Source organism: Chromobacterium sp. LK11, assembly GCF_001043705.1.
In the GTDB taxonomy this organism is placed as follows: Bacteria; Pseudomonadota; Gammaproteobacteria; order Burkholderiales; family Chromobacteriaceae; genus Chromobacterium; species Chromobacterium alkanivorans.
Window position 1 is genome coordinate 1 of record NZ_LDUR01000030.1, and the last position, 57,671, is coordinate 57,671.

General features: G+C 64.2%; 42 protein-coding genes (1 of these 42 running past the window's edge). 32 read left to right on the top strand and 10 right to left on the bottom strand.

Going from position 1 to position 57,671, the window contains the following annotated elements; genetic code table 11:
* Window positions 1–394: 394 nt before the first annotated feature.
* On the top strand, window positions 395–1,714 hold the full coding sequence (locus VK98_RS18015; RefSeq protein ID WP_048415364.1) for an MFS transporter: 1,320 nt from the start codon (window positions 395–397) through the stop codon (window positions 1,712–1,714).
* A 61-nt stretch (window positions 1,715–1,775) separates the two neighbouring features.
* On the opposite strand, the gene hslU is transcribed toward VK98_RS18015, so the two are convergent.
* Both hslU and hslV read right to left on the bottom strand, forming a co-directional pair.
* A complete protein-coding gene (hslU, locus tag VK98_RS18020; RefSeq protein ID WP_048415365.1) occupies window positions 1,776–3,119 on the bottom strand; it encodes an ATP-dependent protease ATPase subunit HslU in 1,344 nt (447 codons plus the stop codon).
* Window positions 3,120–3,175: 56 nt separating this feature from the next.
* On the bottom strand, window positions 3,176–3,736 hold the full coding sequence (hslV, locus tag VK98_RS18025) for an ATP-dependent protease subunit HslV (RefSeq protein ID WP_048415366.1): 561 nt from the start codon (window positions 3,734–3,736) through the stop codon (window positions 3,176–3,178).
* 225 nt (window positions 3,737–3,961) lie between these two features.
* Here hslV and VK98_RS24450 point away from each other — a divergent pair, with 225 nt between their 5' ends.
* The 7 genes from VK98_RS24450 to VK98_RS18060 all read left to right on the top strand — a co-directional run bounded on the left by VK98_RS24450 (window position 3,962) and on the right by VK98_RS18060 (window position 10,492).
* Complete coding sequence (locus VK98_RS24450) at window positions 3,962–4,669, top strand: energy transducer TonB (protein ID WP_048415367.1); 708 nt, start codon at window positions 3,962–3,964, stop codon at window positions 4,667–4,669.
* Window positions 4,666–5,106: an energy transducer TonB gene (locus tag VK98_RS22950; protein ID WP_053077472.1), complete on the top strand. Its 441-nt coding sequence runs from the start codon at window positions 4,666–4,668 to the stop codon at window positions 5,104–5,106. Before VK98_RS24450 ends, VK98_RS22950 begins: the two co-directional genes overlap by 4 nt.
* Window positions 5,103–5,780, top strand: coding sequence for a MotA/TolQ/ExbB proton channel family protein (locus VK98_RS18040; protein ID WP_048415368.1), 678 nt, complete (start codon window positions 5,103–5,105; stop codon window positions 5,778–5,780). The genes VK98_RS22950 and VK98_RS18040 overlap by 4 nt, the downstream gene beginning before the upstream one ends.
* Window positions 5,767–6,177: a biopolymer transporter ExbD gene (locus VK98_RS18045; protein WP_048415369.1), complete on the top strand. Its 411-nt coding sequence runs from the start codon at window positions 5,767–5,769 to the stop codon at window positions 6,175–6,177. The genes VK98_RS18040 and VK98_RS18045 overlap by 14 nt, the downstream gene beginning before the upstream one ends.
* Before the next feature lie 264 nt (window positions 6,178–6,441).
* Window positions 6,442–8,283, top strand: coding sequence for a DUF3857 domain-containing transglutaminase family protein (locus VK98_RS18050; protein WP_048415399.1), 1,842 nt, complete (start codon window positions 6,442–6,444; stop codon window positions 8,281–8,283).
* Window positions 8,284–8,501: 218 nt separating this feature from the next.
* Window positions 8,502–9,059, top strand: coding sequence for a PAS domain-containing protein (locus VK98_RS18055; protein WP_019102317.1), 558 nt, complete (start codon window positions 8,502–8,504; stop codon window positions 9,057–9,059).
* Entirely contained in the window at window positions 9,056–10,492 is a 1,437-nt protein-coding gene (locus VK98_RS18060; protein ID WP_048415370.1) for a methyl-accepting chemotaxis protein, read from the top strand. The genes VK98_RS18055 and VK98_RS18060 overlap by 4 nt, the downstream gene beginning before the upstream one ends.
* Window positions 10,493–11,350: 858 nt before the next feature.
* Here the strand turns inward: VK98_RS18060 and VK98_RS18065 are convergent.
* A complete protein-coding gene (locus VK98_RS18065) occupies window positions 11,351–11,800 on the bottom strand; it encodes a hypothetical protein (protein ID WP_048415371.1) in 450 nt (149 codons plus the stop codon).
* Between the two features lie 1,007 nt (window positions 11,801–12,807).
* On the bottom strand, window positions 12,808–14,088 hold the full coding sequence (gene entS, locus VK98_RS18070; RefSeq protein WP_048415372.1) for an enterobactin transporter EntS: 1,281 nt from the start codon (window positions 14,086–14,088) through the stop codon (window positions 12,808–12,810).
* 164 nt (window positions 14,089–14,252) lie between these two features.
* On the opposite strand from entS, the gene fepD reads away from it, so the two are divergent.
* Genes fepD through VK98_RS18085 form a run of 3 tightly spaced genes read left to right on the top strand, consistent with a single transcriptional unit; the run spans window position 14,253 to window position 17,157 of the window.
* Window positions 14,253–15,290, top strand: coding sequence for a Fe(3+)-siderophore ABC transporter permease (gene fepD, locus VK98_RS18075; protein ID WP_048415400.1), 1,038 nt, complete (start codon window positions 14,253–14,255; stop codon window positions 15,288–15,290).
* Window positions 15,287–16,330 carry an iron-enterobactin ABC transporter permease gene (gene fepG, locus VK98_RS18080; RefSeq protein WP_048415373.1) on the top strand — a complete coding sequence of 348 codons (1,044 nt, stop codon included), beginning with the start codon at window positions 15,287–15,289 and terminating at the stop codon, window positions 16,328–16,330. Before fepD ends, fepG begins: the two co-directional genes overlap by 4 nt.
* Window positions 16,327–17,157: an ABC transporter ATP-binding protein gene (locus tag VK98_RS18085; RefSeq protein ID WP_082159121.1), complete on the top strand. Its 831-nt coding sequence runs from the start codon at window positions 16,327–16,329 to the stop codon at window positions 17,155–17,157. The genes fepG and VK98_RS18085 overlap by 4 nt, the downstream gene beginning before the upstream one ends.
* Before the next feature lie 383 nt (window positions 17,158–17,540).
* On the opposite strand, the gene fes is transcribed toward VK98_RS18085, so the two are convergent.
* A complete protein-coding gene (gene fes, locus VK98_RS18090) occupies window positions 17,541–18,878 on the bottom strand; it encodes an enterochelin esterase (RefSeq protein ID WP_231589318.1) in 1,338 nt (445 codons plus the stop codon).
* 240 nt (window positions 18,879–19,118) lie between these two features.
* Here fes and VK98_RS18095 point away from each other — a divergent pair, with 240 nt between their 5' ends.
* Window positions 19,119–21,161 (top strand): TonB-dependent receptor, encoded by a 2,043-nt coding sequence (locus VK98_RS18095; RefSeq protein ID WP_048415375.1) that lies wholly within the window; start codon window positions 19,119–19,121, stop codon window positions 21,159–21,161.
* A 96-nt stretch (window positions 21,162–21,257) separates the two neighbouring features.
* Here VK98_RS18095 and VK98_RS18100 read toward each other — a convergent pair whose 3' ends face one another.
* The gene (locus VK98_RS18100) at window positions 21,258–22,859 is read right to left on the bottom strand and encodes an NAD(P)/FAD-dependent oxidoreductase (RefSeq protein ID WP_048415376.1); all 1,602 of its coding nucleotides are present in this window, start codon (window positions 22,857–22,859) and stop codon (window positions 21,258–21,260) included.
* A 149-nt stretch (window positions 22,860–23,008) separates the two neighbouring features.
* Here VK98_RS18100 and VK98_RS18105 point away from each other — a divergent pair, with 149 nt between their 5' ends.
* The 5 genes from VK98_RS18105 to katG all read left to right on the top strand — a co-directional run bounded on the left by VK98_RS18105 (window position 23,009) and on the right by katG (window position 27,875).
* Window positions 23,009–23,434 (top strand): Lrp/AsnC family transcriptional regulator, encoded by a 426-nt coding sequence (locus VK98_RS18105; RefSeq protein WP_048415377.1) that lies wholly within the window; start codon window positions 23,009–23,011, stop codon window positions 23,432–23,434.
* Between the two features lie 610 nt (window positions 23,435–24,044).
* Window positions 24,045–24,605 carry a DUF2975 domain-containing protein gene (locus tag VK98_RS18110; RefSeq protein ID WP_048415378.1) on the top strand — a complete coding sequence of 187 codons (561 nt, stop codon included), beginning with the start codon at window positions 24,045–24,047 and terminating at the stop codon, window positions 24,603–24,605.
* 9 nt (window positions 24,606–24,614) lie between these two features.
* Window positions 24,615–24,848, top strand: a complete 234-nt coding sequence (locus VK98_RS18115; RefSeq protein ID WP_048415379.1) for a helix-turn-helix transcriptional regulator — start codon at window positions 24,615–24,617, stop codon at window positions 24,846–24,848.
* Window positions 24,849–24,860: 12 nt separating this feature from the next.
* Entirely contained in the window at window positions 24,861–25,442 is a 582-nt protein-coding gene (locus VK98_RS18120; protein WP_048415380.1) for a methylated-DNA--[protein]-cysteine S-methyltransferase, read from the top strand.
* Window positions 25,443–25,664: 222 nt separating this feature from the next.
* Window positions 25,665–27,875 (top strand): catalase/peroxidase HPI, encoded by a 2,211-nt coding sequence (gene katG / locus VK98_RS18125; RefSeq protein ID WP_048415381.1) that lies wholly within the window; start codon window positions 25,665–25,667, stop codon window positions 27,873–27,875.
* A gap of 130 nt (window positions 27,876–28,005) precedes the next feature.
* On the opposite strand, the gene VK98_RS18130 is transcribed toward katG, so the two are convergent.
* Window positions 28,006–28,440, bottom strand: a complete 435-nt coding sequence (locus tag VK98_RS18130) for an outer membrane protein assembly factor BamE (RefSeq protein WP_048415382.1) — start codon at window positions 28,438–28,440, stop codon at window positions 28,006–28,008.
* A gap of 44 nt (window positions 28,441–28,484) precedes the next feature.
* Window positions 28,485–30,146, bottom strand: a complete 1,662-nt coding sequence (locus VK98_RS18135) for a YadA-like family protein (RefSeq protein ID WP_156187945.1) — start codon at window positions 30,144–30,146, stop codon at window positions 28,485–28,487.
* 456 nt (window positions 30,147–30,602) lie between these two features.
* Here VK98_RS18135 and VK98_RS18140 point away from each other — a divergent pair, with 456 nt between their 5' ends.
* The 4 genes from VK98_RS18140 to VK98_RS18155 all read left to right on the top strand — a co-directional run bounded on the left by VK98_RS18140 (window position 30,603) and on the right by VK98_RS18155 (window position 34,227).
* Complete coding sequence (locus VK98_RS18140; protein ID WP_048415384.1) at window positions 30,603–31,172, top strand: GNAT family N-acetyltransferase; 570 nt, start codon at window positions 30,603–30,605, stop codon at window positions 31,170–31,172.
* A gap of 205 nt (window positions 31,173–31,377) precedes the next feature.
* Window positions 31,378–31,635, top strand: coding sequence for a YjhX family toxin (locus VK98_RS18145; protein WP_048415385.1), 258 nt, complete (start codon window positions 31,378–31,380; stop codon window positions 31,633–31,635).
* 68 nt (window positions 31,636–31,703) lie between these two features.
* Window positions 31,704–32,210 carry a GNAT family N-acetyltransferase gene (locus VK98_RS18150; protein ID WP_048415386.1) on the top strand — a complete coding sequence of 169 codons (507 nt, stop codon included), beginning with the start codon at window positions 31,704–31,706 and terminating at the stop codon, window positions 32,208–32,210.
* Between the two features lie 343 nt (window positions 32,211–32,553).
* Complete coding sequence (locus tag VK98_RS18155; RefSeq protein WP_197083095.1) at window positions 32,554–34,227, top strand: GMC oxidoreductase; 1,674 nt, start codon at window positions 32,554–32,556, stop codon at window positions 34,225–34,227.
* Window positions 34,228–34,278: 51 nt separating this feature from the next.
* On the opposite strand, the gene VK98_RS18160 is transcribed toward VK98_RS18155, so the two are convergent.
* The gene (locus VK98_RS18160) at window positions 34,279–35,481 is read right to left on the bottom strand and encodes an NAD(P)/FAD-dependent oxidoreductase (RefSeq protein ID WP_048415387.1); all 1,203 of its coding nucleotides are present in this window, start codon (window positions 35,479–35,481) and stop codon (window positions 34,279–34,281) included.
* A gap of 136 nt (window positions 35,482–35,617) precedes the next feature.
* On the opposite strand from VK98_RS18160, the gene VK98_RS18165 reads away from it, so the two are divergent.
* The 10 genes from VK98_RS18165 to VK98_RS18210 all read left to right on the top strand — a co-directional run bounded on the left by VK98_RS18165 (window position 35,618) and on the right by VK98_RS18210 (window position 54,945).
* On the top strand, window positions 35,618–36,442 hold the full coding sequence (locus VK98_RS18165; RefSeq protein WP_048415388.1) for a helix-turn-helix transcriptional regulator: 825 nt from the start codon (window positions 35,618–35,620) through the stop codon (window positions 36,440–36,442).
* Window positions 36,443–36,985: 543 nt separating this feature from the next.
* Window positions 36,986–39,793, top strand: coding sequence for an ATP-binding protein (locus VK98_RS24455; protein ID WP_082159124.1), 2,808 nt, complete (start codon window positions 36,986–36,988; stop codon window positions 39,791–39,793).
* 223 nt (window positions 39,794–40,016) lie between these two features.
* A complete protein-coding gene (locus tag VK98_RS18175; protein WP_048415389.1) occupies window positions 40,017–43,244 on the top strand; it encodes a hybrid sensor histidine kinase/response regulator in 3,228 nt (1,075 codons plus the stop codon).
* 90 nt (window positions 43,245–43,334) lie between these two features.
* The gene (locus VK98_RS18180; RefSeq protein WP_048415390.1) at window positions 43,335–43,988 is read left to right on the top strand and encodes a LuxR C-terminal-related transcriptional regulator; all 654 of its coding nucleotides are present in this window, start codon (window positions 43,335–43,337) and stop codon (window positions 43,986–43,988) included.
* Between the two features lie 692 nt (window positions 43,989–44,680).
* Window positions 44,681–45,265 carry a fimbrial protein gene (locus VK98_RS18185; RefSeq protein ID WP_048415391.1) on the top strand — a complete coding sequence of 195 codons (585 nt, stop codon included), beginning with the start codon at window positions 44,681–44,683 and terminating at the stop codon, window positions 45,263–45,265.
* A 130-nt stretch (window positions 45,266–45,395) separates the two neighbouring features.
* Window positions 45,396–46,046 carry a fimbria/pilus periplasmic chaperone gene (locus VK98_RS18190; protein ID WP_197083096.1) on the top strand — a complete coding sequence of 217 codons (651 nt, stop codon included), beginning with the start codon at window positions 45,396–45,398 and terminating at the stop codon, window positions 46,044–46,046.
* A gap of 92 nt (window positions 46,047–46,138) precedes the next feature.
* Window positions 46,139–48,868, top strand: coding sequence for a fimbria/pilus outer membrane usher protein (locus tag VK98_RS18195; protein ID WP_082159126.1), 2,730 nt, complete (start codon window positions 46,139–46,141; stop codon window positions 48,866–48,868).
* A gap of 12 nt (window positions 48,869–48,880) precedes the next feature.
* Window positions 48,881–50,578 carry a ShlB/FhaC/HecB family hemolysin secretion/activation protein gene (locus VK98_RS18200; protein WP_048415392.1) on the top strand — a complete coding sequence of 566 codons (1,698 nt, stop codon included), beginning with the start codon at window positions 48,881–48,883 and terminating at the stop codon, window positions 50,576–50,578.
* 71 nt (window positions 50,579–50,649) lie between these two features.
* Entirely contained in the window at window positions 50,650–53,712 is a 3,063-nt protein-coding gene (locus VK98_RS18205) for a GLUG motif-containing protein (protein ID WP_048415393.1), read from the top strand.
* Between the two features lie 111 nt (window positions 53,713–53,823).
* Window positions 53,824–54,945: a fimbrial protein gene (locus VK98_RS18210; protein ID WP_082159127.1), complete on the top strand. Its 1,122-nt coding sequence runs from the start codon at window positions 53,824–53,826 to the stop codon at window positions 54,943–54,945.
* Between the two features lie 485 nt (window positions 54,946–55,430).
* Here VK98_RS18210 and aguA read toward each other — a convergent pair whose 3' ends face one another.
* The gene (gene aguA / locus VK98_RS18215; protein WP_231589319.1) at window positions 55,431–56,570 is read right to left on the bottom strand and encodes an agmatine deiminase; all 1,140 of its coding nucleotides are present in this window, start codon (window positions 56,568–56,570) and stop codon (window positions 55,431–55,433) included.
* Between the two features lie 228 nt (window positions 56,571–56,798).
* Here aguA and VK98_RS18220 point away from each other — a divergent pair, with 228 nt between their 5' ends.
* A protein-coding gene (locus VK98_RS18220) for a LysR family transcriptional regulator (protein WP_048415395.1) crosses the window boundary here: on the top strand, window positions 56,799–57,671 show its 5' portion. Its footprint extends 84 nt past the window's final position; the window shows 873 of its 957 coding nt (coding positions 1–873); the start codon lies at window positions 56,799–56,801; the stop codon falls past the right edge of the window.

Consider the following 57,671-nt stretch of genomic DNA (forward strand, 5'->3'; position numbering starts at 1 on the left):
ACTTACACCTATCGGTTATTCGTTTTGTTAAAGATCGGTGCAGATCGCTGCGTTTCGTTTCCGTCGCTGCGTTGCCTGCTGAGGAGGTGAAATATACGTTACAGCCCCGACTCCGTCAACACCTATTTCGAAAAAAGATAGGGTTTTTCAGATATCGAAACATAAGGGCATGATTTCAATAAGAATTATGCCGCAGCGATTTTACAAGAACTTTTGGACAGCCCGGAAAACAGGGCTTCCCAGCTTGTTGCCATCGGAAGATAAGCTGCAAAAGCGGGTTGGTTTTCCCTGTTTTTTCCGGAAAAGCCGCTTTCCGGCAAATTATTCGGCGCAGACTTTATGCCTTAGGCATTAATTGTTAAGCTGAACGCATTCCACCGCCCAGGAGACATCCATGCAGCAAACCTTGCGTCAACGATTGGAGGGCTTGCCCGCACCGTTTTACGCCTTGATGCTGAGCGATGTGCTGAGCGGCTTGGCGATGGGCGCCGGTTATGTCGCCATCAGTTGGTGGGTGGTGCAGTCCGGCGGCGCGCGCGATATGGCCTGGTTCGGCTCTATCACCGCCTTGGTGATGCTGCTGTCGCTGCCGCTGACCGCGCCCTTGGGCGACCGCCTGCCGAAAAACCGCCTGATTGGCGGCGGCATGCTGCTGGCGATGTTGAGCGCCTTGCTGCTGGCGCTGATGGCGGCGCAGGGCTGGTATCGCATCGGCTGGGTGATTGCGGTGGAGTCGCTGGCGATGCTGGCCTGGTCCATTGTGCTGCCGTCCATGCTCAGCATCGCCGCCGAGATGGTGCCGGCGGCCAGGCTGGGCGATGCGCTGTCCTTGCAGAAAAGCTCGCAGTCGGCGGGCAATCTGATCGGCCCGGTGCTGGGCGGCGGCCTGATGGCGGCGACCAGCTCCACCCTGACTCTGCTGGCCTACGCCTGTTTGCTGGTGGTGGCCGCCGCGGCTTCCTTATATGTGCGCGTGCCGCCGCGCGCGGCGGGCGCCGTCCGCAGCCCCTGGCTGGAAGATATCCGCAGCGGCCTGTACGCGCGCTGGCGCATTCCGCTCGAACGCTATTGGACCTTGGCGGTTTTCATCACCCTGGTGGCCTTCATGCCGCTGGTGACCACCTTGCTGCCGGTCAAGCTGCACGCGCTGGGTTTGTCCGCAGCCTGGCTGGGCGGTTGCGAGGCGGCGATCAGCGCCGGCATGCTGCTGGGCTCGCTCTGGTTCACCCATGTGCTGCTGCGCCGCTTCAGCCGCTATCAGGCGCGCACCTTCGGCATGCTGGTCTGCGGCGTGCTGATGCTGGTGGTGGCCTTGAGCTCCAATCCCTGGTTGATCCTGGCCTGTTTCGCGGTGATGGGGCTGATGTTCGCGCTGAACCAACTGATAGGCCAGACCCACCGCACGCTGGCGGTGCCTGAAAATTACCGCGCGCGCTTTTCCGCCATCAATGTGATGTTGGTGAAGATAGGATCGATGCTGGGGCCGGCCCTGGCCGGCGCGATGCTGCATGTGCTGCCGCTTGATCAGGTCTACCTGATTTTCGCGCTGCTGCATTTGGCCACCGTGCTGCCTATGCTGCTGCTGCCGGGCCTGAAGGCTTTCCTGGAGCTGGACCACGAGGAGGTGAAGGACTGGTATTGGCGGCGCCACCCGGAGGCGTTCCGCGATTTGGCGGCCGCCCCTCCCGCCAAGCCGGCATGCGAGGCGCGCTGACGCGGATGCGAGAACGGCGGCCATCGGCCGCCGTTTGCGTTTCCATATATATAGGAGTGGATCAGAGCACGTAACGCGCCAAATCTTCGCGCTCGGCCACTTGCTCCAGCTTGCTGTCCACATAGCCGGCGTCGATCTCGCAGCGGCCGGCCTTGGCGTCGAAAGCCACTTCTTCCAGCAGCTTTTCCATCACGGTGTAGAGACGGCGCGCGCCGATGTTCTCGGTTTTCTCGTTGACCTGCCAGGCGATCTCGGCCAAACGCTGGATGCCGCTGTCGACGAACTCCAGTTCCACGCCCTCGGTGGCCATCAGCGCCTGGTACTGGCGGGTCAGACAAGCGTTGGTGCTGGTGAGGATGGCCTTGAAGTCGTCCACGGTCAGCGAAGACAGTTCGACACGGATGGGCAGGCGGCCTTGCAGTTCCGGGATCAGATCCGACGGCTTGGACAGCTGGAAGGCGCCGGAAGCGATGAACAGGATGTGGTCGGTCTTGACCATGCCGTACTTGGTGGACACGGTAGTGCCTTCCACCAGGGGCAGCAGATCGCGCTGCACGCCGGCGCGAGAGACGTCGGCGCCGCCCTGGCCTTCGCTGCGGCTGGTGACCTTGTCGATCTCGTCCAGGAACACGATGCCGTTCTGCTCGACGTTCTTCAGCGCCTCGGCGCGCAGCTCCTCGTCGTTGACCAGCTTGGCGGCCTCTTCGTCGATCAGCTGCTTGCGCGCCTCCGTCACCTTCATCTTGGCCGTCTGCTTCTTGCCGGAGCCCAGGCCCTGGAACATGCCTTGCAGCTGGCTGGCGAAGTCTTCCATCCCCGGCGGGGCCATCACGTTCATCTGCGCCGCCGGCGCGGCGATTTCGATTTCGATCTCTTTATCGTCCAGCGCGCCTTCGCGCAGCATCTTGCGGAATTTCTGACGGGTGGCGCCGTCTTCCGGCTTGGTTTCCGCCTCCGGCTCGCCGCCGAAGAAGCCGGCCTGCTGACGCGGGCGCGGCAGCAGCACGTCCAGAATGCGGTCTTCGGCCGCGTCTTCCGCGCGCGGGCGGTTGCGCTTGATGGCGGTGTCGCGGGTGTCCTTGATCGCCACTTCCACCAGATCGCGGATGATGGTGTCCACGTCGCGGCCGACATAGCCGACCTCGGTGAACTTGGTGGCCTCTATCTTGATGAAGGGCGCGCCGGACAGCTTGGCCAGGCGGCGGGCGATCTCGGTCTTGCCCACGCCGGTGGGGCCTATCATCAGAATGTTCTTGGGAGTGATTTCGCTGCGCAGCGGCTCGTCCACCTGCTGACGGCGCCAGCGGTTGCGCAGGGCCACCGCCACCGCGCGCTTGGCCGCGTTCTGGCCGATGATGTGTTGGTCCAGCTCGTGGACGATTTCCTGCGGGGTCATTTGCGTCATGACTTTCTCCAGCCGGAAGCGGCGCTCCCGGCGATTTGATTCTTGAATCGGGCGGCTCAGTTGGCTGCCGGCTCTTCGGCTTCGCCCAACAGCTCGATCACATGGTTGTGGTTGGTGTAGATGCAGATGTCGCCGGCGATCTCCAGCGATTTCTTCACCACCACTTCCGGCGGCAGATCGGTGTTATCAAACAATGCGCGCGCCGCGGACTGGGCGTAGGCGCCGCCGGAACCGATGGCGGCGATGCCGTCTTCCGGCTCCAGCACGTCGCCGTTGCCGGTGATGATCAGAGTGCAATCCTTGTCGGCGACGATCAGCATCGCCTCCAGCCTGCGCAGCATGCGATCGGTGCGCCAATCCTTAGCCAACTCCACCGCCGACACCAGCAGATTGCCCTGATGCTTTTGCAGCTTGGCCTCAAAACGCTCGATCAGGGTGAAGGCGTCGGCGGTGCCGCCGGCAAAGCCCGCCAGCACCTTGCCGCCGTGCAGCTTGCGCACCTTGCGCGCCGAGGCCTTGATCACGATGTTGCCCAGGGTGACCTGGCCATCCCCGCCCAGCGCCACGCGATTGCCGCGGCGAATGGACACGATGGTGGTTCCGTCGAACTGTTGCATGTTTTGTATTCCAATAATGTCGCCACCGGCACTCCGCCGTGGCCAATGCTGCAAGATATGCAGGCAAAACCATGGATTGCAAGCGCCGGAACGCTCCGGCGCGCCGGCGGGCGCGGCGCTTGGCAAAATCCTTTTCCCGTCATTCATTTATCCATGTCAATGACTTAGGGATATACGCGTTTTCCAGCTTGGATAATGAGAATAGTTTGTATTATCATCACCGTCATGAACCAGCGAATTCTTCAATACTCGGCGCTCTCCAGCACCGTGGGCCTGCATGCTCTGGTCTTCGTGCTGATGGGCGGCGCAGTGGCGATGCAGCAACCGATCACGCTGCCGCGCGTCGCCAGCATGGAAATGATCAGCCTGGCCGCGCCCAGCAAGGCCGCCGCGCCGGCTGCGCCCAAGCAGCAGCCCAAGCCCGAGAAAAAGCCGACGCCGCAGGTCAAGCCCACCCCGACGCCGAAACCGACTCCGGTCAAACCCAAGGTGATGGCCACGCCCGCCCCGGCCGCGCCCAGCGCCAAGGCCATCAGCGTGCCCACCGCCGCCCCCGCGGCGGAAAGCAAGCCCAGCCCGGCCGCCAACTCCGCCGAGGGCGGCAGCTCCCGCGGCCAGTCCGCCGACGCCAAACCCTCGATCACCGAGCCGATGTACCGGGGCGGCTATCTGAACAACCCCAAGCCTGCCTACCCGGCGCTGTCCATTGAAGAAGGCGAAACCGGCACCGTGCAGCTGCGCGTGCACGTGTCCGCCCAGGGCCAGCCGCTGGACGTGGCGCTGGCCAACAGCAGCGGCTTCCCGCGGCTGGACCGCGCCGCCGTGGCGGCGGTGAAGCGCTGGACCTTCACCCCGGCCAAGCGCGGCAGCGAAGCCATCGCCTACACCTTTATCGTTCCCGTTGAATTTTCTTTGAAGTCTGCCAGATCATGAAACTCCCAGCGGCATTTCGCCAAAACGGCTCCATACTGGCGACAACGACCATCGTCCTGGCGCTGATCAGCAGCGCCATGGCAACAGCCGCCCCCGTCGAGGCCGAACGCTCGCTGGACCCCGCCGCCGAAACGACGGCAGCCACTCGCGCTCCCCCTTTTCGCGACCGGCAGTCGAACAACCCCAAACCGGCCTACCCGGCGATGTCCATTGAAGAAGACGAAACCGGCACTGTGCAGCTGCGGGTGCATGTCAGCAGCCAAGGCCTGCCGCAAGACGTGAGCTTGGCCAAAAGCAGCGGTTCTCCCCGACTGGACAGTGTGGCGCTGGACACTGCCAAACGCTGGCGCTTCATTCCTGCCCAACGCGGCGGCAAGCCCATTCCATACACTTTTTTCATTCCCGTTGAATTTTCTTTGAAGTCTGCAAAACCATGAATCTAATGACTGTATTCCAACAAGGGGACGCCGTGCTGGTCGCGGTGTTCATGATCCTGGTCCTGATGTCGGTGCTGACCTGGTACCTGATCCTGGTGCGCGGCGTCAGCACCTGGCACATCCGCCGCGCCAACAAGCAGGCCGAAGCCGCGCTGTGGGACGCCCCGAACTGGAAGCAGGCGGAAACCCAGCTGCAGGATTCGCGCGCGCCCTTCGCCAACCTCACCCGCCAGGGCCTGGCCGCGCTGCGCCACTACCGCAGCCAGGCTGAGCGCCCGCTGGGCCAGAGCTGCGACCTGGACGAGTTCCTGACCCGCGCCATCCGCAAAGGCCTGGCTCAGGAAAACGGCAAGCAGGAAACCGGCATGACCGTGCTGGCCTCGGTGGGCTCCACCGCGCCCTTCATCGGCCTGTTCGGCACGGTATGGGGCATTTACCACGCGCTGGTGAACATCGGCGCGGCCGGTCAGGTCACCATCGCCGCGGTGGCCGGCCCGATCGGCGAAGCGCTGGTGGCCACCGCCGCCGGCCTGGCCGCCGCCATCCCGGCGGTGCTGGCCTACAACGCCCTGACCCGCATGCAGCGCATCATGGCGCAGGACATGGACTACTTCGCCCACGATCTGCACGCCCAGCTGCTGACTCAGTCCGGAGAAATCGATGGCGTTCGGTAGTTTCGACAAGGGCGGCTCCGCCCCGATGGCGGACATCAACACCACCCCGCTGGTGGATGTGATGCTGGTGCTGCTGGTGGTGTTCATCATCACCACCCCGCTGCTGACCAATACCGTCAAGCTGGACCTGCCGCAGGCCAGCGCCGCCGCGCAGCAGAGCCAGCCCAAGGAAATCCGGCTGGCTATCGACGCCGCCGGCGCGGTGTTCTGGAACGACGTCAAAGTACCGGAAGGCGAACTGGACGCGCGCTTCGCCGCCGCCGCCCGCGACAACCCGCAAGTGGAGCTGCACTTGTTCGCCGACAAGAGCGTGCGCTACGAGACGGTGGCCAAGACCCTGGCCAGCGCCCAGCAAGGGGGCATCAGCAAGATAGGCTTCGCCACCGAAGCGCCGTAACAGACGAGTCAGGCCGGCGCCCGCCGGCCGCTCCAAACCGTCACCCCCGCTCCAGCCATCGCAACGCGCAGCCCAGCCCTCCCTGAATGTGTCTGCCGGCGTCTCACCACAGGACTGCCGCACAAAAACCATACACATTCGCAAGCGCTAATATGCGAACATGGAAGGCTTGATCCCATCCGGCGGCGCGGACGCCGGATGCGCGTTTTCACCATCCTCGCGCCGTATAATCATCACCGCGACATCACACTTTTCGATTCCAATATGCGTACACTCACTCTCGGACTGGCCGCCGGCCTCTACAGCAGCTTCAGCGCCGCCGCGCTGCAGCCGGTCAGCGAAGCGCCGCTGGCGGTCAAAACCGCCGTCAGCTGCCAGCACAATAAAGACAACAGCCTGGACTGCGTCACCAGCAAGCAATTCACCATCCTCCACCCCTCCGGCCGCGAACAGCTGTCCCGCATCGATTTCACCTACCCGGCCGAAGACCGGCTGCGGGTGGAACAAGCCGAAGTGATCCAGCCCAACGGCAAAGTGATCAAACTGGGCAAATCCCAGATCGAAACCCGCGCCGCGCCCAATCCGGACGCCGGCGTCAGCCGCGACATGCAAACCTGGATGGCCTTCCCGGAATTGTCGGTGGGCAGCACCGTGTCCTACCGCATCAAGACCCACAGCGTGGCGCAGCCGCTGGTGCGCCAGCTGCGCTACCAACTGGACCTAGGCCCGCAAAAAGCGCGCGAAGACAGCTTCAATTTCGAGCTCCAGTCCACCCGCCCGCTGATCTGGCGCGGCATGATGCTGGACGATTACGCGGTGGACGCCAGCGCGGACCGCAAACGCATCAAGGTATCGCTGCGCCGGCCGCGCTACCTCAACTACATCAACGAGTGGAACAACAGCGCGCTGCGCGAATGGCCGCAGCTGGTGATCGCCACCTCGGACCAGCCGCAAGACCACTTCGGCGCCCACGCCCGCCGCTACAACGAAATCCTGGCCGCGCCGCTGCCGCCGGCCGCCGCCGCCGTGGTGGCCGCCAACCAGGGCAAACCGGCCGCGGAGCAGGCGGCCGCCTTCATGCAGCACATCAACCGCAACTACCGTTACCTCAACGACACCCGGCTGGCGGAGCGCGGCCTGGTGCCGTTCACGCTGGCGGAAATCGAAAAGCACGGCTACGGCGACTGCAAAGACCTCTCCACCCTGCTGACCGCCATGCTGCGCCGCGCCGGCGTCGCCGCCGAGCCGGCGCTGATCTACCGCGGCAAATTCGCCCCGCCGCTGCTGCTGCCCGGCGTCGGCGCGCCCAACCACATGATCGTCCGCGCCGACATCGCCGGCCAGACCTGGTGGCTGGACCCGACCAACCCCTTCTTCCAGCCCGGCCGCATCATGTCTGACCTGCAAGACCGCTGGGCCTTCATCATCGGCAAGGACGGCGTGGTCAGCCAGACCCAGGTGCCGATGGAAGCCGCGCGCACCGATCTGAACATCAAGCGCGAAAACGCGCTGAAAGCCGACGGCAGCGCCGACGTTCGCGCCGATATCGAACTGGCCAACTCCACGCTGATCGACACCATTTTGCAAGACCGCTACCAGGGCGTCAGCGCCACCGACCAGAGCCTGTGCAACCGCCTGAGCGGCCAGCCGGAAGACTGCAAGGTCCAGCGCGACAAAACCTCCTTCATGGTGCCGTCCAGCTATCCGCTGCGCATGAGCGTGCGCGACCCGCGCATGCTGGAGAAGATTTCCGGCCTGTTTCTCTACGACTCCCACTTCAAGGGCGTGTGGGACAGCTTCGACAACTACAAGCGCAACGGCAACCTGGCCGACGTCTATCTGGGCGACGCCAGCGCCATGCAGTCCGACGTGCTGCTCAAGGGCGCCAAGGCCATCCAGCCGGCCTTCGAATGCAAGGTGAGTTCCCCCTGGTACGAAGTGGACGCCAAGCAGCAGCAGACCGCGGCCGGCATCCGCGTCCAGTACCGGATCAGCAATAAGGTGCGCTGGCTCAGCCACGCCGAGATCAACAGCCCGGCATTCGCCAAGCTGATAGACGACGCCCGCGCCTGCGTGTCCCAGATCCGCCAGATCGTCAAACTCTGAGCGCCGGTTTACGATCTGAGGCCCATTTCGGCCAAACCGCGAAGGATGCCACAGGCATCCTTTTTGTTTTTATAAGAACTGGATTATTAAGAAGTAATTTAAGCAGCACCGCGTCAAGCATGGGCAGTACAAATAAATAAACGCTTGCCCCTACTGGGCCAGTGGCCGAAAATGAACATTTGAGGTTATGCAATCGACAAATAAGAGAGAAACAGACCATGACGCACCCCGCCGCCGGCACGGCCAGCAAGGAAATCCGGCTCGCTCCTCATGAACTGATCATCACCAAGACCGACCCCACCGGCCACATCACCTACGCCAACCGCGTGTTCATGCGCATCGCCGGCTACGCCGAGCACGAGCTGCTGGGCAAGCCGCACAATCTGATCCGCCACCCCGACATGCCGCGCGGCGCCTACCGGCTGATGTGGAAAACCCTGCAACAGGGCCAGGAATTCTTCGCCGTGGTGAAAAACCACAGCAAAAACGGCGACTACTACTGGGTGCTGGCCAACGTCACCCCGGACTACGACCTGCGCGGCCAGCTGCAAGGCTATTACTCCGTGCGCCGCCCGCCCAGCCAGGAAGCCATCAACGCCATCGAACCGGTCTACGCCCAGATGCGCCAGATCGAAGCCAGCCACAACAAGGCCACCGCGCCAGACGCCTCCGTGGCCTGGCTGCAGCAAGTGCTGGCGGACAAAGGCGTCAGCTACCAGGACTTCATCCTGTCCCTCAACGCCCAGGTGCTGCAAGCGCCGGGAGTCGCCGCATGAACCAGTTCCAACACAAGCCGCCCTTCCTGCGCACCCAGCTGGGCTGGTGCATCATAAGCTTCAACCTGCTGGTGGCCTTCTCGCTGCTGGACGGCTATCTGTTCCCCGAGATCGTCGGCCGCATCGTGGACGCGCTGCTGCTCGCCGTCTCCATCGCCCTGTCCCTGCTGCTGTGGCGCCACAGCGGCCGCATCTTCGGCCTGCTCAACACCCTGCACGAGCAGTTGGGCTACGCCAGCTCCGGCGAACTGCACCACCGCGCCACCGGCACCCGCAACCTGGGCGAAGTGGGCAAGCTCGCCTGGCAGCTCAACGACTTCCTCGACCTGATCGAAACCTACTTCAAGGAAATCAACACCTGCTTCAAGGCCATCAGCGCCGGCGACTACAGCCGTCGCCCGCTGAGCCAGGGCCTGCCGGGCATCCTGGCCAGCTCGCTGGGCAGCGTCAACCGCGCGATACAGACCATGGCCGACAACGACGGCTACATCCGCCGCAACCGCCTGTCCTCGCAACTGGCCGCGCTCAACAACCCGCATTTGCGCAAGGACCTGGCCAGCAACCAGAGCGATCTGGAAGACATCAGCCAGGCCATGGCCGACGTGGCCGCCATCACCCAGGACACCGCCGACGGCGCGCGCGTCAGCCTGGAAACCGCCCAGCACCTGTCCGGCCACCTGGACACCATCGCCGACAGCGTCAGCAGCATGGACACCGCCAGCACCGCGCTGGCCCAGGAATGGCAGGGCATAGAAACCTCGCTGGCCGACATCTCCGCCATCGCCGACCAAACCAATCTGCTGGCGCTGAACGCCGCCATCGAAGCCGCCCGCGCCGGCGAAACCGGCCGCGGCTTCGCCGTGGTGGCCGACGAAGTGCGCAAGCTGGCGGAGCGCAGCAAGAGCACCGCCAACAATGTGCAGGACGTGTTGGAGAACCTGTCGCTGCGCATCGGCAATATGCAGACCCAGGCCAGCGCCGCCGGCAATGTGGCCAGCCAGGTCAAGGACTCGGTGGAAACCTTCCGCCAACGCTTCAGCAGCCAGGTGGAACAATCGCAGCAGGTGATGGCGCAGGTGAACCGCGTGCACGACAAATCCCAGCTCAGCCTGCAAAAAGTGGGGCATGTGATCTTCAAGCAGACCGCCTATCACTCGATAGAGGAGGCCCAGCCGCTGAAGCAGGGCAGCGAGCTGCAAGGCTGGTTGCAGCTGCAAGGCCAGCAGTCCTTTGGCCAGACCCGTTCCTGGAGCGAGCTGGCGGCCACCGAGCAGCAGGCCAGCCAGCACATCGACGCCGCGCTGGCGGTGTTTGGCCAGGAAGGCCCGCTGGACGAGCAGGAAATCGTCAACCGGATGCAGAAGCTGGAGCAGGACAGCGGCCGCATCCTGCGCTACCTGGACAAGCTGGGCGAGGAGAAGCACGGCCAGTAAGCCAGGGCTCAACACCCGCCGCGCATCGGCGTTGGAGCGCCGGCAGGGGCGTAGCCGGACAGGAATCAAGCGGGGCAGTTAAAAGCTGCCCCGCTTTTTGGCGTATGCGCCGCGCTCAGAAGCGGCGCTGGTGGGTATCGCCTATTCGATGGCGGGGTTTGGTGGGTATCGCCTGCGGCTCCTCCCACCCTACCAATCCACCTGCCGTAGGGTGGGTGGAGCGTAGCGATACCCACGCGAACATGCGGCAGAATTGAGCTTTGGGTTTCGATGGCGGGGTTTGGTGGGTATCGCCTGTCGGCTCCTCCCACCCTACCAATCCGCCTGCCGTAGGGCGGGTGGAGCGTAGCGATACCCACGCGAACATGCGGCAGAATTGAGCTTTGGGTTTCGATGGCGGGGTTTGGTGGGTATCGCCTACGGCTCCTCCCACCCTACCAATCCGCCTCACGTAGGGTGGGTGGAGCGCAGCGATACCCACGCGAACATGCGGTGGAATCCATCCTTGGGTTTCGATGGCGGGGTTTGGTGGGTATCGCCTACGGCTCCTCCCACCCTACCAATCCGCCTCACGTAGGGTGGGTGGAGCGTAGCGATACCCACGCGAACATGCGGTGGAATCCATCCTTGGGTTCCGATGGCGGGGTTTGGTGGGTATCGCCTACGGCTCCTCCCACCCTACCAATCCGCCTCACGTAGGGTGGGTGGAGCGTAGCGATACCCACGCGAACATGCGGTGGAATCCATCCTTGGGTTCCGATGGCGGGGGTTTGGTGGGTATCGCCTATCGGCTCCTCCCACCCTACAAGTCCCCCTCACGTAGGGTGGGTGGAGCGCAGCGATACCCACCAGCCGAGGTCAGCGATTGCGCAGGCGGATGCGGCGGAAGCGCGCTTCTAGGTTAAACCGTTGTCCCAGCGCCAGGTAGAGCTGATGTTGGCTATCGACATGGCGGTAGACCCGGACCCGGTCAGCGCCCAGCAGCATCATTAATTCCAGATAGTTGAAGAAACCCATCCACTGGCCGCGTCCATCGCGGTCGTCAAAATCGATGTCCCGCGCCACGCGGCTGAGCAGGCCCTTGCCGACGTATTCGCGGTTGTCTTTCAGCCATTGCAGTAGATGGGCCGCGCATTCGCGGCCGTAGGCGTTGTCGGCGGGGTAGTCCTTGCTGGGCGCGGGCATCTGCCAGTAATGCCGATAGGTACGGCCGGGGCAGAAGCGAACAAAGGGAAGCAAGGCTTCCTGTTGCTCCAGCGAGGCCAGCTTATAGCGGCGGCGCGGGGGGAAGTTTTGAGCGTGATGCATGGTGTTTCTCCTGTAATGACACAAGATGAAGCACCTGATCCCAAGTCGGAGGGAGCAGGATTGGCGTCTAAACAAATCAAATCGTTAACAGTGAAGGCTCAAAGCCCACCATGCACCTACCGAATAGCGTGGCCATGGAGAAATGACGAATATATGCGCGGAGGCTTATATTTGAGTTTGTTAACGAGACGCCAATCTCGTTTGCCGCATGTGGGCGGCAACGGAGGGATTGTTGCCGAGGGGACGGTTGAGGTCAAGGTGGGGCGGTTGCTTTGATTGAGCGTGGCTTATTGGTTGTGTGATCTGGTTTTGAATCCGCTGCGCGGATATTGATTTAGGTGCCGCTTTCCGCGCGGCGAACGGGGAGGGGGCGGGCCGCCGCCCCCTTCCAGCCCCCCTCGTCCCCCAGGACGCGAAACCCGGAGCGCGCCCCGAGGGGACACTTGGTCGCTACACGAGGTGGTCAATTTTCTAGATAGGGGATGGTTGATTTGCCGCCTGGGTTGCTCTGTGGGTAACTTGGTTCCATTGCTCTTGTCTGTGGATAAGCTTTGTTTCCTAAAAGAAAGCATGTATCCGATGCGCCCCTGGTCCCTTCAAGCCTGCCGACGGGTGGCAGGCCCGAGGTCTTAAGCGGCTGCCTGTTCGAGCAGCGCGACGTTAGCGCGCTGCGAGTTCAGCCGCGCCTCGGGCCTGACGGGGCCCGGCGGGAAGCCGCAGGCCAGGCTTGCAGGGCGGCCTTTGAGGTGTCTACGTGCGAATCTTTGATTCGCTCAGTGATAGGGAATTTGGCCGAGTTGTTCCCCTTCCTGCCTGCCGGGCAGCCCCGGCAATCAAATCCATCATCCGCGCAGCGGATTCAAAACCCTCATTTCACCTACAGATGGCTTACCTCTCCTAACAGGTTCCGGAAGGAAGCCCCCGCCCCCACAACAAATGCAAAAAGGCGAAAACCCCAACCGAGGTTTCCGCCCTGCGACAACATCCGTTCCAACAAACCCTTGGCGCTAGGACCCCGCCCCCTGCCGTGCCGGCTCCCCGGCCGCCTCCGCCTCGGCGGCCGCGCCGCCGGCCAAACGCCGCAAAGACCCAAACCCCGCGCACATCGCCAGGCTGGCCGCCGCGGCCGCCGCGCCGAACCAACCCACCGCCGTCAACGGCGCCAAGGCCCGCGCCAGCGCGCCCAGGCCCAAGGCGCCCAGGCCGTCGCCCACCACGTCTTGCGCCGTCCACAGGCTGTTCACCCTGCCCAGCAAGTGGTCCGGCGTATTGCCCTGCACCAGCGTGAACTGCAACAAAGACGCGATCGAACCGAAATAGCCCAGCAAGGACAAGGCCAGCAGGCCGTAAGCCAGATGATGGACCAGGCCCAAGGAAGCGATGCTCAGCGACGAAGCCAGCACGCAGCTCAACATCACCGCGCCGGGACGGCTCAAACCACCCACCCAGCCGCTGGTGAAGGCGCCTATCATCGCGCCCAGCGGCACCGCCGAATACATCAGGCCCACCTCGAAAGCGCCGCCGCCGTAGCCGTCCTCCGCCAGCGACGGATACAACACCCGCACCGCGCTGAGCAGGGTTTGCAGCGTGCCCACCGCCACCACCGCGCCCACCACCTTGTTCTGCCACAGGAACTCGAAGCCCTCCAGCAAGGAACGCAGCGGATGCGCCGGCTCCCCGCCCTGCGGCTTCAAGGACGGCAAACGCGTCAGCGGAATCAAGGTGGCCAGGGTGCCGACGCCGGCCAGCAGGTAGTTCCAGTTAACCCCGGCCGCGGCGATGATCATGCCGCCCAGCAGGGGCGACAGCACGCCGCCGATGCGCATGGTCAGCATGCTCAGCGCGCCGGCGGCCGGCAGGTTTTCACGGCCGACGATCACCGGGATCGACGCCATCAGCGAGGTGATGCCGATGCCGCTGAAAAAGCCGTCCCAGGCCGACACCACGTACAGCGCCAGCACCGACGGGTTGGTCATGAAACCGTTGAGCGCCAGCGCCAGGAAGCCCAGGCCGCACAGCGAGCGGCCCAGCAGGATCAGCCGGCGGCGGTCCATCCGGTCCGCCAGCACGCCGCCGCACATCAGGCCGGCGAACATGCCGATGCCGTCCAGCGCCATCGCTGCGCCCACTTGCAGCGTGGAGCCGGTGAGCTGATGGATTTGCACCGGCACCGCCACCATCAGGATGCCGAAGGCGAACACCGAGATCATGCGGGCGATGAAGATGGAGCGGAAATGCGGGTTGAGCCTGAGCAGGCTGAAATCAACGAAGATAGGCGACTTTTTCATGACAAAGTTTTATCTCGACAGGGGTGGAGGCCGCTTGGCATGCGCCGGCGCGCCCGGCGGACGGCGCGGTTTGCTGCCCGCGCGCGCCCGGCAAGATGGTGTTCCGTTATGGATGCCGCATGGTAACATCAGCAGTCTGTATTAGGAATCATTTGCATTTGATCATGTCAATCAGCCCCGCCTCGGCCCTGCCCGCGCCCAAGGCGCCGCCAAGCCGCCGCCTGACCCTGTTGCTGTGCTGCCTGGCCGCGCTGGCGGCCATTGCCCTGTTGAGCCTGATGCTGGGCGCGAAACCGATTCCGGCCGCCGTCGTCTGGCGCAGCCTGTTGCACGGCGGCGGCGATCCGGACAGCGTGATCGTGCTGCAAGGCCGCTTGCCGCGCACCTTGCTGGGCCTGCTGGCCGGCGCGGCGCTGGGCCTGTCCGGCGCGCTGATCCAGGCGCTGTCGCGCAACCCGCTGGCGGACCCCGGCGTGCTGGGCGTCAACGCCGGCGCCAGCTTCGCCATGGTGCTGGGCGTGGCGGCCTGGGGCGTGGACAGCCAGCTGGGCTACCTGGGCTGCGCCGCCGCCGGGGCGCTGGGCGCCACCTTGCTGGTGTACGCGGTGGGCGCGCGCGGCCGGCGCATGGACCCGCTGCGCTTCGTGCTGGCCGGCGTGGCCGTCAGCGCGGTGCTGATGGGCTTGTCCACCGCCATCACCCTGCTGGACCCGCTGGCCTTCAACCAGCTGCGCTACTGGAACGCCGGCACGCTGGACGTGCGCAGCATGACGCCGGTGGCGCTGGTGGCCCCGGTGATCGCCGCCGGCGGCCTGCTGGCGCTGCTGCTGGCGCGGCCCCTGAACACCCTGGGCATGGGCAGCGATCTGGCGGTGAGCCTGGGCGGACGTCCGCTGCTGATCCAGGCCGGCGCGGTGCTGGCCATCACCCTGCTGTGCGGCGCCAGCACCGCCGTGGCCGGCCCCATCGCCTTCATCGGCCTGATGATTCCCCATCTGGCCCGCTGGCTGGGCGGCGCCGATCTGCGCTGGACCCTGCCCTTCACCCTGCTGCTGGCCCCCATCCTGTTGCTGAGCTCGGACATCGTCGGCCGGCTGCTGACCCCGGGCGAGCTGCGGGTCTCCATCGTCACCGCCTTCATCGGCGCGCCGGCCCTGATCTGGCTGGCCCGCCGCCACGCCGCGCCCGGAGGCCGCTCGTGAAGCCGGCGGTGTTGCGCTGGGGCAGCCCGGACGGCCGCTGCAACGGCCGGCTGGCGCTGGGCGGGCTGTGGACCTGTTTGCTGCTGGCCGGCGCCTGCGCGGCGCTGGCGGCGATGAGTTTGCGCGCCGGCGCCTTGCCCATGAGCCTGGAACAAGTGTGGCAGGCCTTGCAGGGCCAGGGCGGCCGACTGGAGGTGGCGGTGGTGCAGCAATGGCGGCTGCCGCGGGTGCTGATGGCCTTGGTGGTGGGCGCGGCCTTGGGCATGAGCGGGGCGATTTTCCAGTCCTTGATCCGCAACCCGCTGGGCAGCCCGGACGTGGTGGGCTTCAACACCGGCGCCTATACCGGCGCGCTGGTGGTGATCACCCTGTTCAACGGCGGCCATTTCCAGATCGCCGGCGGCGCGCTGGCCGGCGGCCTGCTGTCCGCCGCCCTGGTCTATCTGCTGGCCTGGCGGCAAGGCGCGCACGGCTTCCGCCTGATCATCGTCGGCATCGCCGTCAGCGCCATGTTGAGCGCGCTCAATCACTGGCTGCTGATCAACGCCAGCCTGGAGGCGGCGATGAGCGCGGCCACCTGGGGCGCGGGCACGCTCAACGGCATGACCTGGAGCAAGGGCCTGCCGTCCGCGCTGTGCTGCCTGCTGGCGATGGCGGCGGCGCTGACGCTGCAGCGGCGCATGCGGCTACTGGAGATGGGCGACGACTGCGCCAGCGCGCTGGGCGTGCCGGCGGAGCGCACCCGGCTGTGGCTGATGGGCCTGGGGGTGGCGCTGATCGCTTCCGCCACCGCCGCGGCCGGGCCGATTTCCTTCATCGCGCTGGCCGCGCCGCAAATCGCGCTGCGCCTGCGCCGCACCCAGGCCACCAGCCCGCTGACCGCGGCCTGGACCGGCGCGCTCTTGTTGCTGGCCGCGGACTACGGCGCCCAGCAATTCTTTTATCCCCGTCAGTTGCCGGTGGGCGTGGTCACCATCTGCATCGGCGGCCTGTATCTGCTGTGGCTGTTGCTGCGTCAAACCGGAGCCCGAAAACCGTGACTTCCCTGAATTTGAAACTGGACGCCGCGCCGGCGGCCGGCGCGCAGCCGCCGCGGCTGCGCGGCGAGGGCCTGCGGCTGGGCTACCGCCAGCGCACGATTTGCGAACAGCTGGACGTGCGGATTCCCGACGGTTCCTTCAGCGTGATCATCGGCCCCAACGGCTGCGGCAAGTCCACGCTGTTGCGCAGCCTGAGCCGGCTGTTGAAGCCGCTGGCCGGCCAGGTGTGCCTGGACGGCCGCGACATTCACAGCTTCCCGGCCAAGGCGGTGGCGCGGCAGCTGGGCCTGCTGCCGCAAAGCGCGGTGGCGCCGGACGGCATTGCGGTGGCGGACCTGGTGGCGCGCGGACGCTATCCGCATCAGAGCCTGTTGCGGCAATGGAGCCGGGAGGACGAGGAGGCGGTGAGCCAGGCGCTGGCGGCCACCGGCACCGACGCGCTGGCGGACAGGCTCGTGGACGAGCTGTCCGGCGGCCAGCGCCAGCGGGTGTGGGTGGCGATGGCGCTGGCGCAGCAGACGCCGCTGCTGTTGCTGGACGAGCCAACCACTTATCTGGACATCGCGCATCAGATCGAGCTGCTGGAGCTGTTCCGCCACTTGAACCGCGACGGCGGCCGCACGCTGGTGGCGGTGCTGCACGACATCAACCACGCTTGCCGTTACGCCAGCCATCTGATCGCGATGCGCGACGGCCGCATCGTGGCCGAGGGCGCGCCGCGCGACATCGTCAGCGCGGACTTGATTGAACAGGTGTTCGGCCTGAGCTGCCTGATCATGGACGACCCGGTCAGCCATACGCCGATGGTGATTCCGCGCGGGGGCTGAGCGCCTGTTCACGCGCTTTTGCCCATGTGTCGAAACATTGTTAGGCACTCAAGAAACCACGTATCCGACGTGCCCTAACTCCCTTCAAGCCTGCCGTCGGGTGGCAGGCCCGAGGTTTTAAGCGGCTGCCTGTTCGAGCAGCGCGACGTTAGCGCGCTGCGAGTTCAGCCGCGCCTCGGGCCTGACGGGACCCGGCGGGAAGCCGCAGGCCAGGCTTGCAGGGCGGCCTTTAGGGTAAAGGGAGATTTGGCCGCGCAAATCTCCCTTTCCGTTTGCCGGGCGGAACCGGCCCTTAATCATCATCCGCGCAGCGGATTCAACTTGGGTAATGGCTGTTGCCTGAAATTATCGCCAACAGCCCCAAGCCCTGCCGCCAAGCAAACTCAATCCTCCGCCGGCTCCCGCCACAGCCAGGCCAGCCCGTCCAGCAGGCCGCCGCGCCAGCACAGCCAGTCGTGGCCCCCTTCGAACTCCTGATAGCGCACCCTGTGGCCGGCGCGCTCCAAGGCCGCGCGCTGGCTGGCGTTGACGTCCAGCATCACTTCTTCGCGGCTGCCCACCTCCTGATAGACCCGCAGCCGCCCCGGCGGCAATTCGTCGGCCTCCAGTTGCTCGGTCAGCCGGCCGCGGCTGCCGGGCAGCCGTCGTTCGCTGACGGCGCGCGCGCGTTCATGCAGTTCCACATAGGGCCACCAGAAGGAGCCGGACTGGCTGAGCACGCAGCCGAAGCGCTCCGGCCAGCGCAGGCCGGCGAACATCGCCGCCAGGCCGCTGTAGCTCTGCCCCGCCACCGCGGTGCGCGCCGGCCGCGCGCTGAACGGCGCGACGCGCTCCGCCTGCGGCAGCAGCTCCTGTTGCAGCGCCAGCCAGAAATCGGCGTTGCAGGGCAGGTCCTGCTCCCGATGCCGGTTGTCGATGACGTCCACCAACAGGTAAACCGCCGGCGGCAGCCGGCCGCGCCGGGTGTCCGCGTCCAGCGCGGCGAACACCGGCATGCGTTCGGCCCAGTGCTGGCCGTCCAGCAGAATGGCCAGCGGCCGCTCTCCACGCTCCTTGGCCGGCAACGCGCCGGTTTGGTAGATCCAGACCCGGCGCGACTTGCCCAGCCGCGCGCTGTCCCAATGGATCAAACTCAGCCGCGCCGGGTCCGCGCCCTGGCGGCGCAGATCCCAGGCTTGCCAGGCATGCTGGTCCGGCGCCGCGTCCAGGTGCAGCGCGGACAAGGGCGCGCCCCAGCTGCTGACATAGCCGGCGCGGGGGTTGAGCGGGTCCGCCGCCGCCCGGCTCATGATGTCCAGCCACCATTGGCGGTGGCGCAGCCGGCTGGCGCGCGCGTCGGCGTCCGGCGCCGGCGGGGCCTGCTCGGCGGTAACCGGAATATAGGCGTAGCTGCCGCGCCAGTTGGCCGGCAGCTCGGCCTGCCACCACCAGACGTCGGTGTCGCCCAGCCGGCTCAGCGACTGCGGCTGGGCGCGATGGTGATCGGTGACGGAATTGACGTCCACGTAGACGCGGGCCAGCGGAGAACGGGCGGCGGAGCCGTGGGGATCCCGCCAGAGGAAGGTCACGCATACGCCGCCGTCCGGCAGCCGCTCAGTCAGCGGCGCGCCCACGGTGGCCAGCCGCTCCCACCAGGCCGGCTGGCCCGCCTCGGGATGTTGCAGGCAAGCCGCACTGCGCGCAGCCTGTTGATTCCACGCCGTTTCTTCCATTGTCTGCATCTTGTTTCCTGGCGTTTCCCGCGATGCTTTGCAAGAATTTCTGCACCTTATTTGCATAATGCGAATGAGAAATACTATCATTTGACCCTGGTGATCGCAACGACCCGCACCGGGCCGGCCGCGCTCCTCGTTCCCCTCGCCGCAGTAGCCAACGATTCCTCGTCAGCCAGACGACGCCGCCGAACTTCAGAAGCGCGCCGATCTTGAGTCACGCACAAAAAAAACAGGAATCGCAGAACGATGGAACGCAATCTGAAACGCCAAGCCCTTGCCCAGGCCGCCCGGCTGACGCTGGCCGGCATCGGCGGTCTGACCCTTTCGCACGCGGCGCTGGCCACCAAGGCCGACGCGCAGGACCAGCCGGCCGCGCTGCCCACGGTCACCGTCACCGGCGAAAAGCTCAAACGCTCGCTGAAGGACACCAGCACCGCGGTGACGGTGATCCGCGACATGGATCACGGCGGCGACAAATCGGTGTACGACAGCGTGGCCGCCACGCCCAACGCCAGCAGCAACGGCGCCGGCATCGTCAATATCCGCGGCGTGGAAGGCACCGGCCCCGGCACCGGCTACAACACTCTGGTGTCCGGCTCCCGCCCGCGGGTCAGCACCACGGTGGACGGCATGCCGGAAAGCTGGAACGGCCAGCGCTATGTGGACGCCAGCCCCTGGGACGTGGAACAGATAGAAGTGCTGCGCGGCCCGCAATCCACCACTCAGGGCCGCAACACCCTGGCCGGCGCCGTGGTGATCAACACCAAGGACCCCAGCTTCGATTGGGAGGGCGCGCTGCGCGCCGGTTACGAGAACAAGAACGGCAAGGCCACGCTGGCCGGCATGGTGTCCGGCCCTATCACCGACGAGCTGGCCTTCCGCATCGCCGCCGAAGGCCTGAACGGCCACAGCTACGTCAATTATCCGGGCGCCAACACCTCCTGGGACCCGTCCGACCTCAAGCACAGCAGCGCGCGCGGCAAGCTGCTGTGGAAGCCCGGCGCCCTGCCCGGCTTCAGCGCCAAGCTGACGGTGTCGCACCGCAAGAACAAGGGCGAGTACCTGAACTACGTGGACGGCAATTACTTCGATTACCAATACCACCGCCTGTCCACCGAGGCACGCTATCAGGACTCCTTCAACAACACCGTCAGCACCGATCTGCAATACCAGTTCAACGACGCCTGGAGCGCCCAGTTGCTGCTGGGCCACGCCGACAACGTCAGCGCCTTCGTGGACAGCAGCGATTTCCGCATGCGGCTGGACGAGAAGAGCAATACCGCCGAGGCGCGGCTGAGCTACGCGCCGCAACACGGCGCGCTCAGCGGCGTGCTGGGGGTGTATTACTACGATAGGGATCAGGACATGAACGCCGCGCCGCGCGTGGCGGCCAAGGACAAGCTGAAAACCCAGGCCGTCTACGGCGAGGCCACGCTGGCGCTGAACGAGCGCTGGAGCCTCAACCTGGGCAGCCGCGTGGAGCGCGAGACGCAACGCCGCAACACCACGCTGCAGCCGGGCATGCCCAAGCAGGCCCGCGCCGATTTCGACATCGGCGAAACCCTGTTCCTGCCCAAACTCGGCCTCAGCTACAAATACAGCCCGGACACCACGCTGGGCGTCTCGGTGCGCAAAGGCTACAACGCCGGCGGCTCCGGCCTGGACAACAACAACGAGTACTACACCTACAACAAGGAAGAAGTCACCGCCTACGAGGCCAGCAGCCGCTCCAGCTTCCTGGAGCAGCGCCTCAGCCTCAACGTCAACGCCTTCTTCAACCAGTACACCGGCTACCAGGCCATCCTGGGTTCGCGCTTCACCAATATCCCCAAGGGCGAAAGCTACGGCCTGGAGCTGGAAACCAAGGCGCGGGCCACGCCGCGGCTGACGCTGAGCGCCGGCCTGGGCCTGCTGAACACCAAGGTGACCCAGAGCGACGCCGCCAACCCCGGCATCCAGGGCAATCAATTCAACTACGCGCCGCATCTGACGGTGAACCTGGGCTTCAAGCAGCGGCTGGATCACGGCCTGTTCGTCGGCGGCAGCCTGAACCGGGTGGGTTCTTACTACTCCGACATCAACAACGAACGCAGCCGCGCCGCCGGCGACTACACCGTGGCCAATCTCAACGCCGGCTACGAAAGCGCCGCCTGGACGGTGCGCGGCTACGTCAACAATCTGGGCAACCAGGGCGTGCTGTACGCGCAGCTGCCGGCGCGCGGCAACAATCTGGGCGTGGTCGGCGCGCCGCGCACCGTCGGCCTGACCGTGGATTACCGCTTCTACTGATTCCCTCTTGATAGCCCTTTTGCCCGTCGGCTCCGCCGCGGGCTTTTTTTTCGCCCGGCGCGCGCGCCGCGTCCTGCAAGATGTTGAGCCGACGGCTCAAGCCATGCGGCGCCCCAGGTCGCGCAGCACTTCGCGCGCCGCGTTGTGACCCGGCGCGCCGGTGACGCCGCCGCCGGGATGGGCACCGGCGCCGCAGGTGTACAGGCCGGCAATGGGGCCGCGGTAGTCGGCGTGGCCCAGCATCGGCCGCGCCGAAAACAACTGGTCCAGGCCCAGCGCGCCGTGGAAGATGTCGCCGCCCACCAGGCCGAAGGTGCGCTCCAGGTCCAGCGGGCTCATGATCTGACGCCCCAGCACCGCGGCCTTGAAGTTGGGCGCGTAGCGGTTGACGGTGTCTATCATCAGGTCCGCCACCTCCTCGCGGTGATCGTCCCAGCTGGCGCCGTCCGGCAGTTGCGGCGCCACGTGCTGGCAGAACAGGCTGGCCACATGCTGGCCCGGCGGCGCCAAGGACGGATCCAGCGTCGACGGGATCAGCACTTCCACGATGGGCAGCCTGGACCAGCCGCTCTCGCGCGCGTCGTGATAGGCGCGCTCCATATAGGCCAGGCTGGGCGCGATGATGATGCCGCTGCCGTGGTGCTCCGCCTGCGCCTTGCCCGGCAGGCAGCTGAAGTCCGGCAGCTCGGACAGGGCCACGTTCATGCGGAAGGTGCCGGAGCCGCAGCGCCAGCCCTGCATCCGGCGCAGAAAGTCCGCCGGCAGCGCCGCCGGGTCCAGCAATTGGGTGTAGAGCAGCCGCGGATTGAGATTGGACACCACCACCCTCGCGTCCAGCCGCTCGCCGCGCTCGGTCACCACGCCCACCGCCCGGCCCTTGTCCAGCAGCACCTCGCGCACCGCGCTGTCGGTGCGGATCTCCGCGCCGCGTTCGCGCGCCGAGCGGGCCATGGCCTGGGTGATGGCGCCCATGCCGCCCAGCGCGTGGCCCCATGCGCCCTTGCGGCCGTTGACCTCGCCGAACACGTGGTGCAGCAGCACATAGGCCGAGCCCGGCGCATAGGGGCTGGCGTAGTTGCCCACCACGCTGTCGAAGCCGTAGGCCGCCTTGATCGGGTCGCTGTCGAACCAGCCGTCCAGATAATCGCCGGCGGACTTGGTGAACAAATCCAGCAATTCGCGCTGCTGCGCCAGTTCCAGCTTGCCCAGCCGCCGCCCCAGCCGGCCGGCCTTGAGCAGTTCCGGCAAGGCGTTCAGCCAGCCGCCCGCCACCGCGTTGGGCGGCGTTTGCAACACCAGCTCGCGCAGCAGCTCGGCGGCGGCGTCCAGATGCCGCGCGTAATCGTCCAGCCTGTCGGCGTCGCGGCGCGAGAAGCGCGCCACCTCGGCGGCGGTGCGGCCCGGCCCCACTTTCAGATAGCCGCCGTCGTCCAGCGGCAGGAAGTTGGACAAGGGCCGCTCCACCACCTTCAGGCCGTGGCGCGCCAGCTCCATGTCGCGGCTCACCTTGGGGTTGAGCAGCGACACCGTGTAGGCGGCCACCGAGTTGCGGAAGCCGGGATGGAATTCCTCGGTCACCGCCGCGCCGCCCACCACGCCGCGCCGTTCCAGCACCGTCACCTTCAGCCCGGCCCGCGCCAGGTAATGGGCGCACACCAGGCCGTTGTGGCCGCCGCCCACAATGATCGCATCCCGCATCGCTTCGCTCCTCGTCTCAGGGGAAGCCTCATTCTCGAATCAAGTTCGGCAAATTGCAGCGCGCATAGCGACGAACTGTCGGATATTATTGATCGGATTGACGAAAAGTCCGGCATAGCGCCAAATCGCCTACCCCGCACGGAGCCGCCATGGACGCCACCGATCAGCAATTGCTCGCGCTGCTGCGCGAAAACGCCCGCGCGCCCACCGCGGAGCTGGCGCGCCGGCTGGGCCTGTCCCGCACCACGGTGCAAAGCCGCATCGAAAGACTGGAGCGCGGCGGCGTGATCCTGGGCTACAGCGTGCGCACCAGCGCCGCTCACGACGCCGCCCAAGTGCGCGCGCTGGTGATGATCGCCGCCGAGCCGCGGCTGAGCCCGTCGATTGAAAGCGCCTTGCGCCGGCTGCCCCAGGTCCGCACCCTGCACTCGGTCAGCGGCGTCCACGACTTCATCGCCGGCGTGGAAGCCGCCGGCGTGGCCGAGCTGGACGGGCTGATCGACCGCATCGGCGCGCTGGACGGCGTGGAGCGTACCAGCACCGCCATCCTGATGACCACGCGGATAGACCGCTGAACCCGCTGGCCCGCGCGCCAGCGCGGTCAAGGCCTGAAACGGGCGCGACATCGCCGCTCTCAAGCCGGCGCCCTCTCCTCTGCAGGCCGCCAGCCCCCACACCAGCAAGACGCACAGCAGGCGCGCGCGCCGGCCGTGGCCCAAGGTCTTAAACACGGGCCGGCGCCGGCCATGCGGCCGCCCGCCCAGGCGGGGGCTCCGGCGCGCCGCTCGCTTGATTTGCATCGCTCATCGTCCAGGCTCTTTCTTTGCTCCGGCGCCTAAACACGCTGAGCAGGGTTTGAGACAGCGCGCGAGGGCGGTCCGCCTCCGCGCAAAAGACGATGACTGTATTACATAAACTAATTATTGTTAAACGATAATAATTTGTCGTTCCATATGTATCGGCTACGCAACACACCTCCAAACAATCCAAAAGCCGCGCCCAGCCAGGCTTGAGGGCTCACCGCGCGCCGCACGGCGGCGGGCCCGAGCCGTGTGCTTGCCGCAACAGCATGCAAATCAAACTTGCACAGCAAAAAATGATCGTTTTACAATAAAAAATAATTGTTTCGCGATACTTTCGCAATTCCGACCTCATTGTCTTTCCAACCCGTCACAAGGAACCCTCATGAACTCCACGCGATTGAGCCGCTATTGCGCCGCCATGGCCTACATCACCGTCTTGGGCATTGGCGCCATGCTGCTGCTGGACATCCTGTTCTGGCTCTTTCCCAAGTCCATCATCGATGCCGGCTTGACCGTCACGGTTGACACCGTCAGAGGGTTTTACGGTTCAAGCGAGTTCGATCTCCCCAGCTTGCCGCTGTGGCAACGCGCCGGCGGCGCGGTCCTGTCCTGCATCCCGCTGCTGATCCTGGCCCAAGGCCTGTATGCCTTGCACCGCTTGTTCAAGCTCTATGCGCGCAGGGAGTACTTTACGGAACGCTCCGCGTCCTTATTATCCAAGGTGGGCTCCAGCGTGGCGCTCTGGGTGCTGGCGGACCTCGTCTCCCAACCGATGATCAGCGCCTGGCTGACCATGATGCGGCCGGAGGGACAGCGGCTGATCGCCGTCAGCTTCCACACCGAAAACCTGGAAAGCCTGTTCATTGCCGCCGTGGTCATGATCATTGCGCGCATTCAGCGAGAAGGCATTGCGCTGGCGTGCGAAAATAAGCAATTCATCTGAAAGCGACACATGCCCATCAAAATCCATCTGGACATGCTGCTCGTCCAGCGCAAGGTCAAATCCAAGGACCTGGCCCAGGCCATCGGCATCACCGAACAAAACCTGTCGCTGCTGAAGCAAGGCAAGGTCAAGGGCTTCCGGCTCTCCACCCTGGAGGCGATCTGTCTGTATCTGGACTGCCAGCCGGGCGACTTGCTGCAACTGGTGCCGGCCGAGCCGGACGCGGACAGCGACGGCGAGTAAGCCGGCTTAGCCATGCCCCAAACCGTTCACACTCACGCCGCCCGCCAGGCCGGGCCGCTGCTCTTGCGCCGCTTCGACTCCCCGCTCGGCGCGATGATCGCCTGCGCCAGCGGACAGGGCCTGTGCCTGCTGGAGTTCGGCGACCGGCCCATCCTGAACGCGGAGCTGGCGGCGCTGCGCCGCCTACTGTCCGCCGAAATCGCCGACGGCGACAGCCCGCTGTTGCAGCAGGCCGAGCGCGAGATCGGCGAATACTTCGCCGGCTCGCGCCGCGGCTTCGACGTGGCGCTGCACCTGCCCGGCACCGCCTTCCAGCAGGCGGTCTGGCAATTGCTGCTGAGCGTGCCCTACGGCCTCACCCGCAGCTACCAGGAACAGGCGGCGAGACTGGGCCGTCCGCAGTCCGTCCGCGCCGTGGCCGCCGCCAACGGCGCCAACCGCCTCTCCGTCATCGTTCCCTGCCACCGCGTGCTGGGCAAAGACGGCGCGCTCACCGGCTACGGCGGCGGGCTGGAGCGCAAGGCCTGGCTTCTGGCGCATGAGCGCGAGCACGTTCCCCAGCCGGAGACGCCCGCAATCCGCCGCGCCTTGTAGAGCGCCGCCTTTCAGAATCCGCCCCGCCGCTTCAGTCTTGAACGGCGTCTTATTGCCAAAGCCAGGAACTATGCGGCGCGCCTAATGAACTAACTATCGCCAAAGCATGATTGATTGACGGAAGCCATAGAGCTGATTGAAATTGCTCAATGGCTTCCGACTCCAAGCTTCACTAAGCTGATGCCATCAAGTCCTTGAGCCCATTGACCAAAGGAGTCTGTCATGAGTAGCCCGTCCAAGTGCCCGTTCCACCAGGCCGCCGGTAACCCGGCCGTAGTGAATGCCCGATCCAACCGCGACTGGTGGCCCAACCAGCTCAATCTCAACATCCTGCATCAGCACGCTCCGGCCTCCAGCCCGCTGGACCCGGACTTCGACTACTCGGCCGCTTTCCAGCAACTGGACTACGTCGCGCTGAAAAACGACCTCAAGGCGCTGATGACCACCTCGCAGGACTGGTGGCCGGCGGACTGGGGCCACTACGGCGGCCTGTTCATCCGCATGGCCTGGCACGACGCCGGCACCTACCGCACCGCCGACGGCCGCGGCGGCGCCAGCACCGGCAACCAGCGCTTCGCTCCGCTCAACAGCTGGCCGGACAACGGCAACCTGGACAAGGCGCGCCGCCTGCTGTGGCCGATCAAGCAGAAATACGGCAACCACATTTCCTGGGCCGATCTGATGATCCTAGCCGGCAACGTGGCGCTGGAATCCATGGGCTTCAAGACCTTCGGCTTCGGCGGCGGCCGTCAGGACATCTGGCAACCGGAAGAAGACGTCTACTGGGGCGCGGAAACCAAGTGGCTGGCCACCAGCGCCGAGGCCAACAGCCGCTACTCCGGCGACCGCCAGCTGGACAATCCGCTGGCCGCGGTGCAGATGGGCCTGATCTACGTGAACCCGGAAGGCCCGGACGGCAATCCGGATCCGCTGGCTTCCGGCCGCGACGTGCGCGAAACCTTCGCCCGCATGGCGATGAACGATGAAGAAACCGTGGCCCTGGTGGCCGGCGGCCACACCTTCGGCAAAGCCCACGGCGCCGGCGACCCGTCCCTGGTGGGCCCGGAACCGGAAGCCGCGCCGCTGGAAGCGCAGGGCCTGGGCTGGATCAACCGCTTTGGCGACGGCAAGGGCGAATACACCACCACCAGCGGCATCGAGGGCGCGTGGAAACCCAACCCGACGCAATGGGACAACGGCTATTTCGACACCTTGTTCGGCTACGACTGGGAGCTGACCAAGAGCCCGGCCGGCGCTCATCAGTGGGTGGCCAAGAACGTCAAGCCGGAACATATGATCCCGGACGCCCACAATCCGGCGAAGAAACACCCGCCGATGATGACCACCGCCGACTTGTCGCTGCGCTTCGACCCGATCTACGAGCCGATCGCCCGCCGCTTCCATCAAAACCCGGCCGCTTTCGCCGACGCCTTCGCCCGCGCCTGGTTCAAGCTGACCCACCGCGACATGGGGCCCAAGACCCGTTACCTGGGGCCGGAAGTGCCGGCCGAGGATCTGATCTGGCAAGACCCGGTGCCGGCCGCCTGTCAACCGCGGATCAACGACGCGGACATCGCCGCGCTCAAGTCCAAGGTGCTGGCCTCCGGCCTGTCCGTCAGCGAGCTGGTGGCCACCGCCTGGGCCTCCGCCTCCAGCTTCCGCGGCTCGGACAAGCGCGGCGGCGCCAACGGCGCCCGCATCCGTCTGGCTCCGCAGAAAGACTGGGCGGTGAACCAGCCGGCGCAACTGGCCCGCGTGCTGCAAGCGCTGGAAGCCATCCGCCAGGACTTCAACGCGGCGCAAAGCGGCGGCAAGCAAGTGTCGCTGGCCGACCTGATCGTGCTGGCCGGCGGCGCGGCGGTGGAAGCCGCCGCCAAGGCCGGCGGCCACAGCGTCAGCGTGCCGTTTGCGCCTGGCCGCGCCGACGCCAGCCAGGAACAGACCGATGTGGAGTCCTTCAGCGTGCTGGAGCCGCAGGCGGACGGTTTCCGCAACTACCAGAAGCAGGCCTACTCCTTGCCGGCGGAGGCCTTGCTGGTGGACAAGGCGCAGTTGCTGACGCTGAGCGCGCCGGAAATGACCGTGCTGGTGGGCGGCCTGCGCGTGCTGGGCGCCAATGTCGACAATGCGCCGCACGGCGTGTTCACCGCCCGTCCGGGCGTCTTGAGCAACGACTTCTTCGTCAACCTGCTGGACATGGGCGTGGCCTGGCGGCCGGCCTCCGCCGCCAACGAGCTGTACGAAGGCCGCGATCGCAAGAGCGGACAGCTCAAATGGACCGGCAGCCGCGTGGATCTGGTGTTCGGCTCCAACTCGCAGCTGCGGGCGCTGGCCGAGATCTACGCGCAAAGCGACGCGCAGCCTAAGTTTGTCCGCGACTTCGTCGCCGCCTGGAACAAGGTGATGAACCTGGACCGCTTCGATCTGAAATAAGCGCGGTTCGCCTCCGGCAAGCAAAGCGCGGTCCATCTGGACCGCGCTTTTTTGCGCCGTTGCGGCGCGCGCATGAAAAAAACGAACCGCCGGTCAAGGCGGTTCGTTTTTGCATGACCCCGGAGCCGGATCAGCCCGCGGAGGCGATCTCGGCGCAGGCTTCCTGCCGCCAGATCACCGAAGCCAGCTTCATCCGCTTGTCGAACAGCAGCTTGTACTGGCAAGCCCGGGCAGGCTCGCCTGCCTTGGGGCTCAGCTTCAGCACGTAATCCCACTCGCGCACGTCGATCATGCCTTCCGCGAAATGCGGACGGCCGATCAAGCCGTAAACCTGCTCCTTGCTCAGGCCCGGCTGCACCTTGGCCAGATTGGCCAGATTGGGAACGCTGCCTTCCGGCTGCCAGCGGTTGTGCTCAACGCTGGGCCAGACCGGGCTGGCCTGCTCGGCCAGATGGCCTTCATCGGTGATCGTGCTCAGGCGGCTGGTGCCGCACCCCATCAAGGCCACGCCGGCCGCCGCCAGCAACAGGTAGCGGAAAGAGCCGCCAAGTACCGTTTTTTTCATCATCTATCTCAATTCACTATCAGCTGATTGATCTTGCTTGCCGCTTACCACTGGAAGCCCGCGCCCAGGCTGGCGCCGCCCTGACCGCGGGTGTTGGTGGAACCGGAGAATTTCACCACCCAGCGGCCGTTGTCGGACAGCGAGGACAGCCCCACCGCGATGGCGGATTCGCCGCCGGTGGTCGCCGTGGCCACGGCCAGCATGTTCTTGCCGGGCAGGAAGGCCTGCGGCAAGCCTGCCATGGCCATCGCGCCGGCCGCCGCGCCCAGCGCGTCGCGGCGCGTATCGGACAGATCGGATCGGAGCTGCTTGAATTGCTGCTGATTGTTGAAGTTGGCCGCGTTCAACTGGTCCACGTTCACCGCGTCCGTGCCCCGCACGCCCGTGGCCACGTTGTGGATGGTCACCGGCCTGCCGCCATCCCCGCCCACCAGGGTGACGTCGTTGCCGACGGTCGTCGTCGTCCGCCCGCTGGGGTCGGAATACTGCACTGGGCCGCTTTTCTGCAGACGGTCTATCGCATCGCCGACATTGTTCACGGTGTTGCCGTACACGGTGTAGTTCGGGCCGCTCACCGCGCCGGTCTGCGCGTTGTAGGACGCGCCGCCGCCCAAGGCCGCCGCGGCGCCGGCGCCGGCGTTGTCCACCTTGGCGCTCACACGCTGCACCGCCTGATTGGTCGCGTTCAGCTGGCTGCCGTTCACCGCGTCGGTGCTGCTCCCGCTCACCCGACCGGCGGCGACATTGCTGATTTGACGCTCATTGCCCGCGCTGCCCACGCTCACCACGCTGGAGGGCGCCGCGCCGGCGTAGCTGTAAGTCACGCCGTCCACCACGCCGCTGGCGGTGGGGTTGGCCGCCGCGGTCCGGCTATTGGCGCCCAAGGCGACATCGTTGGCATTGTTGGCCTGGGCATTGCTGCCTATCGCCAGCGCATTGTTGGCGGCGGCGGCGGCGTTGCTGCCCACCGCGACCGCATTGCTGGCGTTGATGTTGGAGCCGGCATTGCTGCCGATGGCCACATTATTGCTGCCGGACACGTTCTGGCCGGCCTGGCTGCCGGCGGCGAAGTTGCCGTTGCCGGTCACGCCGCCGCCGGCGGAGGTGCCCACCGCAGTATTGTTGTCGCCCGTGACATTTCTGCCGGCGTTCGCGCCGTTGGCGGTATTGTTGCTGCCCTTGATGTCCCAGCCGGAGAACGTGCCGCTGCTGGTGTTGTAGCTGCCGGTCACATTGTTGTTGGAGTTGTTGCCCAGGCCGGAGTTGAAATCGCCCTGGATATTCTGGGCCGAATTGGCGCCGCTGCCAGTGTTGCCGGTGCCGGTGACATTGCGGATGGTGTTGATGCCGGTGCCTACGTTGGCGTCGCCGGTCACGTTGTAGCCGGAGTCGTTGCCCATGAAGGCGTTGTTGTTGCCCTGCACATTGGTGCCGGCATTCTGACCGATCGAGGTGTTATAGCTCCCGTTCACATTCACGCCGGCGGCGGCTCCGAACGCCGAGTTGTTGGTGCCGGTCATATTGCTGCCGGCGCCCACGCCGTAAATGGAGTTATTGCTATTGGTCGCCACTGCCGGGTCCACCGAACCCGCGCCGTAGACATTATTGCTGCCAACGCCGGAGATGGTGTCGGCCTTGGCCAGCGGGGACCAGGAACAGGCCAGCGCCAGGCTCAATACGCTCAACGCCAGGGAGGGCGCGGGCAAACGCTTTGCTACAGATACTTTGTTGCTCATTTCACAGACCACATTCTTCAGATTGATGGAATTCGCCTAAGGCAAGTCTTGTCTCCGCAGGCAAGCGCGCCGTGGCTCCAGGCTTGGAACCCATGGCCGGTCGCGGTTCGGTCCAGGGACGCGACACGGCTCCGCCAACAGCGTCGGCTTGTTTCTGCAGCCAGGCACTCCGCTCACGACAAGCCGCGCTCGAAAAGGACAAGTACTTGAACGTCCTTTTTCGGCGCGGCCAGGATCACGCTATGCCTTTGATTTTTATCAATCCTAACATTCTGTTAATATTTGTGAAAATTGAAATAAACGAATTGATTAATTCGTTTTAGCTATCAATCTGCTTGATCGATAATAAAATTCAAACAGAATATCCCCCGGCCGCGTGCCGCTACGTTCTGAGATAATTCCGTTCTTGCATCCGTCATCCGCGCCATGAGCAACCATCCATCTTCTCTGTCCATCCGCCGGCTGAGCCCGCACGACATCCCCGTCCGCTGGCTGGACGCCTTCCAGCGCCGTCAGGACGTCCATCTGGTCTATCGCGCCGGGCCCGATGGCCGGCAATGCGTGGCCGAGCCCTTCATCGACGACTGGTCGCCGGCGGAACGGCGCGAACTGGCGCGGGAGCTGGCGCGCATCGCCGCCGCCGGCGCGGTGCTGGCGCTGGAAATCGACGGCCACCTGGCCGGCTTCGCCGCCATAGACTCGCAAGCGCTAGGCCCGCGCGGCGGCTACCGGCAACTGAAGGAACTGCAAGTGGACCGCCGCTGGCGCGGCCAGGGCTTGGGCCGCGCGCTGCTGACGGCCAGCGCCGCCGCCGGCCGCGAACTGGGCGCGGACGCGCTCTACATCTCCTCGCACTCCGCCGTGGAAACCGTCGCCTTCTACGAAGCCTGCGGCTGCGCTCCCGCCCGCTGGCTGCACGCGCCGCAACTGGCGCTGGAGCCTTTCGACTGTCAGCTGGAGCTGGCGCTGACCGCGCAGGCTGTTGATTTTATTTAGCTATCCGCTTAGAATTTCGTCCTGCCCATCTTGCATGGGCGTTCTTACTTTTCCTCGCACAAGGCTTTGCATGTTGGAGATTGCAGCAATCCGATAACGCCGCCCGGTTTTCCGGCTGGCCGTTGTCAAAATGCCCCTTAGCTGGTAGCGCCCGCATCGCGGCGGCTGCCCGTTTTCGCATTTGATTGCCGAATGATCATCCAATATGAATATCTCCAAGCCGAAGCAAAGGACTTTGCACGTCCTGGCCAAAGGCGGCCGCATCGCGCACCTGCGCGACGACGCGGGCCGTATCGCCACCGTTGAATGCTATACCCGCGAAGGGTATCTGCTGTCCGACTGCACCCTGCTCGTGTTCCAGAAACTCAGAGCCAAACGCCTGATCAGTTCCAAGAACGGCCAGCCTTACCAGATCAACAAGGCCGGCCTGCGCGCCGTGCGCGGCCAACTCGACAACCAATGAGCCCCGCCGCCGCGCCGCCGAACGCGCAAGGCGGCGGCGCTGGCGCGCTCCATTCCAAGGAAAACGCTATGACACTCATGCTGAGAAACGAACAAGACCACGACATCGACGCCATCTTCGAACTGACCCGGGCCGCCTTCCTCGCCGAGGAACACTCCAGCCATACCGAACAGTTCATCGTCAACGCGCTGCGCCGCAGCCGCCAGCTCACGCTGTCCATCGTGGCGCGGGACGGCGAACGGCTGGTGGGCCACATCGCCGCCTCCCCTGTGCTCATCTCCACCGGCGCGGCCGGTTGGCACGGCATCGGACCGGTGTCCGTGCACCCGGAACGGCAGGGCCAGGGCATAGGCAGCCTGCTGATGAAACAGGCGCTGACCGCGCTGCGCGAACTGGGCTCACAAGGCTGCGTGGTGCTGGGCGATCCCGGCTACTACGCGCGCTTCGGCTTCCAGCCGCAACCGGGCCTGATTTTGCCGGGCGTGCCGGCTGAATACTTCATGGCGCAAAGCTTCGGCGCGCCGCTGCCAAGCGGCATAGTCAGCTACCACCCGGCATTCGAAGCCACCGCCTAAATCCTGACGGCGGGCGCGGCTTGGCAAGCCGGCCCGTTGTCATGGCCCGAAATCGGAAAAGACGCCAGAACTGGCAGCGTCAGCCTCGCGCAAATATTTTATAAAGTATTTAATGTCAATTAAATATCTGTCATAAATGACAGTATCGCCCCCAAGACGGCCGGACAAGAATCTACCCCGCTTACTTAATAAGCAAACTTTTTGGCCGCAACGGCTTCCCCAGAGCCTGTCCGAAGCTGCGGAGCGTGCCTGCGGCGCGCCCGCCTGCCAAAGCCAGTGTCAACGCATGCCGCCAAAGCGCAACAGACCTTGCACGGGCTCTTAAACATGAAAGGGCGATCCCATGGCTTACCCCCCCGACAATGACCAAGCTTCTCCGCTCACCGCTCAGCTGAACCGCCGTCAGCTCTTGCTGGGCGCGGGTGCCGGCGCCGCCGGCCTGATGCTGCCGGCGTCCGCCTCCGCCTTCATCGGTTCGGACGCCCTCCAGCTGGCCAAATACCAGCTGCTGATTCCGGAACTGTTCCAGGCCGTGCCGCGGCCGCCCGCCTACACCCCCAACCTGGTGATAGGCTCCGGTTTCGGCGGCGCCATCTCCGCGCTGCGCCTGGCCCAGGCCGGTCAGCAGGTCACGGTGCTGGAGCGCGGCCACCGCTGGCCCAATGCGCCGCGGCGCGACATCTTCTCCAACGACACCCTGCCGGACGGACGCGCGTTCTGGCACCGCCGCCAGGCCAAGATGCTGATAGGCGCAACCACCTATTTCGACGCCTTCGGCGGCGTGCTGGATTCGACCGATTATCCAAATATGAATGTCTGGCGCGGCGCCTGCGTCGGCGGCGGATCGGTGGTGTTCACCGGGGTGATGATTCAGCCAGAGCAGCGCTATTTCGAAGCCCTGTTCGGCAAGCAGGTCAGCTATGCGGAAATGAACCAGACCTACTATCCCAGGGTCCGGCAAATGCTGCGCCTGGACGCCATGCCGGCGGACATCTACAACAGCAAGCCCTTCCATCATTCCCGCGTCTGGGACGAGCATGTTCGCAAAGCAGGCTACGCCACTACGACCAACGACTCCATTTTCAACTGGGACGTGATCCGCCAGGAGCTGCGCTGGCAATCCACGCCCTCCGCCACCGTGGGCTTGTCCAATCACGGCAACTCCAACGGCGCCAAGTTCGATCTCAACCAAAACTACCTGGCCCAGGCGCAAGCCACCGGCCGCACCGCCATCTATCCCGGCCATGAAGTGCTCGGCATCGCCTGGGACGGCAGCCGCTACGAGGTCGACGTGATCAAACGCGCGCCCGACGGCCGGCAACTGGACCGCTACCGGCTCAACTGCGATCGGCTCTTTCTCGCCGCCGGCTCCATCGGCAGTTCGGAATTGCTGGTCAAGGCGCGGGCGCAAGGCACTTTGCGCAATCTCAACGAACACATAGGCCAAGGTTGGGGCAGCAATGGCAGCACCATCGTCTCACGCAGCATGAGCACGCTGTCGCTGGCCACCCAGGGCACTCCCAGCGCCTCCCGCATCCACGACCCGGGCCGCGGGCTGCCCTTCACTTTGGAAAACTGGTACGTGCCGGGCCTGCCGCTGGATCTGACCACGGTGATCGGTTCGCTGGGCATCGCCTTCGATCAAAGCAATCGCGGGCATTTCAGCTATAACCCGGCCACCGACAAAGTCGTGCTGAACTGGGCGCAGAACGGCAACCGCGACAGCGTGGCCGCCGCCAAGACGGTGAACGACAGGATAGCCGCCGCCACCGGCTCCATCCCAGGCTTCCCGGGCATCATCGCCGGCGTCACCGGGCTGAACTGGACCGCGCACCCGCTCGGCGGCGCGGTGATCGGCAAGGCCACCGACGCCTGGGGCCGCGTCATCGGCCATCCCGGCCTGTACGTGATGGACGGCGCGCTGCTCCCCGGCAGCGCCGGCGCGGCCAACCCCTCGCTGACCATCTCCGCGCTGGCCGAGCGCAATATCGAGCACATCATTAAAAACGGCAAATAAGGCCTCCCGACGCGGCGCCGCCAACCATGGCGACGCCGCGCCGGACACGCCTCACGCCAGGCTCGTCCTTTGCAGCAAGCGCGCGCTACCCTCACGCGATACCCGCAAGGCGCGTTCGGCGCGCCGCCGCATGTCCCGCTCCCAAACGCGCAGGGCCGCCGCCGCCTCGGCGGCCGTGCCCGCTCCAGCCAAAGCCCGCGCCAGTTCCGCGCCGTCGCAGAGCGCGGTGTTGGCGCCCAGCCCGCCGGCCGGGCTCATCGCATGCGCCGCGTCGCCCAGCAAGGCCACCCTCTCGCCGCGCCAGACCGGCACCTCGGCGGCCATCCGGATCGGGCGCGCGCCCAGGCACTGGGGATCGCTCTGCGCGAAAACCGCCTGCAAACGCGGATGCCAGCCGCGCGTCGCCTGCAGCACCCGCGCCCGCAACGCGTCGCCGCTCAGGCGTTCGGCCGGCAAGACGCCGCCCAAGTCCTCGGCCCGCGCCACGCAGGCCCAATACCAGTAATCCGGCATCGGGCTCAGCGCCACCTCCGGCGCCAACCGCCGCGCCAGCTCGGGCAGGGGCGCGCGAAAGCGCATCGCTTCGATCACCGCCGTCAGGCCGTCGCCGAACACCACGCACACGCCCTGGCCCAGCTCCGACGTCAACGCCTCGGCCGGCAAGGCGTCCCGCGGCGTGACGCCGTAAAGCACCACGGCGCCCTCGTCCGCCGGCTCCCCGCCTGGGACCAGTTGTCGGCGCACCGTCGACGCCACCCCGTCCGCGGCGATCAGCACATCCACCTCCCGTTCGGGCTGATCCTCGAAATCCAGCAACAAGCCGCCAGGCGTTTCCCTGAAGCCGCGCAGCGCGTGGCCCCAACAAATCCGGTCTTCCAGACCGCTGGCCAGGATTTCCCGCAAGGTCTGCCGGTTGGCGCTGAGGTCCCGCTCGGCCGCGTCCTCGTCCAGCGCCGACGGCCGCCAATGCGCCGGCTTGCGTTCCGACCAGGCGCGCAGCTGCGGATCGACGAAACAATCGTCGCCGCCCAGCGAGCAGCTTTGCCGGAACAACTCGAACTGGCGCGGCGGCAAGGCCTGCCGCAGCGCCTGCTGGCCGTCGCCGTCGATGCGCAAGCGATAACCCTGCCAGCGGCTGTCCGCCGCCTGGTCGCGTTCAAACAGCGTGGCGGCGACGCCGGCGCGCGCCAGGCCCTGAGCCAGGCACAGCCCGCCCAGGCCGGCGCCGACAATGCCAATGCGTAGAGATGACATAGCTTGTCCTTTATTCGTCATTGGAAAATCCGGCTGGACCGCCGCCGCGCCGGCGGCCGGTCCCAGCCCTTGCCGACGATTGTGCGCGCCGCCGTCAAAGCTGCTATAACGCTGTTTTGCCAATAAATGGTGAAAAATGGCCAACATCGACGTCACACTGCCGGCAGACGCGCCGGACCTCAGCGAATGGACCGGCGGCCCGCCGCTGATCGCCGTGCCCGGCAACGACCAGGAAGGCAGCGACTACCGGCTGGGCAGCCGCGAATACGCGTGGCACAGCCATGCGCGCGGGCAACTGCTGTGCGTGGAAAGCGGCCTGATCCAGATCCGCACCCCGCGCGGCGCCTGGGCTCTGCCGCCGCACCGCGCCGGCTGGATTCCGCCCGGCGTGCCGCACCGGGTGCGCGTCAGCGGCGCGCTGACCGGCTGGAGCCTGCTGTTGAGCCCGGACTGGAGCCGGACGCTGAGTCCGCAGCCGCAGGTGGTGGCGATCACCGAACTGATGCGCGCCGCGGTGCGCCGCGCGGTGACGTGGACGGATTATGCGCAATGGCGGCCGGAGCAGGAACGCATCGCCGCGGTGCTGCTGGACGAGTTGCGGCAAGCGCCGCATCAGGCGCTCTGCTTGCCGATACCGGAGCATCCGCGCATCGCGGAGCTGGCCCATCGCCTGCTGACCGGGCCGGCCGGCCAACACCCGCTGGCCGACTGCGCGGACGCGGCGGCGATGTCGCCGCGCACCCTGCGCCGCCACATCCAGGCGCATACCGGCATGAGTTTTGGACAATGGCGGCAGCAGGCACTGTTGATACGCGGCATGGAAATGCTGGCGCGCGGCGTCGCCGTGGCCGAGGTGGCCGACGACTTGGGCTATGCCTCGCCCAGCAACTTCATCGCGATGTTCCGGCGCGCCTTCGGCGACTCGCCGGCGCACTTTTTCGCGCGCCAGGGGCTGGCCTGACAGGAGCTTGGCCGGGATCGGAGGGCCGAAGGCACCTGTGCCCGTTCCATCTCCGCCGCGCTTCGGGCCATGGCAATCCTGTCGCCGCTTGTCACATTGCTTTATAGTTTAAATTTCTCCAAACAAGCCGGCGCTTCCCCATGGCCTGAGTCCATTTTTTGATCAAGAAAGCACGCCTGCCCGGCCAGCCAAGCTTGATCGGCTTCCATCGAAATTCCCCATCTATTTTTACGCCGAGATAGAGCGCCAATCTCTTATGAAAGCTCTTAATGTTGACTGGCAAAATCAATCAGCAATCAAAACCTCGTTTATCTATGGAAATCAGGGCATAGCAAGCAGGCCAAGCAAATCGAACAGCGATTTCCCACTAGGAACCCATAAATGATCCGTGCCGGTAGGACCGCGTGAATTTCATCATGAAGCCATGCAAAAAAATGACATCCGCATTACAGTGCGGAACATTGATGTTTCGTACTTGAAAAACATTATTGCTTTCAGAAATTACTTATATTTCCCGGCAGCATACGCACTTACGATATTCCAATGGATATCAAGTGCTTAGTGCTTCGACCCTGGCCATTGCGGCTGTCAGCGGCCGCCGGCATTGTGTGGCTATTGGCTGGGGCGCTGCTTTTGTGCGCGATATGCATTTTGGCTATCTATCTGAATATCCAACTGAGCCGCCATGTTGCGGTCCAACGCCTATCCATGAACGAGGCGGCTTACGCCGCAAAGGCTTTTTTCAACCGCCGCGTGGAATTCCTGAAAAACCTGGAACAACCCGCCGTAGCCGGTTTAGGCCGTGTTTCAGAGGCATCCCCTCTCCCCGGCCGGATATCTGAAACGTCTCCGCGGCTCGACCAGGCGTTCTCTCTAAACGATCAACTCCAGGCGGCGAACCTGCGTGTCAACCTGCTGTTATTGCAGGGCAAGGACCAACTAAGCGCACGCAGACTGGAAAGCGGCTTTCCAATCGCGGCGGGAACGCCGGACGCGGTGCTTCGACAGCTAAGCGATCATCCGACGCCCCTGTACCAGAGCACGACGGTATGGCTGTTCGATCCACAAGATCCTCAGCGCCGCATTTACATCGCACGGCCATTCATCTTCTCTTCTTCGCGGGGGGACGGTGAACAAGCCTGGCTCGCTCTGGAGTTCCTGGGACGTGATGTGCTGGCCAGCCAGGGGCCCTTTGCAAGCTATGAGTTCGCCTTATTGGACTCCTGCGACCACGAAGTGGCCGCTTCGGCGGCCTCCTCCTCGGGGCGGGCTCAGGACATGTGGCAGCGTTTGTCCAAGGCATTGCCTATCGTGCCCAGCGCTCAGACCCGCTTCCCGCTTGGGCCTGACTGGATGCTGGCCTATCGCTATCCGGAATCCGCCCTTCTCAGCGATATGCGCCATGCCTTGATACAGTGTCTGCTCATCTTAAGCTGCGTTGTCGCCGGGCTCGTCCTAGGCTGCCTATGCGTGCTGCACAGGTTTGTGCGGCCTGCGCTGCAGCGGCTGCAACAGCATGCGGAAGCCGAAGCCTTCCTGCGCTCGGTATTCAACGCCGCCCCCGTGGCGCTTTGCGCGCTGCGAAGGCGGAATGGCCAGGCCGTGCTGGAAAACCAGTTGGCCCGCGACTGGCTGCCCGCAATCGCTCCGGACTGGAGGTCGACGGAATGGGTGGAGCGCGTCTTCCTGCGGGCGCGTCTGCAACAAGTCGGCGTCGTCAGCGAAGAACTGGCCACTCTGGATGGCCGCCATTTGTTCGCCAGCCTAGTGCCCACTCGCTACCGGGGAGAAGAGGTGCTGTTGTGCGCATTGAGCGATATCAGCTTGCGCAAACAGGCCGAGCTAGCGCTGGAGCACGCCAAGCAATTGGCCGATGCCGCCAATGAAGCCAAGACCGCGTTTATCGCCACGATGAGTCACGAAATCCGCACCCCTCTATATGGCGTGTTCGGCAATCTGGAGCTCTTCAAACACACCCGCCTTGATCCACAACAGCAAGGCTATCTGCAAGCGATCCAAAGTTCCTCCACCACTCTGCTGGGGCTGATCAATGACGTTCTGGACCTGTCCAGAATAGAGGCAGGCCAATTGCGGCTGGAGATGGAAACATTCAATCTGTTTGAACTGGTTCATGAAGTAGTGCACGGCTACGCCGCCTCCGCTCTGAACAAGGGAGTATTGATCTACGCCTGCGTCGACCCGCGCTTGGGTCAACCCTTACGGGGCGACCCGCGCAAAGTGCGGCAGATTCTGAGCAATCTCCTCAGCAATGCGGTGAAGTTCACCGACAACGGCCGCATCGTCATGCGCTGCGGCCTGGTCAATGGAAACCATGGCAGCATCCAAGCCTCCATCCAGATCGCGGATACCGGCATCGGCATTGCCGCAGAAGACCAGGCCTCTTTGTTCAAGCTGTTTTTCCAGGTAGGCGAAGGTCGCCGCAGGGCCAACGGCACCGGCCTGGGCCTACCGATCTGTCAGCAACTGGCCACCTTGATGGGAGGCGACGTCACCGTAGTAAGCGAACCGGGCCTGGGCAGCAGTTTCACTCTGTGGCTGCCGCTGAAACCTCTGGAAGAGAACTGTTCGCGACAGCGGCTCCTGACTCAGCAAGCCATCTACATCAGCGCGCCGGTGCGGGAACTGGCCGACAGTCTATGCGACTGGCTGAACTTTCTCGGCGGCAGGGCTCTGACTTGCGCAACGGAAGAACTCCCGCGAGACCAGCTGTGCGTGGAAGTACGCTTGGACATTGATCCGCAGCGGCGAGCCAACTGGCCCGGCGTGCGGATATGGCATGGCGATGAATCCTCGCGCGCTACGGCGGAATGGATCTCCTTATATGCTCCAACCGTGATCTTGGACACCGTGCTCTCTACGCTGGGACTCGCCGCCAGTCCTGCCGTAGGGACAGGCTCCGCGACGCTGGGCAGCTTGAACCTCAGAGTCTTGGCGGTGGAAGACAATGACATCAACCGTATGGTTTTAAAGGAACAGCTGGAAACCTTGGGTTGCCGCGTACAGTTGGCCACCGATGGCCAGGAAGCGCTGCAGCGCTGGAATGTCCACGAATTTGATCTGGTGCTGACGGACATCAGCATGCCGCGGATGGACGGCAGGGAGTTGGCGCGCCGGATCCACCTGCAAGCGCCTGGCTTTTTGGTGGTGGGGACCACGGCCAGCACCTTGAAAGAAGAGGCCCAGCTTGCGCGCGAGGCCGGAATGGCCGCGGTGATCATCAAGCCGGTAAGCCTGTCCAAGCTGTTTCGATGCTTAGGCTCATTGAGGCAGAGGAGGGAGTACGGCGAACTTTCCACCCCTGGCTACCTCTCTTCCAATGACGTTGTCTAAGCCCAAGGCTCGGCGCCACCTGTAGCGGCGCACTGAAGCTCGGCTCATGGCTTCGCTCACTCCAGCGCCAAAACGCTTGGCTGGAATCCCTTGCATGACTTTAGGATGCCACTCGGTCGGCACAATGACGCACGCAAACAGGGTGATGACCGGCTGACACCGTCGGAATTTGCGAGCCCATCCAGGAGTAAATCCGCGCAAGGTGTGTAAATGAAACGGAGTCATGGAAAATAATACGCAATCCATCGGTAAATTGATCAGAACATCCTTACGGCTCAATGTGAGTCTGATCTTGGTCCTGTCCTTGGTTCTGCTCGCCTTGACCGCCAGCTATTGGGCCGCGACCTTGCTGCTGGATGAAAAAGAGAATATGGCGCAGGTGCACTTCAAATGCATTGCCGATGGGATTAGGGAACATGAGGCCTTTCTAAGCCGCGGCGCGCGGCGCAACTCCGACATCATGGGCAAGCGGCTAGGCAAACTGTTGGACACGACGCGCACCCCGATCGCGCGGACGGGCGATTACATCATGGTGGAGGGACGCAGCTCCCCATACTCCATGCCGTTTACCTTGGGCTACCGGATAGATCAGTGGCCGGAATCCCCAAACGGCCTGTATGCCCTGGGAGCCTTAAGTGCGGATTACTACAGCACCTACTGGTCACTGGCCAAAACCGACGCCCCCCAAAGCTTTCTGCTCGCTTTGGATGATGTAACCAGCTTGGCGGTGCCAACGGTGGACAATACGGTTGCCGACATGACGCTGACGCACACCCATTTCCCCGTGATCACCACCGCCATCCGTCAGTTTTTGCTGCAGCAGCGGCATGACACCACCAAGGTAAAATGGATAAGCGGCAAAGACCTGGGCGGCCTCGCCCCAAACACTCTTTTTGCCTATATTCCGGCCTATATCAGCGAGAGGTTTTGGGAAAACGGCAGCCGCGCCCGAGTGATGGCGGTTTCAACGCTGGATATCCAAAATGTTTGCTGGGGCGGCGCCAGCAAACGCCGGGTATTTGACGATATCAGTCTGATTGCTCCCGATGGACGAGTACTGCTGGGCGGAACCTATCCGCGGTCGACGTTAAAGGCGGGGCTGAACTTTAGCCGAGATGGCCTGCTGTTTTATTTTCCCTCCCAGAGCAGTCCGACGTGGTCCGCAGTCTATCTAGTGAAATACAGTCGTTTACTCGCTCTGACCAGCTGGCACGCGCAAGTCTTTATGATCAGCGTGCTATTGCTGGCTCTCAGCGGCTTGCTGGCGGTGCGCTGGTATCGGCTTCGCGTACTGGCTCCGGCGCAAGCCTCGCACCAAGCGGTGCTGGAAAGCGAAGCCTTCAATCGCGTCGTCACGCAAACGGCGCCAACCGCCTTGTTTGTTCTGGAGCTGCCTCTCCTCCAGCCTTTGGTGGTCAACCCCCTTGCTTTGGAATGGTTCGATCGAGAGCGGGATTACCCGCAGCTGATATCGTTCTGGCGCGAAATCATAGACGAGAAAGACGTTTCCAAACGCACCGCCTGCCTGCGCATAGGGGAACGCTATCTGCAAGCCAGCTTTGCGCCTGCCCGCCACCGTGGCAAGAACGCCATCTTGTGCTCTTTCAGCGATATCTCTCATTACAAGGCCAGCTCAATGGCGCTGGAAGCGGCGAAGCGAACCTCGGATAGCGCGAATGAAGCCAAAACCCACTTTCTGACCACCATCAGCCATGAAATTCGCACGCCGCTGTACGGCCTGCTGGGCACGATAGAAATGCTTGACATGACGCCGTTAAGCCCTCGCCAGCGTGCTTACTTGAGCACCATGCAAGACTCTTCTTCGCTCTTGCTGCAATTGATCAGCAATGTCTTGGACGTTTCCAAGATTGAGTCCGGGCAGATGGCGCTGAAGCCGCAGCCATTTTCCCCGGTCGGCCTTTCCGAGGAGGTGGTGCGCGCTTTTGCCGCCATGGCCAAAAGCAAAAGGCTACGGCTGTATGCCAATCTCGATGAGGACACCCCGGAACTGGTATTGGGAGACGTCACGCGCATCCGCCAGATTTTAAATAACCTGCTCAGCAACAGTATCAAGTTCACCGAATCCGGCTGGATTGTGCTGCGCCTGAAAGCCACTGCCGCGCCAGACGGCTGCGTCAATTTAGCCTGGCAAGTGACCGACACCGGCATTGGCATCACTCAGGAACAGCAAACCAGGCTGTTTGAGCCCTTCTATCAAGCTCAAGCCCTGCCTGGCTTAATTGCGGGAACAGGACTGGGCTTATCGATCTGCCAGCAACTCAGCCAATTGATGGGGGGATCGCTCCGAGTCGTCAGCGACCTGGGGCTGGGCAGCAGCTTCACTCTGTCGCTGGAACTGAAGCAACAGGCGCCGGCCCCCGCGATCACGGAGTACCCGCTGAACCAAACGACCGTGCTGCTGCGCGCCCATCTGAAAGAACAGGGCGAAAGCCTGATGCGCTGGCTGACCCGGCAGGGCGCCAGCACTCGCTGGCTGAGCCCGGCGGAGCCGGCGCCGGAAGACTCCGGCTTGATTTTATTGGACCTGGATCCCGCGGAGACATGGCCTAGAAACCCTCTCAGCACCCACGTCGTGGCCACACCGGAGGGACCGCTGCAGGCGCAACTGCACAGCGATGGCTGGGTGGTGAACATCCATCATCTCAAGGGCATCCTGCAAGCGGTATGGCTGGCAAAGCATGGCCTGCCCGGCGAAGCCCAACCGGAGTCGGTCGCCGACACTTCCGCGCTGGGATTGAACGTCTTAGTCGCCGAGGACAACCCTATCAACCAGCTCATCTTGAAAGAACAGCTGGAGTTGCTGGGTTGTCGCACCCGTGTCGTCGACAATGGCCACGAAGCCTTGAAACACTGGAATATGTGTCCGTACGATCTAGTCATGACCGACGTCAACATGCCGCTGATGAATGGATACGAACTGGCCGCAGCCCTGCGGAGCCAAGGCGTGGACATCCCCATCATCGGCGTCACAGCGAACGCCATGAGGGTTGAAGAAGAAGCTTGTCTGCGTGCCGGCATGGATGCCTGGTTGGTTAAGCCCATCAATTTACACGGCTTGCGCACCGCATTAACGCGGCTAAGCCCGAAAACATTAGAAAAGCCCGCTCCGCAGCATGCGCAAGCAATCTCCATCCATGATGACTTGCTGGTGCCCATTGCGATGCGCGAGCTCTTTCTGCGCACCATGCGCGCGGACTTGGAAATACTGTATGCGGCTTCAATGGCCAGAAAACCGCATAAAGTCGCCACCATCTTGCACCGCATTAACGGCGCCCTAGCCGTAGTCAACGCGCAGACACTAATGACGGCCGGCCAGGCTTTGGAAATACAACTCGCAGACCTGTATGAATTAAATGATGAGGACGTCTCCGCATTGGAACAATTTCATAAACGCCTGGAAGCTGCTTTGCAGCCGCTCGCAACGTCCTAAACCATAGCGGCCAATAAAAATTTCAATAATCTTGAAACCTAGATCATTGATTAGTGGATAGGCATTGAAATCAAATTTACTGGAAACACCATGAGCAAAATAAAAGTATTGATCGCCGATGACCACCCTATCGTTCTGATGGGCATTCGTGACGAAGTGGAACGCAATACCCTGCTGGAAGTGGTGGGAGAAGCGCATAACTCCACTGAGTTGGTAGAAACTCTGATGGATTTACGGCAAAAAAATGAATTGCCTCACATAGTCATAGCCGATTACAGCATGCCTGGCGACACCAGCTACGGAGATGGCATGAAACTGGTAGAGTACTTGCTGCGTCATTTCTCCAGTGCCAGGCTCATCATTTATACCATGGTGTCCAACCACTTGATCGTTTCAAGCCTACAAGATCTCGGTGTGGCCGCAGTGGTGCTGAAAAGCCAACCGCTATCAGAATTACGCCGCACGCTGGAGCAAGTGGTAAATAGGGGAGCGATTTCACCTATTCCCAATAGGGAAAATATTGCTGAGGATAAACGAGGCAGCAAGGTGGAAAAATTATCCGCCAGAGAGTTTGAAGTTTTACGTCACTTCGTGGCGGGCATGACCCTGAACCAAATAGCGAAAATGCTAAGTCGAAGCGAAAAAACCATCAGCGCTCAAAAAGTTTCCGGCATGAGAAAGCTGGGCGCTCGCAGTGATCAGGATTTGATCACGCTCTGCGTGGAAATGGGGCTGTTCCGCTGAAATATGCGCCTCTGGGGCAAAGGCCTGCCGGAACGCGCCGGAGACTATGGAACGGAAGGATCGGCTTGATGGATAAGGCCCGAAGGCAGCGGGCGCGGACCATGCTCCCCAAAGGCTTCCGTTGCAGAACCGCGCCGGCAGGACTGGCCGCGTGCATCGTGCGAGCCGGGGTTCCACCGCCAGCGGCGGCGGTCCGGTCAAACACGCCGCTCACCCGCCCACCCAGTACGCCTCGCGCCAACCGGCCCGCTGTGGTCGTCACCAGCCCGGCCATCACCATCATCATGCTTGCCTCCTCCCTCTACTTCCATTCCACGCGCACAAGCACGTCAACGCTCTAGTCCACGCCCGGCCGCCCGCGCATTGCCCACTCTTGGGCGGCGCGGCCGGCCCTTGGCCCCCCGCTGTTGAGGCGCGGCAGCCCCCCAAGTTGAAGCACGCAGTCGTTGGATCGCGACGCTTTCCTTTTACTTTTTCTATTAAGAAATTCCTTATTCTGCGCCCGGAAACCGGACTTTAAGAAACGCCTTATTCAACAGGCCGTAACCTCTATTGATAATGCTGCTTACTGATCGGCGGATGTTTCTGCCATTGGCGGCAGGCCGTGGCTTGATGCAGCGGCGTGTCTAACGGGCAGTGGTCAGAAAACATGGTCACGGCTGTGATTCAACTTATTAAGTGCGGAGTGTTTTATGAATAAACTGGCAATCATTGTTTCTTTGGCCTTGGGCGTGGGCATGACCACCCAGGCGTTTGCCGCCAACCGTGGTGAAATCGTATTCAAAGGCAGCGTGGCCACCAGCACTTGCCTGATCGATGGTCAGGAAGACGGCTACAAAGTAGTGGACTTCAACAACCTGACGCCTGATCAAATCCCTACCGCCGGCAGCGCTGAAGTGCCGTTCAGCCTGACCGTTTCCGGCCAGTCCGATGTGTGCAACGCCTCCCGCGTGCAGATCGCCTTCAACCCCAATAACCAGAACGTGAACAAAGAAACCGGCCGCTTGAAGCTGAGCGGACCGAGCGCGGCGTCCAACCTGGAAATCGAACTGTACAAGGGCTCCGGCGGCAGCGCGGTCAAGATCCCTCTGGGCTCCACCAATAGCGCGGACATGCCGAGCGCTGCCTTGTCGCCCGATGTTCCGACAACGGGTCCCGCCGTGCAGCGCTCCGCCAACATCCCGCTGTCGGCCAAGCTCCAGCGCGTCAACTCCGGCACCGTGCCGGGCAGCGGCGCGGTATTCAGCCAGATCGACTATGTGCTGGCCTACCAGTAATCGGCGCATTTATCTGACTGTCAGCTAGGGAGGAGCGGCCATGGCATGGATGGCGCGCAAGTATGCGGGAATGGCGGCTGTGTGTGCTATGGCGGCTTTGTGCTGGGCGAGCGCCGCGGAAGCGGCTCTCGTGATCCGGGGAACGCGGATCATTTATCCCGCCCAAGAGCGGGAGGTCAGCATCCAACTGGAGAACAAGGGCAAGGACCCTATCCTGGTGCAGTCCTGGCTGGATTTGGGCGACGCCACCGTCGCGCCCAGCGATATCCAGGTGCCCTTCACCCTGTCGCCGCCGATTGTCCGCCTGGACGGCGACAAGCGCCAAGTCGTGCGCATGGTGTACAGCGGGGACGCCTTGCCGCCAGACCGCGAATCGGTGTTCTGGATCAACTTCCTGGAAGTGCCGCCCAAGGCGGCAGGGGCCAACTACCTGCAGTTTACCTACCGCACACGGCTGAAAGTGTTTTTCCGGCCCCCGGCTTTGGCCGGCGAACCCGCTCTGGCGCCGCAAAAAATGCAATGGCGAGTGGTGGCGGAAAACGGCCAGCGCTATCTGGAAGCGCGGAATCCCACGCCGTTCTTCGTCTCCCTGTTCCAGGCCAAGCTGGCGGCGGACGGCGCCAAGCCGGTTGAGGTGGCGGTCGACATGGTCAAGCCTTTCTCCTCCGAGCGATTTTTAATCAAACGGCAAGCTCACGCCTTCAAAACCGGGGCCTTGCTGCAGTTTCAGGCCGTCAGCGACTTTGGCGGAACCATAGACGCGGAAACGCGGCTGCAATAAGCCCAGCGCGTCCGTTCCCAAGACTTCCATCCCCAACCGCCGACAAGGGCATGCTCTTGCCGCGGCGGCACAGCGCAATTACGAGGCAATTCATGATTGGCTTGAGCGTAAGCGACAAAGCCCGGGCGCGTGCGCCCAAAGCCAAGCCCCTGGCTTGGTGGGCAGTGGGTGTGTTCGGCGGCGTGCTGGCCGGCGCGGCATCCTCCGGCAATGCGACCGGCAATGCGGGCGCGGCCGATTTGCCCGATGCGGCGGAAGCCCACGGCGCCGCGCTGGCCGCGACCCAGCCGCCCGCCGCCGCCCAAGCCTTGAACGAAACGCGCGGCCTGGTGTTCGACTCCGCCTATCTGTTTACCGGGGCGGGCGGGCCGCCGCCGGATCTCAGCCGCTTCGAACAGGAAGGCAAGACGCCGCCAGGCACCTACCGTCTGGAAATCAGCGTCAACGGTCGCTGGCAGGGCATGGAGGACATCGAATTCGCCGAAGCGGCCCCCGGGGCGGGCGCGCGCCCCTGCTTCCGCCGGGAGCAGCTGGAGCGGCTGGGCATTGATATGGACAAGGCCGCGCGCGGCCAAAGCGGATCGGGCGAGTCCAAGCCCATGCCGGACGCCTTGTTCTGCGGCGATCTGGCGCAATACGTCCAGGGCGCCAGCGTCAACGTCGACATGGCCGAACAGAAACTGTCCTTGCAAGTGCCGGCCATCTTCGTGCATTTCGCCTCCGCCAGCACCTATGTCGGGCCGGAAAAATGGGAAAGCGGCGTCACCGCCGGCCTGCTCAACTACAGCGCCAACCTGTACAGCAGCGAAAGCCAAGGCAAGCGCTCCAACAGCGGCTACCTCGGCCTCAACGGCGGCCTGAACCTCGGCGCGTGGCGCTTGCGTCACAACGGCTCCCTGTCCTGGGGGACCGGCCGCGCCGCCCGCTATCAAAGCGGGTCGGTCTATCTGCAAACCGACGTGCCGGCTTGGCGCTCGCAGCTGGTGTTGGGCGAAGCCGCCAGCAGCGGCGAGTTGTTCGACAGCCTGTCCTTCCGCGGCGTCCAGCTCAGCAGCGACGAACGCATGATGCCGGACACCCAGCGCAATTACGCGCCGGTGATCCAAGGCACGGCCAGAACCAACGCCAAAGTCAGCGTGAGTCAGCGCGGCTATCTGATCTACGAAACCACCGTGGCGCCCGGCGCCTTCACCATCAGCGACCTGCAGGCCAGCGGCGAGGGCGGCGACCTGTTGGTCAAAGTCACCGAGGCCGACGGCCAGGAATACACCAGCGTGGTGCCCTACGCCGCGACGCCGCAGCTGTTGCGCGGCGGAGTCCAGCGATACAGCCTGATCGCCGGCCAGGTCAAACAGCCTGGCCTGAGCGACGACCCGCTGTTCGCCCAAGCCATTTACCAGCGCGGCCTGGACGGCATGTGGACGGCTTACGCCGGCGCGGTGGCCTCCCGAGGTTACGCATCGGGACTGTTTGGCGTGGCGGCCAATACCAGCGTCGGCGCCTTCGCCGCCGACCTGACCCGAGCCGAAAGCCGGCTGTCCGGCGACCGCCGCGTTCAGGGCAACAGCCTGCGGCTGTCGTACAGCAAAAAACTGGCCAGCACCGGCACCAACTTCTCGCTGCTGGCTTATCGCTACTCCACCTCCGGCTATCTGAGCCTGATCGAACGCATTGTCGCGGAAGACCAGTACCAGCGGCGGCAGGCGCTGGACGCGATAGCGCGCCAGCGTCATCGCTTCGACGTCAACGTCAACCAGCAACTGGGCGGCGGCTCCTTGTACGCCAACGGCTCCATGCAACAGTTTTGGGGCAGCGCCAGCAAGGAGGTCAACTTCTCGGTGGGCTACGGCGGCAGCGTAGGCTCCGTCAGCTACACCCTGTCCGCCCAACGCACCCGCAACCTGGCCCAGGGCCTGACCGCCCAGGAGCGCAGCCGGACCACCTATGCGCTCAATTTGAGCGTCCCCCTCGGCGACAGCCGACGCTTGCCCACGCTCAACGGCTTCCTCTCCCATGACTCCGACAGCGGCATGCAGGCCACGACCAGCCTGGCCGGCACGCTGGGCGACGACAATCGCGGCAGTTACTCCGTATCCGCCAGCCATTCGGAACGCGGCGGCGGCGGCGGCAGCGCCGGCCTGGGTTATCAGCTGCCTTATACGCTGCTGAACGCCAGCGTCAGCGCGGGCCGCGGCTACAGCCAGTATTCCGCCAGCGCCGCCGGTGCCCTGGTGGCGCATCCCGGCGGCGTGACCCTGGCACAGACACTGGGAGAAACCCTGGCGATAGTGCGAGTGCCGGATGCGGAAGGCGCCATGGTCGGCTCCACTCGGGCGCGGGTCGACGCTCGCGGCTACGCCGTGGTGCCCAGCCTGACGCCTTATCACCTCAACACCATAGAAGTGAATCCCAAGGGCATGCCGCTGGACGTGGAGCTGAAGCAGTCCGCCGGCAAAGGCCTGGCCCCGCGCGCCGGCTCCGTGGTGATGCTGTCCTACGCCACCGAAGTGGCGCGCGCCACCCTGATAGACAGCCGGATGCCGGACGACAAGCCATTGCCCTTCGGCGCCGCCGCGCGCAACGCCCGGGGCAACAACGTCGGCGTGGTCGGACAAGGCGGCCGCCTCTTCGCCAAAGGCTTGGAGCCCAACGGCTGGCTCATCGTCGAATGGGGCGCCGCGCCGGAACAGCAATGCCGCATCGACTATCAATTGCCGGAAAAACGCGCCGGTCGCCAACAGCGTTACGACATGCTCAGCGCCCCCTGCCTGCCGCGGACGCAGGCGGCGGCATCCCAATCCCAGACCTCGCCATCACGATAAACCGACACGCCGATGAAGACCCGACCCCTCCTCTCGTCCCGCGCTCCGGTGTTGAGCCGTCGCGCCCACAGCCTGCTGCTGGCGGCCGGCCTCGGCCTGGCCTGGAGCGTTCCCGGCCTGGCGCAGCGGCCGGACGCCGGCCAGTCCTTGCGCGACATCGAATCGGCGCGGCCGCAGCTGCTGCCTACCCCGGCTCCGCAGCTGGAGTTGACGCCGCCGGCCGCCGAATCCCCGGCCGTCCAGGACGCCGGCCCGCGCCTGCTGGTGACCGGTTTCCGCTTCAGCGGCAACAGCGTGTTCTCTCAAGACACGCTGGCCCGGCAGTTGCAAGCGCTGTCCGGCCAGGAACTCAGCCTGGCCGAACTGCGCGCCGCCGCCGACAGCATCACGCGCTTCTATCAGCAACATGGCTATCTGCTGGCCCAAGCCTATCTGCCGCCTCAGGACATCGAAGACGGCTGGGTGCGCATCGACATCAGGGAAGGCCGTTACGGCCAAGTGACGCTGGACAACGCCTCCGCCGTGCGCGACCAAGTGCTGCAAGCGCCGCTGCGCCCTTTGGCGGGGCAACTGGTGGAGCGCGACGCGCTAGACGGCGCGCTCTTGCGCTTGAACGACCTGCCCGGCGTCAAGGTGCGTTCCACCCTGCGGCCGGGCACCCAAGCCGGCAGCTCGGACCTGCTGGTGCAGGCGCAGCCCGGAGAACGGCTGGGCGGCGGCGTCGAGCTCGACAACTACGGCAGTAAGTACACCGGCGAATACCGGCTGGGCGGCAACCTCAACCTCAACAACCCGCTGGCGCTGGGCGATCAGCTCAGCCTGCGGGCAATGGGCAGCGACGGCCGCCAGCAATACCAGCGCCTGTCCTATCAACTGCCGGTCGGCCCCTGGCTGACGCGGGCGGGCGCCGCTTACTCGAATATGGAATACCGGCTGGGACGGGACTTCACCGATCTGGAAGCCCATGGCAACGCCCGCATCCAGAGCGGATTTCTTTCCCAAGCGCTGTGGCGCGGCCGGGACGCCAGCGTCTACGCCCAACTGATGTATGACGACAAGCGGCTCAAAGACGACATCGACCTGCTTGGCAGCCGCGGCGCCAAACGCGTGCGCCTATGGACCGCCATGCTCAGCGCCAACGGTCAGGACGGCTGGGGCGGCGGCGGCATCAGCCAGGCTTCGCTGGCTTATGGCCACGGCCGGCTCGGCATCGACGACCCGAAAGCGCGGCAAGCCGACCGACTGACCGCCGACACCCAAGGCCATTTCGGCAAGCTCAGCCTCAGCGCCATCCGGCTGCAACGACTCAGCCAGCGCTTCAGCCTCTACGCCCAATTCAACGCCCAATGGGCGAACCGCAACCTGGACTCCTCGGAAAAAATCAGCCTGGGCGGCCCGTACGCGGTGCGCGCCTACCCGGCTGGCGACGCCAGCGGCGACCAAGGCTGGATCGGCAACCTGGAGCTGCGCTACGCCGCCTGGCCCGGCGTGGAAACCGCCTGGTTTTACGACTATGGCCAAACCCGCGCCAACAAGCGCGATTGGGGCCATCGCAACCCCGTCCTGAGCCGCGCCGCGGCCGGACTGGGCCTGAACTGGCTGCACGACAGCCTGAGACTGAATGTGAGCGCGGCCTGGCGCGTCGGCGACGACGGCGGCCAGGACACGCGCAACCCCGCTATCTGGGCGCAGGCGACCTGGCAACTGTGACGTCGTCGCGCTGGATACACCCTCCCTGACACGGGAGCCCGCATTTCGCTTATCAACAAGATGGAGTTGTCATGAATAAGAATTACGCTCTGATTTGGAATTCCCTGCGCCAGTGCTGGAGCGTTGGCAGCGAGCTAAGCCGCGCGCGCGGCAAACCGGGCAGCGGCAGCCGCCTGCTGGCACGCAGCCTGCCGGTTCTGGCCCTGCTGCTGACGGCCCACGTCCAGGCGGCCGGCTTGCCGGACGGCGGCGCCATCAAGGCCGGCAGCGGCAACATCCAGGTGTTCGACAACGGCAAGCAAATGTCCATCAATCAGTCCAGCGACAAACTGGCGATAGACTGGAACAGCTTCAACATCGGCAACGGCAATAAAGTCACTTTCAACCAGCCCAACAGCGCCTCCATCGCCCTCAATCGCGTGGTGGGCGTGGACGGCAGCAACATCATGGGGCAGTTGAGCGCCAACGGCCGCGTATTCCTGGTCAACCCCAACGGCGTGCTGTTCGGCAAAACCGCGCAAGTCAACGTGGGCGGCCTGGTCGCCTCCACCCAGGACCTCTCGGTTGAACGCTTCATGGCCGGCAACTACCGTTTTGAAGGCAATTCCGCCGCCGAAGTCTCCAACCAGGGCACCTTGGCCGCCCAAGGAGGCGGCGCGGTGGCGCTGCTGGGCGCGCGCGTCAGCAATACCGGCGTGATCCAGGCCAATCTGGGCAAAGTGGCCTTGGCCGGCGGCAACGCCTTCACCTTGAACTTCGACGGCTCCGGCCTGGTGAACCTGCAAGTGGAAGAAGCGGCGGTGAACGCCCAAGTGCACAACGGCAACCTACTGCGCGCCGACGGCGGAGAAGTGCTGATGACGGCCCGCGCCAGCGAAAACTTCCTGCGCAACGTGGTCAACAACACCGGCGTGATCGAAGCCCGCACCCTGCAAAACCGCGCCGGCAAGATCGTGCTGGACGCCGGCGACAATCAACGCGTCAACGTGGCCGGCACGCTGAACGCCAGCGCTCAGGGCAGCTTCCTGGGCGACGGCGGCCAAATCGAAGTCAAAGGCAAGGCCGTGACCGTTGCGCTGGCCACCAACGTCACCACCGCCGCCAGCAACGGCCGCACCGGCAGCTGGAAAGTCAGCGCCGAGCAGCTGGACCTCAGCCCCGCCGCGTCTTCCCCGATGTCCAGCGGCCTCTACAGCGACACCGTTTCCCGCAACCTGGCCAACACCAATATCGAACTGGTCAGCACCCAGGGCGATCTCAACGCCAACGGCAAGATCAACTGGTCCAGCGGCAACAAGCTGACGCTGCGCTCCGACCGGCAAAACGTCAATCTGAACGCCGACCTCAGCGCCAGCGGCGCCGGCGCCGCGGCGGAGTTGACCGCCAAACAGCAGGTCATGCTCAACGCCAATCTCAGCCTCAGCGGCGCCGGCGCCTCGCTGGCGCTCAACCACGAAGACACCACCGGACAAGGCCGCGTGGTCGCCGCCGGCAAGCGCGTCACCCTGTCCGGCAAGGGCGCCGGCTTCGAATCCAACGGCAAGCGTTACACCGTGATCCAGGACGTGGCCCAACTGCAAGCCGTCAACACCAATCTGAACGGCCTCTATGTGCTGGGCAACGCCGTCGACGGTTATAACCGCGTGTTCAACTCCATCGGCGGCAACGGCGGCGCGGCGTTCTCCGGCGTGTTCGACGGCCTGGGCAACAACATCACCCGTCTGAACATCCAGAACGCCGGGCCGGCGCTGGGCTTGTTCGCCAACAACGCCGGCGTCATCGGCAACGTCAACCTGATCAACAGCTCCGTAACCGGCTACGCCAACTACACCGGCCGCGTCGAGATCGGCAGCCTGGTGGGCCGCAACACCGGCACCGTCCATAACGCCACCAGCAACGCCACCGTCAACGCCTACGGCAGCCCGATGAACATCGTCGGCGGCCTGATCGGCGCCAATACCGGCGACGTGTTCAACTCCGCCTATACCGGCAACGTCTACGGCAACGGCTACACCCAAGTGCTGGGCGGCCTGGTGGGCGAAAACCGCGGCCTCATTAACGCCTCCCAAACCAATGCCCGCGTGTACGCCTACTACATGCCGCGCAATGAAATCGGCAGCGGCGGCGTGGGCGGCCTGGTGGGCCTCAACAACGGCGGCCAGATCATCGGCTCCAGCGCGGCCGGCTCTATCGACGCCCGCGCCGGCGTCAATGTCGGCGGCCTGGTGGGCTACGCCAAAGGCGGCCTGATTTCCGACTCCCAAGCCAGCAACAGCGTATACGCCACCTACGACAGTCGCATCGGCGGCCTGGTGGGTCACAACGAAGGCGGGCAGATCGTGAAATCCAGCGCCAGCGGCAAGATCACCGGCGTGGGCAGCTCCGCCATCGGCGGCCTGGTGGGCCTCAACCAACGCGGAGAGCTGGAAGACGTCAGCGCCACCGGCGCGGTGAACGACTCCTCCGGCGCCAGCCTGGGCGGCCTGATCGGCACCAACAACGGCGGCAACATCCGCACCGCGGAAGCGCGCGGCGCGGTGACCGGCGGCCACAACAGCCGCGTGGGCGGCCTGATAGGCAGCAACAACAGCGGCAACGTCAGCTATGCGCGCGCCAGCGGCAAAGTCAGCGGCGGGGTCAACAGCCAAGTGGGCGGCCTGGTGGGCTACAACGGCGGCAACCTGGAGTCCGTGGACGCTTCCGGCGACGTTTCCGGCGGCAACACCAGCCGCGTGGGCGGCCTGGTGGGCGTCAACAGCAATAGCGAAAACGCCGGCCGCATCACCACCGCCCAAGCCACCGGCAATGTCCGCGGCGAATACCGCAGCATCGTCGGCGGGCTGGTAGGCCTCAACCAGAGCGAAATCCAGAGCTCCGTGGCCAGCGGCGCGGTCAGCGGCGGCGTGGAAAGCATCCTGGGCGGACTGGTGGGCATGAACGAAGACGGCGGCACCGTCGACTACTCCACCGCCACCAGCAAGGTCAACTTCGTCAATGGCTGGCGCCAGACCTATGGCGGCCTGGTGGGTTGGAACTACGGCCTGATGCGCGCCAATGAGGTGATGGGCAACGCGCTGCTGGTGCCGTTGTACGGCGTCAACCAGGGCACCATCTCGTCTTACTACTACTTCTAAGCTCCGCCCGGCCGCCGGCCTGTCCGGTGGCCGCTTGACCAGGCTGTAATCCGGTTCGCGCCGCCTCCGCTGGAGCGGCGCGGATCGTCATCCGTTCCCAAGGAAGGAAAAATGGCCCACGCAATCCGCTCCACTCCACCAGCGCGGCTGATCCGGCGCGCATGCGCGGCCTGCCTGGCCGCCCTTTTGCTGGTCCATGGCGCCTCGGCCCACGCGGCGGCGGCCGCGCGCCACTGCACCCTAGCCAACACCACGCCCGGCCCCTGGAATGGCCTGAGCGGCAACACCATCACCATTACCGCCGACACCCCGCCGGGCACCGTGCTGGCCAAGCGCGGCATTGCCGTGCGCGGTGAATATCAAGGCCAGATCGGCGGACCGGACATCGTGCGCATCCATGGCGCCTGGACCAACGGCAATGGCGGCCAGCTTGGGCCCCATGAAACCATTCCCACCAATATCGCCGGCATCGGTTTGCGCTGGAGCTACCGGGCAGGCAACGGAGAGCCCTCACTGCCGTACGACCCCACGATGGAACGCGTGTTGACCTCGAAACCCGCCGAACGTACGACAGGCGGAACATTCGACACCCTAACCTTGCAGCTGTATCAGGAGCTGATCTTGACCGGTCCCACGCCGGGCGGCACCGTGGGCAACGTGCCCGGCACCAACGCCTCCTTCTACATTGACGCCACCCGCAACGGCAACGTAACCGGAAACGATTGTTACCAGCAGGCCTCTTTTGGCGAGCTGTTGAACATCAACGTGCCCGTGGCCAACACCTGCGAACTGCAGACCGCCAACGTCATCGTCCCGATGGGACAGTACACCCCAGCGGACTTCCCCTCCCTGGGCCAGCCATCCACCCGAGCGCCCCGGCAACTCTCGCTGCAACTGAGCAAATGCGCGGCGCAGGCCCGGCCCAAGATTCAATTCAGCGACGCCAATCAACCCGGCAATAGCAGCCGGCTGCTCAGCATCAACGCCAACGCAGAAGAGGGCATCACGGCGGCCAAAGGGCTGGGGCTGCAACTAAGCCGGAGTTTGGCCGGTACAGAAAGCGACCTCATCACTTTCGGGCCGGAAAGCGGCGGCGGCGCCCCCAGCTTCGACATGGGACCGCCCCTGGACGGGATGGTCAGCATGCCGCTGTACGCCAACTATGTGCGCACCGGCAACGTCACCGCCGGCCATGCCAACGCCAAAGCCGTCTTCATCATCACCTATCCCTAAACGCGACCGGCCCCTGGCCGCCCATGCTCCGCGCCATGGCCTTGATCCAAGGCGAGCGGAGCATCGACGGTCCATACCCATCAGCCAACCAAGGCGCGAGACAAGGTTGCGAACACGGCAGCCCTGCCGGGTCAGGCTTTCAGTACGATAAGCGGAATAGTTTTAGAGCCGCGAACAAAACCGCGCCGCGTACCTGAGCCAAGGCGCGCCGACGCAGACAGTACCAGCAGTGGTACGACAAGGAGGCGCAACGCAGGATCAGGGGTTTTGTTAGCGGGTCTTGGGTGAGGAGGCGCCGGAAACACAATGCCGGGCTTTATCAGTGGGCCGTTTGGCCAAGACAGGCTTCCGACCGCATGGTGTGACCGGCACCCCATGCTGGCCGCACTTGGGAACCATAAGCCGACCGCACGCAAAATTCTGCGCAAGCTCGGCTCATGGCAAACAGAAACGGCGGGAATTCACCCGCCGTGTACGATAGCGCCTCAGCTAGCCTTGCCTGCCGGAATCTGCTGGGTTATGCAGTGAATATTGCCGCCACCCAGTAGTACCTCGCGTGCCGGGACGCCGACAATTCGGTACTCAGGGAAGATCTCCTGCAGCCGGCTGGCTGCCGTGGCATCGGTACGCTCATCAAGCAGCGGGAAAATAATCTGTCCGTTGCTGATCAGGAAATTGACATAAGAAGCGGCCATGCGCTCGCCAACCTCACGCGGCACGGCCTGCCCGCTCGCCACCACGCCAGCCGTTTCATCCTGCTCATAGAACAAGGGGCCCGGAGCCAGCATCTTGTGGATCTTGAGCTGGCGGCCCTTGGCGTCGCGCGCTTTGGACAGCGCTTCGTAGGCGGCCTGCGAACGCGGATACTGCGGATCCTGCTCATCGTCGACCCAGTGCAGCACAACCTCCCCTGGACGGGCAAAGCAGCACATATTGTCGATGTGACCGTCGGTTTCATCCATGAACACGCCTTCCGGCAGCCAGATGAAGTGCGTCACATTCAGATACTCGGAAAGCAAGGCCTCAATCTGGGTTTGGGACAAATCCGGATTGCGATTGGGATTGAGCAGACATTCCGCGGTGGTGAGCAGCGTACCTTCACCATCGACATGAATCGAGCCGCCTTCCAGCACCAGCGGAGCCAGGTAGCGGTCAAAGCCATGGTGGGCCAACACCTGGCTCGCAACTTCACTATCCTGATCCCAAGGATGGTACAGCCCGCCATTGAAGCCGCCCCAGGCATTGAACTTCCAGTCCACGCCACGCAGATGGCCCGCCTGATCAATCACCATGGTCGGTCCGCTGTCGCGCATCCAGCAGTCATCGCTATTCATTGCCACCAGGGAGACTTCGGACGGCATGACGGCGCGCGCCTGTGACATGAACGGTTCCGGCACGGCCATAAACACAGGCGTGGCCGCCGAAATGGCTTTGGCGATGGCAGCAAAGGTCTGTTGCGCCTCGCGTCCGGCATGACGCCAGTTATCCGGGCGCTGCGGCCAGATCATCCATACCGCCTGATGCTCTGCCCACTCGGCCGGCATGTGAAAACCATCGGCGGCAGGTAGACTGTTAGTGTGCGTTTTACTGTTCATTTTGATCACCATCGACTTGATAAATGCCATCAGAAGTATTCAATAGATCGTGCAGTTGCGGATGACAGACTCGGCACGTCTCCCGATCTGCGCGATATGGAAGCTCGACCAATGCACATTCGCCGGGCGGATCAGCCTTCTCGAACGGCAGATTTCCTCTGCCATGAACGACGAAGTGATTGACAGACGCAGTCTATGGAGAGCCAAACTATTCAGCAAATGAACAATACGAATACTTTCATAAATACGGTGAATAGTGTGAAACTGCATCAACTGGATCTGAACCTGCTGCTGGCACTGGATGCCCTGATCAGTCTGCGCAGTGTCACACGGGCGGCAGAGAAGCTGTTTGTCAGCCAGCCTGCGATGAGCCACTCGCTCAATCGCTTGCGGACATTCTTCGACGACCCGCTGCTGGTGCGCTCGCCGCATGGCATGCTGCCGACACAAAAAGCGCTCTATCTGCAACAGGGCGTCCATCAGGCGCTCAGCCTGCTGCAAAGCCATTTCAGCCAGCCGGAGGCCTTTGACCCGGCAACATCGGTGCGTCGCTTCACCCTGTGCACCACGGATTATGTAGAGTGCGTGCTGATTCCGCCCCTGGTGAAAAAACTGGCGGAGGCCGCGCCTAACGTTCATATCGACATCACCATCCTGCGGGAAGACATTCCGGAACTGGCGCTTGCCGACGGTGAAATCGACTTCCTGCTGGGTTTTGACGAATACATGTCCATCCCCAGCTATCTGTGCCGGGAAACCTGGCTGAAGGAGCCGCTGATCGGCATCTTGCGCCATGACCACCCTCTCCAGAGCGATAGGCTGACACTACCGGATCTGATTGCCTTGCCGCATGTCTTCCACGCGCCGCTAGGCAATCAGGAGTCGCCAATGGATGATTTTCTTGCCGAGCGCGGCTTGCAGCGCAAGATTTCGGTGCACAGCCAAAGCTATATGGCTGCAGCCGCCATTGTCAGCAACACCGATCATTTGTTTATCCTGCCTAAGAAAGTAGCGGCGATGATAGCGGGCTACTGGCCGTTGAAAATGGTTGCGCTGCCGGAAGAACTGCCAGGCTATCACCTTAACTGCATCTGGCACCCAGTACAGGATAGTAATCCTGCGCTGCACTGG

Bases quoted from the DNA above. Each gene is read 5' to 3' on its own strand.
- VK98_RS18015 (WP_048415364.1), top strand. From the start codon at position 395: ATGCAGCAAACCTTGCGTCAACGATTGGAGGGCTTGCCCGCACCGTTT.
- hslU (WP_048415365.1), bottom strand. From the start codon at position 3,119: ATGACGCAAATGACCCCGCAGGAAATCGTCCACGAGCTGGACCAACAC.
- hslV (WP_048415366.1), bottom strand. From the start codon at position 3,736: ATGCAACAGTTCGACGGAACCACCATCGTGTCCATTCGCCGCGGCAAT.
- VK98_RS24450 (WP_048415367.1), top strand. From the start codon at position 3,962: ATGAACCAGCGAATTCTTCAATACTCGGCGCTCTCCAGCACCGTGGGC.
- VK98_RS22950 (WP_053077472.1), top strand. From the start codon at position 4,666: ATGAAACTCCCAGCGGCATTTCGCCAAAACGGCTCCATACTGGCGACA.
- VK98_RS18040 (WP_048415368.1), top strand. From the start codon at position 5,103: ATGAATCTAATGACTGTATTCCAACAAGGGGACGCCGTGCTGGTCGCG.
- VK98_RS18045 (WP_048415369.1), top strand. From the start codon at position 5,767: ATGGCGTTCGGTAGTTTCGACAAGGGCGGCTCCGCCCCGATGGCGGAC.
- VK98_RS18050 (WP_048415399.1), top strand. From the start codon at position 6,442: ATGCGTACACTCACTCTCGGACTGGCCGCCGGCCTCTACAGCAGCTTC.
- VK98_RS18055 (WP_019102317.1), top strand. From the start codon at position 8,502: ATGACGCACCCCGCCGCCGGCACGGCCAGCAAGGAAATCCGGCTCGCT.
- VK98_RS18060 (WP_048415370.1), top strand. From the start codon at position 9,056: ATGAACCAGTTCCAACACAAGCCGCCCTTCCTGCGCACCCAGCTGGGC.
- VK98_RS18065 (WP_048415371.1), bottom strand. From the start codon at position 11,800: ATGCATCACGCTCAAAACTTCCCCCCGCGCCGCCGCTATAAGCTGGCC.
- entS (WP_048415372.1), bottom strand. From the start codon at position 14,088: ATGAAAAAGTCGCCTATCTTCGTTGATTTCAGCCTGCTCAGGCTCAAC.
- fepD (WP_048415400.1), top strand. From the start codon at position 14,253: ATGTCAATCAGCCCCGCCTCGGCCCTGCCCGCGCCCAAGGCGCCGCCA.
- fes (WP_231589318.1), bottom strand. From the start codon at position 18,878: ATGCAGACAATGGAAGAAACGGCGTGGAATCAACAGGCTGCGCGCAGT.
- VK98_RS18095 (WP_048415375.1), top strand. From the start codon at position 19,119: ATGGAACGCAATCTGAAACGCCAAGCCCTTGCCCAGGCCGCCCGGCTG.
- VK98_RS18100 (WP_048415376.1), bottom strand. From the start codon at position 22,859: ATGCGGGATGCGATCATTGTGGGCGGCGGCCACAACGGCCTGGTGTGC.
- VK98_RS18105 (WP_048415377.1), top strand. From the start codon at position 23,009: ATGGACGCCACCGATCAGCAATTGCTCGCGCTGCTGCGCGAAAACGCC.
- VK98_RS18110 (WP_048415378.1), top strand. From the start codon at position 24,045: ATGAACTCCACGCGATTGAGCCGCTATTGCGCCGCCATGGCCTACATC.
- VK98_RS18115 (WP_048415379.1), top strand. From the start codon at position 24,615: ATGCCCATCAAAATCCATCTGGACATGCTGCTCGTCCAGCGCAAGGTC.
- VK98_RS18120 (WP_048415380.1), top strand. From the start codon at position 24,861: ATGCCCCAAACCGTTCACACTCACGCCGCCCGCCAGGCCGGGCCGCTG.
- katG (WP_048415381.1), top strand. From the start codon at position 25,665: ATGAGTAGCCCGTCCAAGTGCCCGTTCCACCAGGCCGCCGGTAACCCG.
- VK98_RS18130 (WP_048415382.1), bottom strand. From the start codon at position 28,440: ATGAAAAAAACGGTACTTGGCGGCTCTTTCCGCTACCTGTTGCTGGCG.
- VK98_RS18140 (WP_048415384.1), top strand. From the start codon at position 30,603: ATGAGCAACCATCCATCTTCTCTGTCCATCCGCCGGCTGAGCCCGCAC.
- VK98_RS18145 (WP_048415385.1), top strand. From the start codon at position 31,378: ATGAATATCTCCAAGCCGAAGCAAAGGACTTTGCACGTCCTGGCCAAA.
- VK98_RS18150 (WP_048415386.1), top strand. From the start codon at position 31,704: ATGACACTCATGCTGAGAAACGAACAAGACCACGACATCGACGCCATC.
- VK98_RS18155 (WP_197083095.1), top strand. From the start codon at position 32,554: ATGGCTTACCCCCCCGACAATGACCAAGCTTCTCCGCTCACCGCTCAG.
- VK98_RS18160 (WP_048415387.1), bottom strand. From the start codon at position 35,481: ATGTCATCTCTACGCATTGGCATTGTCGGCGCCGGCCTGGGCGGGCTG.
- VK98_RS18165 (WP_048415388.1), top strand. From the start codon at position 35,618: ATGGCCAACATCGACGTCACACTGCCGGCAGACGCGCCGGACCTCAGC.
- VK98_RS24455 (WP_082159124.1), top strand. From the start codon at position 36,986: ATGGATATCAAGTGCTTAGTGCTTCGACCCTGGCCATTGCGGCTGTCA.
- VK98_RS18175 (WP_048415389.1), top strand. From the start codon at position 40,017: ATGGAAAATAATACGCAATCCATCGGTAAATTGATCAGAACATCCTTA.
- VK98_RS18180 (WP_048415390.1), top strand. From the start codon at position 43,335: ATGAGCAAAATAAAAGTATTGATCGCCGATGACCACCCTATCGTTCTG.
- VK98_RS18185 (WP_048415391.1), top strand. From the start codon at position 44,681: ATGAATAAACTGGCAATCATTGTTTCTTTGGCCTTGGGCGTGGGCATG.
- VK98_RS18195 (WP_082159126.1), top strand. From the start codon at position 46,139: ATGATTGGCTTGAGCGTAAGCGACAAAGCCCGGGCGCGTGCGCCCAAA.
- VK98_RS18200 (WP_048415392.1), top strand. From the start codon at position 48,881: ATGAAGACCCGACCCCTCCTCTCGTCCCGCGCTCCGGTGTTGAGCCGT.
- VK98_RS18205 (WP_048415393.1), top strand. From the start codon at position 50,650: ATGAATAAGAATTACGCTCTGATTTGGAATTCCCTGCGCCAGTGCTGG.
- VK98_RS18210 (WP_082159127.1), top strand. From the start codon at position 53,824: ATGGCCCACGCAATCCGCTCCACTCCACCAGCGCGGCTGATCCGGCGC.
- aguA (WP_231589319.1), bottom strand. From the start codon at position 56,570: ATGGCATTTATCAAGTCGATGGTGATCAAAATGAACAGTAAAACGCAC.